The organism is Acinetobacter sp. FDAARGOS_515 (genome assembly GCF_003938865.1).
In the GTDB taxonomy this organism is placed as follows: Bacteria; Pseudomonadota; Gammaproteobacteria; order Pseudomonadales; family Moraxellaceae; genus Acinetobacter; species Acinetobacter ursingii.
Genome location: NZ_RKIX01000003.1, coordinates 1,383,738 through 1,441,408, shown reverse-complemented (window position 1 = coordinate 1,441,408; position 57,671 = coordinate 1,383,738). Strand labels below are relative to the sequence as shown.

General features: G+C 38.5%; 60 protein-coding genes, 2 tRNA genes and 7 pseudogenes (2 of these 69 cut by a window edge). 20 read left to right on the top strand and 49 right to left on the bottom strand.

The annotated features are described in order from the left end of the window. The 4 genes from EGS47_RS08335 to EGS47_RS08320 all read right to left on the bottom strand — a co-directional run. Positions 1-70, bottom strand: the beginning of a protein-coding gene (locus EGS47_RS08335; protein WP_005001699.1) for a Rieske 2Fe-2S domain-containing protein. Its footprint begins 587 nt before the window's first position; only the first 70 of its 657 coding nucleotides appear in the window; its start codon is at positions 68-70; its stop codon lies beyond the left edge, outside the window. A 42-nt stretch (positions 71-112) separates the two neighbouring features. Next, positions 113-1,291: a BMP family ABC transporter substrate-binding protein gene (locus tag EGS47_RS08330; RefSeq protein WP_005001696.1), complete on the bottom strand. Its 1,179-nt coding sequence runs from the start codon at positions 1,289-1,291 to the stop codon at positions 113-115. A 364-nt stretch (positions 1,292-1,655) separates the two neighbouring features. Further along, complete coding sequence (locus EGS47_RS08325; RefSeq protein WP_005001695.1) at positions 1,656-2,570, bottom strand: DMT family transporter; 915 nt, start codon at positions 2,568-2,570, stop codon at positions 1,656-1,658. A 116-nt stretch (positions 2,571-2,686) separates the two neighbouring features. Then, the gene (locus tag EGS47_RS08320; protein WP_005001694.1) at positions 2,687-3,340 is read right to left on the bottom strand and encodes a TetR/AcrR family transcriptional regulator; all 654 of its coding nucleotides are present in this window, start codon (positions 3,338-3,340) and stop codon (positions 2,687-2,689) included. A 137-nt stretch (positions 3,341-3,477) separates the two neighbouring features. On the opposite strand from EGS47_RS08320, the gene EGS47_RS08315 reads away from it, so the two are divergent. From EGS47_RS08315 to EGS47_RS08295, 5 genes are all read left to right on the top strand, one after another. After that, entirely contained in the window at positions 3,478-4,692 is a 1,215-nt protein-coding gene (locus EGS47_RS08315; RefSeq protein WP_005001692.1) for an MFS transporter, read from the top strand. Further along, a complete protein-coding gene (locus tag EGS47_RS08310; RefSeq protein ID WP_125269530.1) occupies positions 4,689-5,459 on the top strand; it encodes a helix-turn-helix transcriptional regulator in 771 nt (256 codons plus the stop codon). The genes EGS47_RS08315 and EGS47_RS08310 overlap by 4 nt, the downstream gene beginning before the upstream one ends. A gap of 123 nt (positions 5,460-5,582) precedes the next feature. Continuing rightward, positions 5,583-6,128 carry a glutathione peroxidase gene (locus EGS47_RS08305; protein ID WP_004985611.1) on the top strand — a complete coding sequence of 182 codons (546 nt, stop codon included), beginning with the start codon at positions 5,583-5,585 and terminating at the stop codon, positions 6,126-6,128. 211 nt (positions 6,129-6,339) lie between these two features. Continuing rightward, on the top strand, positions 6,340-7,482 hold the full coding sequence (locus EGS47_RS08300; protein ID WP_005001690.1) for a S8 family peptidase: 1,143 nt from the start codon (positions 6,340-6,342) through the stop codon (positions 7,480-7,482). 144 nt (positions 7,483-7,626) lie between these two features. Then, positions 7,627-8,244: a hypothetical protein gene (locus EGS47_RS08295; protein WP_005001689.1), complete on the top strand. Its 618-nt coding sequence runs from the start codon at positions 7,627-7,629 to the stop codon at positions 8,242-8,244. A gap of 58 nt (positions 8,245-8,302) precedes the next feature. On the opposite strand, the gene adhP is transcribed toward EGS47_RS08295, so the two are convergent. The 13 genes from adhP to EGS47_RS08230 form a co-directional block, all read right to left on the bottom strand. After that, a complete protein-coding gene (gene adhP / locus EGS47_RS08290) occupies positions 8,303-9,334 on the bottom strand; it encodes an alcohol dehydrogenase AdhP (protein WP_005001687.1) in 1,032 nt (343 codons plus the stop codon). 140 nt (positions 9,335-9,474) lie between these two features. Continuing rightward, positions 9,475-10,356: a D-hexose-6-phosphate mutarotase gene (locus tag EGS47_RS08285; protein WP_005001685.1), complete on the bottom strand. Its 882-nt coding sequence runs from the start codon at positions 10,354-10,356 to the stop codon at positions 9,475-9,477. 12 nt (positions 10,357-10,368) lie between these two features. Beyond that, a complete protein-coding gene (locus tag EGS47_RS08280; RefSeq protein ID WP_005001682.1) occupies positions 10,369-10,677 on the bottom strand; it encodes a hypothetical protein in 309 nt (102 codons plus the stop codon). Positions 10,678-10,760: 83 nt separating this feature from the next. Continuing rightward, entirely contained in the window at positions 10,761-11,180 is a 420-nt protein-coding gene (locus EGS47_RS08275) for a F0F1 ATP synthase subunit epsilon (protein WP_004995460.1), read from the bottom strand. A 27-nt stretch (positions 11,181-11,207) separates the two neighbouring features. After that, the gene (atpD, locus tag EGS47_RS08270; RefSeq protein WP_004985622.1) at positions 11,208-12,602 is read right to left on the bottom strand and encodes a F0F1 ATP synthase subunit beta; all 1,395 of its coding nucleotides are present in this window, start codon (positions 12,600-12,602) and stop codon (positions 11,208-11,210) included. Between the two features lie 29 nt (positions 12,603-12,631). Beyond that, positions 12,632-13,501 carry a F0F1 ATP synthase subunit gamma gene (gene atpG / locus EGS47_RS08265; RefSeq protein WP_004985623.1) on the bottom strand — a complete coding sequence of 290 codons (870 nt, stop codon included), beginning with the start codon at positions 13,499-13,501 and terminating at the stop codon, positions 12,632-12,634. Positions 13,502-13,577: 76 nt separating this feature from the next. After that, positions 13,578-15,122 carry a F0F1 ATP synthase subunit alpha gene (atpA, locus tag EGS47_RS08260; protein WP_004985624.1) on the bottom strand — a complete coding sequence of 515 codons (1,545 nt, stop codon included), beginning with the start codon at positions 15,120-15,122 and terminating at the stop codon, positions 13,578-13,580. A 42-nt stretch (positions 15,123-15,164) separates the two neighbouring features. Next, a complete protein-coding gene (locus EGS47_RS08255; protein ID WP_004985625.1) occupies positions 15,165-15,701 on the bottom strand; it encodes a F0F1 ATP synthase subunit delta in 537 nt (178 codons plus the stop codon). Between the two features lie 11 nt (positions 15,702-15,712). Beyond that, a complete protein-coding gene (locus tag EGS47_RS08250; RefSeq protein WP_004985627.1) occupies positions 15,713-16,183 on the bottom strand; it encodes a F0F1 ATP synthase subunit B in 471 nt (156 codons plus the stop codon). Positions 16,184-16,221: 38 nt separating this feature from the next. After that, a complete protein-coding gene (gene atpE / locus EGS47_RS08245; RefSeq protein WP_000424060.1) occupies positions 16,222-16,467 on the bottom strand; it encodes a F0F1 ATP synthase subunit C in 246 nt (81 codons plus the stop codon). A gap of 83 nt (positions 16,468-16,550) precedes the next feature. Continuing rightward, positions 16,551-17,426 carry a F0F1 ATP synthase subunit A gene (atpB, locus tag EGS47_RS08240; protein ID WP_004985629.1) on the bottom strand — a complete coding sequence of 292 codons (876 nt, stop codon included), beginning with the start codon at positions 17,424-17,426 and terminating at the stop codon, positions 16,551-16,553. Positions 17,427-17,526: 100 nt separating this feature from the next. Further along, positions 17,527-17,925 (bottom strand): ATP synthase subunit I, encoded by a 399-nt coding sequence (locus EGS47_RS08235; protein ID WP_004985632.1) that lies wholly within the window; start codon positions 17,923-17,925, stop codon positions 17,527-17,529. Positions 17,926-18,095: 170 nt separating this feature from the next. Continuing rightward, positions 18,096-18,935 carry a metal ABC transporter solute-binding protein, Zn/Mn family gene (locus EGS47_RS08230; protein ID WP_005001674.1) on the bottom strand — a complete coding sequence of 280 codons (840 nt, stop codon included), beginning with the start codon at positions 18,933-18,935 and terminating at the stop codon, positions 18,096-18,098. Positions 18,936-19,057: 122 nt separating this feature from the next. On the opposite strand from EGS47_RS08230, the gene EGS47_RS08225 reads away from it, so the two are divergent. The 3 genes from EGS47_RS08225 to znuB are packed head-to-tail and all read left to right on the top strand — an operon-like array spanning position 19,058 to position 21,141. After that, the gene (locus tag EGS47_RS08225; RefSeq protein WP_004985636.1) at positions 19,058-19,558 is read left to right on the top strand and encodes a transcriptional repressor; all 501 of its coding nucleotides are present in this window, start codon (positions 19,058-19,060) and stop codon (positions 19,556-19,558) included. Beyond that, the gene (znuC, locus tag EGS47_RS08220; protein ID WP_005001672.1) at positions 19,528-20,319 is read left to right on the top strand and encodes a zinc ABC transporter ATP-binding protein ZnuC; all 792 of its coding nucleotides are present in this window, start codon (positions 19,528-19,530) and stop codon (positions 20,317-20,319) included. Before EGS47_RS08225 ends, znuC begins: the two co-directional genes overlap by 31 nt. A 3-nt stretch (positions 20,320-20,322) precedes the next feature. Beyond that, a complete protein-coding gene (gene znuB / locus EGS47_RS08215) occupies positions 20,323-21,141 on the top strand; it encodes a zinc ABC transporter permease subunit ZnuB (protein WP_005001670.1) in 819 nt (272 codons plus the stop codon). Positions 21,142-21,143: 2 nt separating this feature from the next. Here znuB and EGS47_RS08210 read toward each other — a convergent pair whose 3' ends face one another. The 11 genes and pseudogenes from EGS47_RS08210 to EGS47_RS08155 form a co-directional block, all read right to left on the bottom strand. Next, positions 21,144-21,764: a LysE family transporter gene (locus tag EGS47_RS08210; protein WP_005001668.1), complete on the bottom strand. Its 621-nt coding sequence runs from the start codon at positions 21,762-21,764 to the stop codon at positions 21,144-21,146. 173 nt (positions 21,765-21,937) lie between these two features. Further along, positions 21,938-22,632: pseudogene (locus EGS47_RS18640) on the bottom strand (hypothetical protein). A gap of 26 nt (positions 22,633-22,658) precedes the next feature. Next, positions 22,659-23,185, bottom strand: a pseudogene (locus EGS47_RS18515) (hypothetical protein). Positions 23,186-23,234: 49 nt separating this feature from the next. Further along, a complete protein-coding gene (locus EGS47_RS08195; RefSeq protein ID WP_228711797.1) occupies positions 23,235-23,582 on the bottom strand; it encodes a lysozyme inhibitor LprI family protein in 348 nt (115 codons plus the stop codon). Positions 23,583-23,586: 4 nt separating this feature from the next. Then, complete coding sequence (locus tag EGS47_RS08190) at positions 23,587-25,182, bottom strand: pesticin C-terminus-like muramidase (RefSeq protein WP_125269529.1); 1,596 nt, start codon at positions 25,180-25,182, stop codon at positions 23,587-23,589. Then, positions 25,179-25,976, bottom strand: a pseudogene (locus tag EGS47_RS08185) (DUF2345 domain-containing protein); the annotation flags it as partial. The pseudogene EGS47_RS08185 and the gene EGS47_RS08190, both read right to left, overlap by 4 nt. A gap of 141 nt (positions 25,977-26,117) precedes the next feature. Beyond that, the gene (locus EGS47_RS18635) at positions 26,118-26,393 is read right to left on the bottom strand and encodes a hypothetical protein (RefSeq protein WP_228128592.1); all 276 of its coding nucleotides are present in this window, start codon (positions 26,391-26,393) and stop codon (positions 26,118-26,120) included. A gap of 86 nt (positions 26,394-26,479) precedes the next feature. Beyond that, a complete protein-coding gene (locus EGS47_RS18630; RefSeq protein ID WP_005001633.1) occupies positions 26,480-26,845 on the bottom strand; it encodes a hypothetical protein in 366 nt (121 codons plus the stop codon). Positions 26,846-27,419: 574 nt separating this feature from the next. Then, entirely contained in the window at positions 27,420-28,328 is a 909-nt protein-coding gene (locus tag EGS47_RS08170; protein ID WP_005001632.1) for a hypothetical protein, read from the bottom strand. Between the two features lie 669 nt (positions 28,329-28,997). Then, positions 28,998-29,522: a hypothetical protein gene (locus tag EGS47_RS08160; RefSeq protein ID WP_005001629.1), complete on the bottom strand. Its 525-nt coding sequence runs from the start codon at positions 29,520-29,522 to the stop codon at positions 28,998-29,000. Then, positions 29,522-29,956, bottom strand: coding sequence for a hypothetical protein (locus EGS47_RS08155; RefSeq protein ID WP_005001628.1), 435 nt, complete (start codon positions 29,954-29,956; stop codon positions 29,522-29,524). The genes EGS47_RS08160 and EGS47_RS08155 overlap by 1 nt, the downstream gene beginning before the upstream one ends. 232 nt (positions 29,957-30,188) lie before the next feature. On the opposite strand from EGS47_RS08155, the pseudogene EGS47_RS18625 reads away from it, so the two are divergent. Continuing rightward, a pseudogene (locus EGS47_RS18625) lies at positions 30,189-30,314 on the top strand (IS982 family transposase); the annotation flags it as partial. A 262-nt stretch (positions 30,315-30,576) separates the two neighbouring features. On the opposite strand, the gene EGS47_RS18790 reads toward EGS47_RS18625, so the two are convergent. The 5 genes from EGS47_RS18790 to EGS47_RS08120 form a co-directional block, all read right to left on the bottom strand. Then, a complete protein-coding gene (locus tag EGS47_RS18790; protein ID WP_265596798.1) occupies positions 30,577-30,711 on the bottom strand; it encodes a hypothetical protein in 135 nt (44 codons plus the stop codon). A 581-nt stretch (positions 30,712-31,292) separates the two neighbouring features. Continuing rightward, entirely contained in the window at positions 31,293-32,033 is a 741-nt protein-coding gene (locus EGS47_RS08135; protein ID WP_005001623.1) for a lysozyme inhibitor LprI family protein, read from the bottom strand. Next, positions 32,020-33,957 (bottom strand): glycoside hydrolase family protein, encoded by a 1,938-nt coding sequence (locus EGS47_RS08130; protein ID WP_005001622.1) that lies wholly within the window; start codon positions 33,955-33,957, stop codon positions 32,020-32,022. Before EGS47_RS08130 ends, EGS47_RS08135 begins: the two co-directional genes overlap by 14 nt. Beyond that, complete coding sequence (locus EGS47_RS08125; protein ID WP_005001620.1) at positions 33,947-37,234, bottom strand: type VI secretion system Vgr family protein; 3,288 nt, start codon at positions 37,232-37,234, stop codon at positions 33,947-33,949. The genes EGS47_RS08130 and EGS47_RS08125 overlap by 11 nt, the downstream gene beginning before the upstream one ends. 151 nt (positions 37,235-37,385) lie before the next feature. Then, on the bottom strand, positions 37,386-39,086 hold the full coding sequence (locus tag EGS47_RS08120; RefSeq protein WP_005001618.1) for an NAD-dependent malic enzyme: 1,701 nt from the start codon (positions 39,084-39,086) through the stop codon (positions 37,386-37,388). 275 nt (positions 39,087-39,361) lie between these two features. Here EGS47_RS08120 and EGS47_RS08115 point away from each other — a divergent pair, with 275 nt between their 5' ends. The 3 genes from EGS47_RS08115 (at position 39,362) to EGS47_RS08105 (ending at position 42,543) form a co-directional block, all read left to right on the top strand. Continuing rightward, positions 39,362-39,919 (top strand): hypothetical protein, encoded by a 558-nt coding sequence (locus EGS47_RS08115; protein ID WP_005001616.1) that lies wholly within the window; start codon positions 39,362-39,364, stop codon positions 39,917-39,919. A gap of 138 nt (positions 39,920-40,057) precedes the next feature. Continuing rightward, complete coding sequence (argS, locus tag EGS47_RS08110) at positions 40,058-41,848, top strand: arginine--tRNA ligase (protein WP_005001614.1); 1,791 nt, start codon at positions 40,058-40,060, stop codon at positions 41,846-41,848. 77 nt (positions 41,849-41,925) lie between these two features. Further along, the gene (locus EGS47_RS08105; protein ID WP_005001613.1) at positions 41,926-42,543 is read left to right on the top strand and encodes an SPOR domain-containing protein; all 618 of its coding nucleotides are present in this window, start codon (positions 41,926-41,928) and stop codon (positions 42,541-42,543) included. Positions 42,544-42,602: 59 nt separating this feature from the next. Here EGS47_RS08105 and EGS47_RS08100 read toward each other — a convergent pair whose 3' ends face one another. The 7 genes and pseudogenes from EGS47_RS08100 to EGS47_RS08070 all read right to left on the bottom strand — a co-directional run bounded on the left by EGS47_RS08100 (position 42,603) and on the right by EGS47_RS08070 (position 47,693). Continuing rightward, positions 42,603-43,865: a ParB/Srx family N-terminal domain-containing protein gene (locus tag EGS47_RS08100; RefSeq protein ID WP_005001608.1), complete on the bottom strand. Its 1,263-nt coding sequence runs from the start codon at positions 43,863-43,865 to the stop codon at positions 42,603-42,605. Positions 43,866-44,029: 164 nt separating this feature from the next. Further along, on the bottom strand, positions 44,030-44,671 hold the full coding sequence (locus EGS47_RS08095) for a glutathione S-transferase (RefSeq protein ID WP_125269526.1): 642 nt from the start codon (positions 44,669-44,671) through the stop codon (positions 44,030-44,032). 100 nt (positions 44,672-44,771) lie between these two features. After that, complete coding sequence (locus tag EGS47_RS08090; protein WP_125269525.1) at positions 44,772-45,170, bottom strand: OsmC family protein; 399 nt, start codon at positions 45,168-45,170, stop codon at positions 44,772-44,774. Further along, a complete protein-coding gene (locus tag EGS47_RS08085) occupies positions 45,167-46,114 on the bottom strand; it encodes a pirin family protein (RefSeq protein WP_125269524.1) in 948 nt (315 codons plus the stop codon). The genes EGS47_RS08090 and EGS47_RS08085 overlap by 4 nt, the downstream gene beginning before the upstream one ends. Before the next feature lie 305 nt (positions 46,115-46,419). Further along, positions 46,420-46,722: a DUF3861 domain-containing protein gene (locus tag EGS47_RS08080; protein WP_125269523.1), complete on the bottom strand. Its 303-nt coding sequence runs from the start codon at positions 46,720-46,722 to the stop codon at positions 46,420-46,422. A gap of 26 nt (positions 46,723-46,748) precedes the next feature. Next, positions 46,749-47,139, bottom strand: a pseudogene (locus EGS47_RS08075) (Fur family transcriptional regulator). A gap of 14 nt (positions 47,140-47,153) precedes the next feature. After that, positions 47,154-47,693 (bottom strand): PadR family transcriptional regulator, encoded by a 540-nt coding sequence (locus EGS47_RS08070; RefSeq protein ID WP_125269522.1) that lies wholly within the window; start codon positions 47,691-47,693, stop codon positions 47,154-47,156. A gap of 365 nt (positions 47,694-48,058) precedes the next feature. Between EGS47_RS08070 and EGS47_RS08065 the strand changes: the two genes are divergently transcribed. Genes EGS47_RS08065 through EGS47_RS08055 form a run of 3 tightly spaced genes read left to right on the top strand, consistent with a single transcriptional unit; the run spans position 48,059 to position 49,717 of the window. After that, positions 48,059-48,583 carry a PAAR domain-containing protein gene (locus tag EGS47_RS08065; protein WP_044435714.1) on the top strand — a complete coding sequence of 175 codons (525 nt, stop codon included), beginning with the start codon at positions 48,059-48,061 and terminating at the stop codon, positions 48,581-48,583. Continuing rightward, positions 48,573-49,250 (top strand): zinc protease, encoded by a 678-nt coding sequence (locus EGS47_RS08060; protein WP_125269521.1) that lies wholly within the window; start codon positions 48,573-48,575, stop codon positions 49,248-49,250. The genes EGS47_RS08065 and EGS47_RS08060 overlap by 11 nt, the downstream gene beginning before the upstream one ends. Positions 49,251-49,252: 2 nt before the next feature. Then, positions 49,253-49,717 carry an NF045616 family extracytoplasmic (lipo)protein gene (locus EGS47_RS08055; RefSeq protein ID WP_052501214.1) on the top strand — a complete coding sequence of 155 codons (465 nt, stop codon included), beginning with the start codon at positions 49,253-49,255 and terminating at the stop codon, positions 49,715-49,717. Positions 49,718-49,964: 247 nt separating this feature from the next. Here the strand turns inward: EGS47_RS08055 and guaA are convergent, their stop codons facing one another. The 3 genes from guaA to EGS47_RS08040 all read right to left on the bottom strand — a co-directional run bounded on the left by guaA (position 49,965) and on the right by EGS47_RS08040 (position 52,576). Next, positions 49,965-51,533, bottom strand: coding sequence for a glutamine-hydrolyzing GMP synthase (gene guaA / locus EGS47_RS08050; RefSeq protein ID WP_034699884.1), 1,569 nt, complete (start codon positions 51,531-51,533; stop codon positions 49,965-49,967). Between the two features lie 135 nt (positions 51,534-51,668). Continuing rightward, a complete protein-coding gene (locus EGS47_RS08045) occupies positions 51,669-52,037 on the bottom strand; it encodes a NirD/YgiW/YdeI family stress tolerance protein (protein ID WP_125269520.1) in 369 nt (122 codons plus the stop codon). A 116-nt stretch (positions 52,038-52,153) separates the two neighbouring features. Beyond that, positions 52,154-52,576, bottom strand: a complete 423-nt coding sequence (locus EGS47_RS08040; RefSeq protein ID WP_005001594.1) for a DoxX family protein — start codon at positions 52,574-52,576, stop codon at positions 52,154-52,156. Between the two features lie 203 nt (positions 52,577-52,779). On the opposite strand from EGS47_RS08040, the gene EGS47_RS08035 reads away from it, so the two are divergent. After that, a complete protein-coding gene (locus EGS47_RS08035; RefSeq protein ID WP_004995492.1) occupies positions 52,780-53,433 on the top strand; it encodes a DedA family protein in 654 nt (217 codons plus the stop codon). Positions 53,434-53,435: 2 nt separating this feature from the next. Here the strand turns inward: EGS47_RS08035 and EGS47_RS08030 are convergent, their stop codons facing one another. From EGS47_RS08030 to EGS47_RS08010, 5 genes are all read right to left on the bottom strand, one after another. Continuing rightward, entirely contained in the window at positions 53,436-54,026 is a 591-nt protein-coding gene (locus EGS47_RS08030) for a LysE family translocator (protein WP_004995490.1), read from the bottom strand. Positions 54,027-54,239: 213 nt separating this feature from the next. Then, complete coding sequence (locus EGS47_RS08025; protein ID WP_004985706.1) at positions 54,240-54,626, bottom strand: hypothetical protein; 387 nt, start codon at positions 54,624-54,626, stop codon at positions 54,240-54,242. Positions 54,627-54,639: 13 nt separating this feature from the next. Continuing rightward, entirely contained in the window at positions 54,640-55,476 is an 837-nt protein-coding gene (locus tag EGS47_RS08020; RefSeq protein WP_125269519.1) for a ParA family protein, read from the bottom strand. Positions 55,477-55,556: 80 nt separating this feature from the next. Beyond that, positions 55,557-55,949 (bottom strand): SirB2 family protein, encoded by a 393-nt coding sequence (locus EGS47_RS08015; RefSeq protein WP_049173838.1) that lies wholly within the window; start codon positions 55,947-55,949, stop codon positions 55,557-55,559. 18 nt (positions 55,950-55,967) lie between these two features. Continuing rightward, positions 55,968-56,276: a BolA family protein gene (locus tag EGS47_RS08010; protein ID WP_044435701.1), complete on the bottom strand. Its 309-nt coding sequence runs from the start codon at positions 56,274-56,276 to the stop codon at positions 55,968-55,970. A gap of 201 nt (positions 56,277-56,477) precedes the next feature. On the opposite strand from EGS47_RS08010, the gene EGS47_RS08005 reads away from it, so the two are divergent. Together EGS47_RS08005 and EGS47_RS08000 are read left to right on the top strand one after the other, a co-directional pair. After that, a tRNA-Gly gene (locus EGS47_RS08005) sits at positions 56,478-56,553 on the top strand. A 44-nt stretch (positions 56,554-56,597) separates the two neighbouring features. After that, a tRNA-Gly gene (locus EGS47_RS08000) sits at positions 56,598-56,673 on the top strand. 275 nt (positions 56,674-56,948) lie between these two features. Here the strand turns inward: EGS47_RS08000 and EGS47_RS07995 are convergent. Further along, positions 56,949-57,131, bottom strand: a complete 183-nt coding sequence (locus EGS47_RS07995; RefSeq protein ID WP_119686388.1) for a helix-turn-helix domain-containing protein — start codon at positions 57,129-57,131, stop codon at positions 56,949-56,951. A 12-nt stretch (positions 57,132-57,143) separates the two neighbouring features. On the opposite strand from EGS47_RS07995, the pseudogene EGS47_RS07990 reads away from it, so the two are divergent. Then, positions 57,144-57,475 (top strand): annotated as a pseudogene (locus EGS47_RS07990) (site-specific integrase); the annotation flags it as partial. 11 nt (positions 57,476-57,486) lie between these two features. Next, a pseudogene (locus tag EGS47_RS07985) lies at positions 57,487-57,671 on the top strand (ATP-binding protein) (its annotated part continues 393 nt past the right edge of the window); the annotation flags it as partial.

Below are 57,671 nucleotides of genomic sequence, written 5' to 3'. Positions count from 1 at the left end.
GAAATTGTTCCACTTCACCCGCTTCGATCAACACCGAAGGAACTAAAGGGATCCATTGTCCTGTGATCATGTCCATCTTCCTCAGAAAAATCATTGACTTAAATTTTACAATTTATTTTGGCAATACGCCCTGAACACCTTGTACATAGAAGTTCATCTTATCCAGTTGTGCTTCGGTATAAACACTGCCTGCTTTGACAAACTCTTTGCCAGCTTGTGTATACAGTGGACCTGCAAATGGATTCAGTTTACCTGCCTTAATGGCATCACGACGAGCCAAAACCATTTTTTTAGCGTCAGCCGAAACTGCTTTTCCAATATTTTCCACATTGACCGTGCCTTCTTTGACTCCATAATAAATCGGCGCATTGGTCCATTTGTTCGCAGCAACATCTTTCAGCACTTTTTCATAAATCGGATCCCAATGCAGTACCGCCGCAGCTAATTGCGCATCGCCACCAAATTTATCCATATCCGAATTCCAACCGAGACCCCAAACCCCTTTTTGCTTGGCCGCCTGTACCACTGCTGGCGAATCGGTATTTTGTAATAACACATCGCACCCTTGTGAAATCAAGGCTAAAGCAGCATCACGTTCTTTACCCGGATCAAACCAAGAACTGACCCAGACCACTTGGGTGGTAATTTTTGGATTGACACTACGCGCACCAATAGTAAACGCATTAATATTGCGCACTACTTCTGGGATTGGATACGAACCTACAAAACCAATTTTACCAGTCTTGCTCTTACTTCCCGCCAACACACCAAGCAAATACGCACCCTGATAAGTACGAATATTATAATTGCCCATATTTTTGCCAGATTTATAACCTGTGGCATGCATAAACACTGTATTTGGATAAGTACGTGAGACTTTCTCCATTGCATTCATATAACCAAATGACGTGCCAAAAATGACCTTATTGCCTTGTTGCGCGAGGTTACGAAAAACACGTTCAGCATCACCTGTTTCAGGCACATTGGCCACAAAAGTGGTTTTCACCGCCCCTTTAAGGTCTTGTTCGGTACGAATACGCGATTGATCATGTGCGTAAGTCCACCCATGATCCCCCGGTGGGCCTATGTAGACAAAAGCAGCTTTGAGCGGGTCAGCGGCATGTGCAGTCGTTACGACTGTGGCTGTCGTCGATAAAGCACCGAGTGTGAGTAAACCGCTACTGGCTGCACAAAATGCAGTCTTTTTGAATTTTGAAAATAATTTGGAAAATAAACCCTGTTGGCTTTGATCGTGAAGCTGATTTGGATTTTTGTTCATTTCAACAGACATCGCACTACCCCATTTTTGTTATGGTATAAAGACACCAGAAAATAAACTTACGCTGAACCAAAGATTTATTTTCCAGAACACATCAAGCTAAAATGCAACCTTTGCGCCAACATGAGCTGTGTTGTTTTTAATTGATCATTTTTAAATAAAGGTTATATAAAAACTAAAATAGAGCCAATGAATCGATCAAATCAAAATTTAAATAAAACAAAAATAATCAATAGGTTATTTAATTAACCCCTTGCAATGTGACTTTAGCTTATTGCTTGATAAACGTTTAAGAAACGCCATCGTTTGAATAGCGTAGAGATTCTGCACAAGTGTGGAACATCCCTGTCCACCCTGCTGCTTAAAAGTCATATATCTAGTTTGGAATGATCTTTTTCGTTTTTATTGATGTTTTCTTTTGCGCCAAAATGATGCCCAGCAAGATCATCATTCCACCAAATGTATGATAGATCGTCCAGTGTTCTGACAACCACAGACTGGCAATAATTGCTGTAAATACAGGCATCAGATTCATAAAAATACTGGTTCGATTGGGTCCAATTTGCTGAACAGCTACCATCCACAATAATGGTGCAATCAGTGATGGAAAAATGCCCGCATAAAAAACACTTGGTCCATTTTGAAGATTAATCGAATCAAGTCCCAACCAAACAATAAAGGGCAGGTGATAAATCAGGGCAAATCCGATTTGCACATATAGACTGATCAATAACGGAATCTGTAACTGCCATTTCTTTAAAAACACCCCATAAAAGGCATAGAAAAACACCGCAACAACCATGATGGCATCGCCCCAATGCCCACCACTTTGCAATAAGTTGGCAAGATGTCCCTGACTCATGACATACATGAGACCAAAAAAAGAAATCAAACTCCCGATCACAGCAAATTTATTGGGAATATCCTTTAAAATAAACATTGAGACAAAAATGGTAAACACTGGAATAAAGGCATTGATAATCCCCATATTGGTCGCAGTGGTATAATGTGCAGCACTATAAGCCAGTCCTTGATATAGCACCATCCCAAAGGCACTTAACACCGCCAGTTGCCCCAAATGCCGCCGTACCAGCATCCGTTGTTTCCAGACTTGAGGCAGGATAAAAGGTGTCAATACTAAAAATGCCACCAGCCAGCGATAAAAACTAATGCTCACTGGAGAAATATAATCGGCCACATAGCGAGTCACTGTAATGTTCAGCGACCAAATTAATACAGCCAGCATGGGCAGTAACAATGCCCACCAATGGACTTTTGCAACATCTTTCATGAATTTTTCAAATTAAATGAGAATAAATCTATTTTATCCTTGTCGAGATAAATTGAAATATCGCAAATCAGATATTTGTATCGCAGTTAAGACATCGCTTATTGATCAAAATCGGGTTATTGATCAAATAAGTCCCATGCTTTCATGGCATGTTCCACCACATGATTCAATTCATCAATTTCTGCGCCATCCCGTGCCTGCACCGTTAAACCTTGAATGACAGTACAATAAAAATTAGTCATCGTTGCAATAGGCGCATGTTTAGATAAATCACCCTCCAGAACACCTTGTTGTAAGCGTTCACATAGTTTTTGTTTGGTCGCTAAACGTTTTTCAAGTAGGTTATATTGTATATCTTGCGCTTGTTCCGAGCCATTCATGGCAGCAGTAATTAACATACAGCCTTTGGGCTTATTGGGTTGAGCCAAACGTTTGACGTTGTCATATAGATACAGCTCAAATGCAACCTTGGCGGTTTTAGCTTCTAAAAAAATGCGGAGGATCGGACAAGCTTCATGAGCCAGATAATAATCAATACATTGATAGAACAGCCCAGCTTTGTCACCAAAACTACTGTATAGACTCGGTGCCGTCAGTTCCAACGCTTGAGTAAGATCACTGATTGAGGTAGCTTCATAACCATGCTCCCAAAACAACAACATGGCTTTTTCCAAGGCCTGTTGCTCATTAAAGCACTTTGGTCGACCGCGTTTTTTCTTTGCTAACGCAATCGGCTCATCCAAAACCAGTGTTTTATCTAATTTTGTCATAAAGCTCACAGCTATTTTTATAACAATCATTATTAAATTAATTGACGCTGATATTTTTTTCAACTATTTTATTTTCATAGTGATCACTATGAAAATAAATTGACGCATTTCTATTCCTACAATAAGGTTGAAATTCAATGGATAGCTCAACACCCATTCCGCCCAGTCCTGCCCCACAAGGTAGCTGGCTGGCGATATTGGCAGTTTCGATTGCCGCATTTACTTTGGTCACCAGCGAATTTTTACCGATTGGTGTCCTCAATAGCGTGGCCAGCGATTTAAATATTTCAACAGGTACGGCTGGGCTGATTATTACCCTTCCAGGTGTAATGGCTGCTTTTGCTGCGCCTTTACTACCTGTGGCAATGAAACAACTCGATCGTCGTTATGTGCTGATTTTACTCACCTTTATAATGGTCATTGCAAATACGATTACTGCATTTTCTGACAATTTTACCCTGCTGTTACTCAGTCGATTAGTTCTAGGGATTTCAATTGGAGGTTTCTGGGCGACTGCAATTGCCCTGAGTGGCAAACTGGCACCCAAAAGTTTACCCATTGCCAAAGCCACAGCCGTCGTCATGGCAGGTGTGACACTAGCCACCGTGCTAGGTGTTCCAATTGGCACATGGTTAAGTGAGTTTTATGGTTGGCGCAGTGCCTTTGCGATCACGGCAGTCATTGGTTTTATCGTGCTCATGCTTCAAGTCGTATTTTTACCGCCATTACGACCTGATGCTGCCATTCATTTACGTGACTTGCCTGCTTTACTTCGTATTCCCAAAGCTCGTAGTGGCATGTTAATTGTACTGCTGATTGGGCTGGCACATTTTTGTGCTTATAGCTATTTGGCACCATTTTTTAAACATATTGCAGGCTTTGATGGCACGACCATTGGCATGTTGTTATTACTGTATGGCATCGCGGGTGTTTTCGGGAATGCTTTTGCAGGTTATAGCGGTAATTTAAATATTCGTTATACCTTAGCATTTGTGGGAATCTGTTTTGCTATTGTATTCTTTGGATTTCCTGTGTTTGCCATTCATGAAACAGGCGCATTTATCTTAACTGCTTTATGGGGTTTTGCATTTGGCGCATTTCCAACCTCAGCCAATATCTGGATGTTTGTACATGCACCCCAAGCTGTTGAAAAAGGAATGCCGTTATTTGTTGGCTTATTTCAGGTGATGATTGCCAGTGGATCATTACTTGGTGGTTTTGTAGTTGATCATTTTAATGAAAATATTTTAATTTATGGTGTACTCACTTTTATTCTTTTAGCTTTGCTGTCTATTTTCACGTTAGCTAAAGGTTTAAATAATCCGAAAATCAGCTGTGAAAATGAAGCATGAATGATGTAATTCCTCCAACACAGAATACCTTACAAAATCTGGCTCAACAATTGGAAATTCACGAATTCTTTTTCCATCCGCATGACAGTGTGTGCCCGCATTCTTCACTGTGGGGAGATTTCAACTTCAGTTTAAATGGTGTTCTTGAAATTCAGGTGGGTGAACGTACCTTCTTGGCACCGCCTAATTATGGTTTGTGGTTACCGCCACAAACCAGTCATTTTTGTGTTGCAGTCGATCAACCGACGCATTTTATTTGTATCAGAGTCCATCCTGATCTTTGTTCACAGTTTCATGCCAATCCTAAAACCCTCGAAATCCGACCTTTTTTTCATGCCTTAGTGAAAGAATTATTACATGATCAGTACTCTCCAGATTCGATAGAATATCAGCGGTTATTACAGGTCTTGTTCGATCAAATGCTGGCAGCGAATTGTTATGATCATTATTTACCCCAAACCACGCATCCAACTCTCGCGCCCATTTTGGATAAATTAGGGCAAGCCCAGTTGTTTAATTCTAGTTTGCAGCAGATTTTACAAAGCTTTCAAATTAGTGAACGTCATGCACTACGTTTGAGCCAGCAGGAATTACAATTATCTTTATCAGAATGGCGTAATCGCGCCAAAATTGTGTATGCGATTGGTCAAATTCAGCAAGGGACGGCAATTAAACGGATTGCACTGGATTTAGGTTATCAACATAGCTCCAGTTTTATTGAATTTTTTAAACGCTATACCGGTCAAACTCCCCTTCAAATGAAATAAACAGAGTGCATTGTGGATAACTTTACGGTTATACACAGAAATCCCGAGTAAAACACTTGCCTTTCTGCATAAATCTCCTTAAAACAAGATATCTCTTTTATGTATGCAACTTTAAGGACTTATATGAGCAATTCAGTCTACGACATTCCAGTCAACACGATCTCAGGGGAAGAAGCCACTTTAAATCAGTATCAAGGCAAAGTGCTATTGATTGTCAATGTAGCATCCAAGTGTGGTTTAACACCTCAATATGAAGGACTGGAAAAACTATACCAGTCACAAAAAGAGCATGGTTTAGAAATTCTGGGGTTTCCAGCCAATAATTTTTTGGAACAGGAGCCTGGTACAAATGATGAAATTCAACAGTTCTGCTCGTTGACTTATGATGTACATTTTCCCATATTTTCCAAAATTTCTGTCGTAGGTGAAGATAAGCATCCGCTTTATCAAACTTTAATCACTGCACAGCCTGAACGTATTGGTGAAGGACCGTGGTGGCAAGATTTAGTCGAATATGGTCTAACCCCAAATCCAAAGCCTGAAGTTCTCTGGAATTTTGAGAAGTTTTTAATCAATAAAAAAGGTGAAGTGGTGGCACGTTTTGCACCCGATATCACTGCGGATGACTCTCGTTTAGTCGATGCCATTCAGGCAGAGTTAGCAAAATAAGATTTTGCTGTAAAGATGACAAATCCTATGTTTTGTCATCTTTATTTTTAGAATAAATAAAGTTTATTTAAAAGCAAAACTCATCACAAAATAATGAAAAATAAAATCTTTAATCACATTAAAATATTATATTTCTCATTGATTTGTTATAGAAATAGATTAATTTATATTCAGATTATGACCTCTTAAAACAAAAACTGGAATGGCTAAAATGAAACGAATACTACGCTGTTTGCCACTCGCCCTGATCGGACTATTGGCGCATACAACCCATGCGGCAAGTCCTGCTCAGGTAACTTATCTGATTAAATTTAATACGCCTGTGACCGATCTTTTATTAAACTCGATCAATTTTAACCAACAATTTCAGGGGAAAATTAAATTCATTTATCAACATGCTTTTCAAGGCGTTGCTGTTCAAATTCCACAAAATGTAGAACAGGAATTCGTTCGTATTTTAAAATTAAATCCCACAGTCAGCCTGATCGAAAAAGATCAAGTGTTTAAAAGCAATGCCACGACTCAAACCAATGCGACTTGGGGATTAGATCGCAGTGATCAGCGTAACCTTCCCTTAAATTCGACCTACAATGCCGATGGTAATGCTCAGGGTGTACCCGTCTATGTGGTTGATACTGGGGTGCTGGCTTCTCATCAGGATTTTGCTGGTCGAGTGAAGGCGGGTTATACGGCAGTATCTGATGGTAATGGCACCACGGACTGTAATGGTCACGGTACACATGTTGCAGGAACGATTGCAGGTACAAAATATGGTATTGCCAAATCTGCTTCTATCATCCCTGTTCGAGTACTGGATTGTAATGGTTCTGGAACAACATCAACAGTCATTGCAGGATTAGATTGGGTTGCCTCTCAAAACCCAAGGAATGCGGTGGTTAATTTGTCACTTGGTGGTGGAACTTCAACTGCACTTGATGATGCAATTAATCGGGTTGTGAATAAAGATATTGTCGTAGTGGTCGCGGCTGGCAATAACAATGCCGATGCGTGTAACTATTCTCCATCACGAGTCCCTGCAGCGATTACAGTAGGCGCAACCACCAATCAGGATCAACGCGCCAATTATTCTAACTATGGAAAATGTCTGGATATCTTTGCGCCTGGCAGTAATATTACTTCGGATTGGTATTCTAATAATACAGCGACAGCAACGGCCAGCGGCACCTCGATGGCAAGTCCACATCTGGCGGGATTGGCCGCTATTTTACGAGCAATATATACAGGTGAAAACGTATCACAAATTACCAATCGTATTCTCAATAAAGCGACAACAAATAAGGTAACAGATAGCCAGACAGGCTCACCTAATCGCTTGGTTTACACGCGTTTATAACCTTTCTTATTTGGTGAATACAAACCTTGATAGATGAAGGTTTGTATTCAGGGTATTTTTGCTTTTGTTATAATTTTGCAAATCTCAATTCTCCCTCCATCTTTTCATCATATTCTAAGAAATTAAATACTGATTTTTTTGATTATGACATTTTTTTCTGGTCGATCTCTGCTGATCTCTGCTCTTATCGTAACCACTATGGTTTCATTACAAGGTTGTGATCAGCCTCCCACAAATAATGCGCAGGAAACGACAGCATCAGATCATGAGGCGACCGCCCAAATCACTGATCAAGCAGCTACAGACACCCCATCTTCCGATTTTAGAAGTGGTAATTTCTTTTATATCGCTCGTGATGTCGCTGATCTGCAACTACGCGCAGGTGATTACATTCAACAATTAAAACAAACTCAAACTGAACTACAGCAAGCCATTCAAGACAAAGATAGTCGTCAACTACAGCAAACCGCCATGACCTTGCAGCAGCAACTCCAAGGCTTTAATCAGGCATTAAACAGTTTAAATTTAAAAAGTCAGGAAATTGAAGATGTTCGTAAAAAAATACTGGAGAACAACCAACAGGTATTAAAAAGTCCGTTTTTAAATGGACAAGTCAACTGGGATCAGGTCAATTTTAAACAGATCGAACAGCAAATGAATAATGTTCAAAGCGAAATGTTAAAGTTGGCAAGCATGATGATTCCGCAATCAGATTCCGCTCAATCTGAAACATCTCAAGAAGCTTCTGATACTAACTCATGAAATGATAAAACCCACTCTTCAAAGAATGGGTTTTGATTCGATTCAGTGGTGAAACACTTTATTTTTTAAAATCAATCACAATACGGCCATCGATTTTACCCTGTTCCATCCGATCAAAAATATCATTGATATTTTCTAGCGGCTCCACACTGATGTGTGCTTTGACCTTACCACGTGCCGCGATATCCAGTGCTTCTTTCAAATCTAGTCGTGTACCGACAATCGAACCGCGCACGGTAATGCCATCTAACACCATATCAAAAATAGAGAGATCAAACTTGCCTGGTGGTAGACCATTCAAGACCATGGTGCCACCACGACGAATAATCGAAACCGCTTGTTCAAATGCCTTTGGTGAAACCGCCGTAACCAATACCCCATGACAGCCTTCACCAGTGGCTTTCAATACTTCTTCTTTTACATCTACCTTAAGTGCATTAATCCCAACATCAGCCCCTAATTCTTTGGCCAATGCCAGTTTACTGTCATCGACATCGATGGCAACCACATTAAATCCCATGGTCTTGGCATATTGCACCGCCACATGACCCAAGCCACCAATACCTGAAATCGCCACCCAATCCCCTGTTTTGGCTTCAGTCATTTTCAGGCCTTTGTAAACGGTCACGCCTGCACATAAGATTGGCGCGATTTCGAGTAAATCCACACCATCTGGAATCACACCGACATATTCACCATCCGCCAGACAATATTCAGCAAAACTTCCATTGACCGAATACCCTGAATTTTGCTGTTCCTTACATAAGGTTTCCCAACCTGCGTAACAATGGTCGCAATGTCCACAAGCCGAATATAACCATGGGATACCGACTTTATCACCCACTTTCAGGTGAGTAATTCCTTCACCAATCTCTACAACTTCACCCACGCCTTCATGACCTGGAATAAACGGTAGACTCGGTTTAATTGGCCAATCACCATGCATGGCATGTAAATCAGTATGGCAGACCCCAGTCGCAATCATCTTGACCAGAACCTTGCCTGCGCTGACTTTTGGAATGTCTACATCCTTGATTTGTAGCGGTTGATTAAACTCGGTGACCACCGCAGCTTTCATTGTGCTTCCCATTTTATTATCTCCGTCTTATGTCATATTAAGAATTTGTTCATTATTATAAGAACCATTCTCAACTATAAAGCAGAATAAAATGACTAAGGTTGGAGTTTGGTAGGTTATTCACTTTAGATTTATTTACAGTTACATCATCACTACGCGTTTTTGATCTCTAATTGATACGTATAACTTTTTCCAGGCTCAACTTGCTGAGGCAAGATCCGAAGTTCGGCCGACTCTATACAGACAAAATCTTGCCAAGCGTGATCAGGCATATCGTTTAAACGCGCCGCTTTCTCAATCCATGGGTTCCATATGACAGCGCTAGGTGCATTACTTTGAATGCTCAGCGGGCGATTATCCTGATCTGCCAATATAATAGTTCCATTGGTTAACGGATAAATACGATCAGTTTCAGTATCAAATTCGAGTTGTTGTTCTAGTTGTATTTTTTCTTGATGCTGTTGTAGCTGATCAATATAGCTCAGTCCTGCCAAACCAGTAATAGTGGCGGTTGCTGCGTTGACGGCAAAATAGCTGTGCCAAGCAAAGTTAAATTCAATGGTTTTTTGGTCAATATTAGTTAAATTAAATCTGAACTGAAGGGTTTCACCGCAATCAATGCTCATCTGTAACACAAAGGCTGCATCCCAATAACGCCGTGTTAGTATACTGTCACGTAATTCAAACAACAATTGATGGCCTGATGCAGTCAGGTTCATATCCATTAATTGCCAATCTAAATTTCTAGCAAAACCATGTGAAGGGTATGATTTTTCTTCTGGATGTCCACCAAACCAAGGAAAACACAACGGTATGCCACCGCGTATGGCTTTTGCGGGCTGATATGAATTGAGCTCGGAGAGCCAGAGTAATGCTTGTGTTTGAGTCTGATGCTTGAGATGGAACTCTAGAACTTGTGCACCCTGAAAAGCAATCAGGGCATCACAAAATGAATTGGAAATCCTGAGCGCCTTTAAACCGTGCTCTCCCAGCCGCTCAATCGTGATACCTGACACGTCTTTAAAATTGATCATTGAATATTTACCTTAAACTGATGACGCCTGCTGTGTTTGCCAGGTTTTAAATGCTGTTAACATTTCCAGTTTTTGTGATGCGCTGGCAGCATGCTGCTCAAGTCGGGTTGCATCTCCTCGATAAAGCTGTACAACACATTGATTGGCAAGGCTGGTAATACTGTCACGTCCTATTGTTTGATAATCGCTAACCTCTGTCTGGGTGAGAATGATATCCCAACAAGACACAACCGAACTTAGATCAATCGCAATACTCAAAAATAACTGTTCAGCCTGCCGATACAGTTCCCAAAAATGTGGTTCAATTTCAATTAATTCCACGCTGATCTGATAATCTCTTATTCCTTTTAAACCTTATAGCATAAAAAAAGCCACCTTTCGGTGGCCTTTTAAAAACGGGCAACTTACATTGCACGGTTTTTAATTTTACGGATGGTTTCAAGCTGACCCGCAATCTCAGAAAGAGATGCCAGTGCAGCCGCAGAGTCCAAATCGCTCTTTTGGTTGGCAAGCAATTGTTCAGCCTGTTTACGGGCTTCTAAAATTGCTGCTTCATCCAAGTTGTCGGCACGAATTGCAGTATCTGCAAGAATCGTTACGACATGCGGTTGAACTTCTAGCACACCACCTGATACATAAACAATTTCTTCTGTACCATTTTCCAACTGAACACGAATCGGGCCCGGCTGGAGCAAAGTCACTAGTGGCGCATGCCCAGGTAAAATACCCAGCTCACCACCCGCACCTTTTGCGATCAGCATGGTCACTGTTCCAGAGTAAATTGACTCTTTAACACTGACTACGTCACATTGCATCGTCGCCATGAGAATCTCCTAAATTAGGGTTGCTAATTAAAGTTTCTCAGCTTTAGCAATCACTTCGTCAATACCACCCACCATGTAGAACGCTTGTTCTGGGATGTGATCGTATTCACCAGCAAGAAGACCTTTAAAGCCACGAATCGTTTCTTTAAGTGGTACTAATTTACCAGGAGCACCTGTAAATACTTCAGCTACGTGGAACGGTTGAGAGAAGAAACGTTGGATTTTACGCGCACGGTAAACCACCAATTTATCTTCTTCTGCTAACTCATCCATACCCAAGATCGCGATGATGTCTTTAAGCTCTTTATAACGTTGCAATACGTTCTGTACAGAACGTGCAATTTCATAATGCTCAGCACCAACGACCAATGGATCTAGCTGACGCGAAGTTGAATCCAGTGGATCGATCGCTGGGTAAATACCACTTGACGCGATGTCACGGCTCAATACAACGGTTGCGTCCAAGTGAGCAAACGTGGTTGCTGGAGATGGATCCGTCAAGTCATCCGCAGGTACATAAACTGCCTGAATCGATGTGATCGAACCAGATTTAGTTGATGTAATACGTTCTTGAAGAACACCCATTTCTTCTGCAAGTGTAGGCTGATAACCTACCGCAGATGGCATACGACCTAACAATGCGGATACTTCAGTACCTGCAAGGGTATAACGGTAGATGTTGTCAACGAACAAAAGAACGTCACGACCTTTACCATTTTCGTCTTTTTCATCACGGAAATATTCCGCCATGGTCAAGCCAGTCAACGCTACACGTAGACGGTTACCAGGTGGCTCGTTCATCTGACCGTAGACCATGGCTACTTTGTCAAGAACGTTAGAATCTTTCATTTCGTGATAGAAGTCGTTACCTTCACGAGTACGCTCACCAACACCAGCAAACACAGATAAACCTGAGTGAGCTTTGGCGATGTTGTTGATCAACTCCATCATATTAACGGTTTTACCAACACCCGCACCACCGAACAAACCAACTTTACCACCTTTTGCAAACGGGCAAAGTAAGTCGATGACTTTAATCCCTGTTTCCAAAAGATCAGTAGACGCTGCTTGTTCAGCATAAGAAGGCGCTTGACGGTGAATCGGTAAACGCGCTTCAGTTGCAACTGGGCCTGCTTCATCAATCGGGCGACCAAGTACGTCCATGATACGACCCAAAGTCGCAGGACCTACTGGTACAGAGATTGGCGCATGGGTATTTGTTACATTCAAACCGCGTTTAAGACCTTCAGTTGATCCCATCGCAATTGTACGAACAACACCATCACCAAGTTGTTGCTGAACTTCCAAAGTCGTTTCAGTTCCGTCAACTTGGAGAGCGTCATAGATCTTAGGAACGCTGTTGCGCTCAAACTCGACGTCGATAACCGCGCCGATGATCTGAATGATATGACCGCTACTCATTGCTGTCTCCTCAATTCAAACTAATAATGTTAAACGGCAGCGGCACCACCAACGATCTCAGAAATCTCCTGAGTAATCGCGGCTTGACGCAGCTTGTTATAAATAAGTTGTAGGCTCTTGATCAGTTCGCCCGCATTATCAGTTGCTGCTTTCATTGCAACCATACGTGCAGACTGCTCACATGCGATATTTTCAATCACGCCCTGATACACCATCGACTCGATATAGCGAACCAATAAACCATTCAGCAGTTCTTCCGCTTCAGGTTCATAGATATAATCCCAACCGTAAGTACGGTTTAGACTTTCGCTTTCTTCAGCCGCAGCCAAAGGCACCAGTTGTTCTACTTTCTGGTTTTGAGTCATGGCATTGACAAAGCCGTTTGATACGAGATAAATACGATCTAACTCGCCTTTATCAAATGCATCCAACATCACCTGTACGGAGCCAGTTAACTGTTCCAGACTTGGAGTATCACCAATATTGGTGGTTGCACCAAGTACTTTTCCGCCGTAGTTTTTAAAAAACGAAACCGCTTTTTGACCAATCAAAGCAAATTGAACTTCAATTGACTGCTCTTGTTGTTGCTGAACGTGTTTAACCACTTTTTTGAACAGGTTAATGTTCAAACCACCAGCAAGACCACGATCTGAAGACACAATGATATAGCCAACGCGTTTTACAGGGCGTTCAACCATATAACGATGTTTGTATTCAGGATTCGCTTGTACCAAATGAGCAATTACACGGTGCATATTTTCGGCATACGGACGGCCCTGAGCCATGCGCTCTTGCGCACGACGCATTTTTGAAGCAGCGACCATCTGCATCGCACGCGTAATTTTCTGCGTGGATTTGATACTGGCTACTTTGGCGCGAATTTCTTTTAAATTTGCCATACGCTTAACCTAGTCGTCGAAGGCTTTTAACAGCCTTCGAAGGGTTGATTCCGTGAACCAAACTTAAGCTAAAAAATTAGTAAGTTTGAGTCGCTTTGAAGTTCTCGATACCGGCTTTGATTTCAGCTTCGATGTCTTTGTTATAATCACCAGTGTCATCAATTTTTTGCATCAATGCCGCGTGTTCTGAACGGAAGTACGCGATTAATGCAGCATCAAAGTCTACGATTTTCTTCACTTCAACGTCAGCCATATAGCCTTCGTTAGACGCGTAAACAGAAACAGCTTGGTCAGCAATTGAGTAAGGAGCATATTGTTTTTGCTTCATTAACTCAGTTACACGTTGACCATGTTCAAGTTGTTTACGCGTTGCTTCATCAAGATCAGAAGCAAACTGAGCAAACGCAGCCAATTCACGGTATTGCGCTAGCGCAGTACGGATACCACCAGACAATTTTTTGATGATCTTGGTTTGAGCTGAACCACCTACGCGAGATACCGAAATACCTGCGTTCACAGCAGGACGAATACCTGCGTTGAATAATGATGTCTCAAGGAAGATCTGACCGTCTGTAATCGAAATTACGTTGGTTGGTACGAATGCAGAGACGTCACCCGCTTGAGTTTCAATGATCGGTAACGCAGTTAAAGAACCAGTTTGACCAGTTACTGCACCGTTCGTGAATTTCTCAACATAGTCAGCAGAAACGCGCGAAGCGCGCTCAAGAAGACGTGAGTGAAGATAGAATACGTCACCTGGATACGCTTCACGACCTGGTGGACGACGAAGAAGCAATGAAATTTGACGGTAAGCAACAGCTTGCTTAGACAAATCATCATAAATGATCAGTGCATCTTCACCGCGGTCACGGAAATATTCACCCATGGTACAGCCAGAGTACGGAGCCAAATACTGCATTGCAGCAGGATCAGCAGCCGCAGCAGCGACAACAGTGGTATATGCCATAGCACCAGTTTCTTCTAGCTTGCGTACCACGTTAGCGATGGTCGATTGTTTTTGACCAATTGCAACGTAGACACATTTAATGCCAGAGTTTTTCTGAGCGATGATCGCATCGATCGCCATTGCTGTTTTACCCGTCTGACGGTCACCAATGATCAACTCACGCTGACCACGACCAACAGGAATCATGGTATCTACTGATTTATAACCAGTTTGAACAGGTTGGTCGACTGATTGACGCCAAATAACACCTGGTGCTACTTTTTCGACTTTATCAGTCAATTTAGCATCAATAGGGCCTTTACCGTCAATTGGGTTACCCAAAGCATCGACCACGCGGCCAAGAAGCTCAGGACCAACTGGAACTTCTAATACACGACCTGTACAACGAGCTTTTTGACCTTCTTGCAGGCTTAGGTAGTTACCTAAAACAACGGCACCCACTGAATCCTGTTCTAGGTTCAGTGCCATACCAAATAAGCCGCCGTCGAATTCGATCATTTCACCGTACATTGCATCAGCAAGGCCGTGAATGCGCACGATACCGTCGGATACCATCACAATGGTACCTTCGTTTTTAGCGGTCGCGCTGGTGTCCAGATCTCCGATACGCTGTTTAATGAGCGCACTGATCTCGGATGGATTCAGTTGTTGCATTGCGCTATTCCTCAATCTTTTTTAAGTTCAGTCTTTTTGCGGTTAAGCAAGAAGACGAGTCCGCATTTTTTCAAGCTTGTTAAGCGCAGAGTCATCTATCACTTGATCGCCTGCACGAATAACCACACCTGCAATAAGCGCAGGGTTAACTTCTACTGACACAACCACAGAACTATTAAAACGCTTTTCCAAAGCATGGGTTAATAACTGCTCTTGTACAGAAGTTAAAGGAAATGCCGATTCAATCACGACATCTACTGTGTTGCTATTCTGTGATTTAAGCTGTTCGTACTCTACTGCAATCTCAGGTAACAGAATCAAACGATCATTTTCAGCAAGCAATGTCAAAAAGTTCGACACTGCCTGAGTTTGTTCTTCACCTAAAACTTTAGAAAAAAGTCCGACTTGCTCCACAGGAGTAAGCTCAGGGCGATTTAAATAAGCGGAAAATGCTTCGTCTTGCACCGTAGCACTGAGCACTTGTAACGCATTCGACCAATTGTCAGTTGCACCTTGCTCAGAAGCGTAAGCAAATGCTGCTTTGGCGTACGGGCGTGCCAACGTCAAGAGTTCAGCCATACTTCCCTCGCTTAAAGTTTAGCAGCCAGCTGAGTCAGCATGGCATTATGAGCTTCTGCGTCAACTTGTTGGTTCAGAATTTTCTCTGCACCATCAACTGCCAAGGCAGCGACTTGTTGACGTAATTCTTCGCGAGCAGAATTGATGTCTTGGTCAACTGCTTCTTTCGCTTGTTGACGAATACGCTCACCTTCAGCCGCAGCTTGGGTACGTGCTTCTTCGACCAATTGTGCTGCACGACGGTTCGCTTGTTCGATCAATTGAGCCGCTTGTGCTTTTGCTGCATCGAGTTCCGCTTTCACTTGTGATTGTGCATCAGCAAGATCCGCTTTCGCTTTTTCAGCAGCGTTTAAGCCATCAGCGATTTTACGCTGACGCTCACTAATCGCATTGATTAGTGGTGGCCAAACAAACTTCATGCAGAATGCGACAAAAATCGCAAATGCAATCGCTTGGCCAATCAATGTGAGGTTAATATTCATTGCAATTCCTCAATATGTGGATTTAGGAATTAAGCTGATTAACCTACAAACGGATTAGCGAAGATGAAGAACAAGCCAATACCGACACCGATCATAGGCACAGCATCAAGAAGACCTGCGATTAAGAACATACGAGTTTGAAGTTGCGGAGCAAGTTCAGGTTGACGAGCAACAGCTTCTAAAAAGCGACCACCCAAAAGACCAAAACCAATCGCTGTACCTAAAGCACCGAAAGCGATCAAGATAGCAGATGCAATTGCAACTAGACCTAAAGTGAGTTCCATGAAAAATTCCTCAGAGGTTAGGTTATTACCAAATTAAATAAAAATTAAACCTAACCGTTAACCTAACAGTTAGGCAAATACCATTAATGTTTTTCGCTTGCCATGCTCAAGTACACGATGGTCAGCATCATAAAGATAAATGCTTGCAAGGTGATTACAAGAATGTGGAAGATCGCCCAAGGCACAGACAACGCCCATTGAATCCAGAAAGGAAGTAACGCGATCAGAATGAAGATTAACTCACCTGCATACATGTTACCAAACAGTCGGAGTGCCAATGAAATTGGTCGTGCAAGGAAAGTAACCAATTCCAGAATTAAGTTCACTGGAATTAGCAACGCTTTTGCAATTGGGTTACTTGGGTTAAATGGGTTTAAAGCCAACTCACCAACGAAACCGCCGATGCCTTTCTCACGAATGCTATAGAACAAAATCAACACAAAAACAGACAACGACATACCAAGGGTAATGTTCGGATCTGTTGTTGGAACGATTTTGAAATAAACATGATGAGGGTCCATACCAAATACGTGCGCACCCACTTGTTGAGCCAGATAAGGAATCCAGTCAACAGGAATTAGATCCATAGCATTCATGAGGAAAATCCACACGAAAATGGTTAATGCCAGTGGTGCAATAAGACGTGATTTACCATGGAAGGTATCGCGAACGCTGGAATCAACGAACTCGATAATCATTTCGATTGCAGATTGAAATTTTGATGGCACCCCTGCATTTGCAGCTTTAGCGGCACACCAAAAAATCAAACAAAAAATGACACCCAGTCCGATAGACCAACCCATTGAATCCAAGTGAATAGCAGAAAACCCCATCTGTTGAGCTTCACCCGCATTCTCAGCCAATTTCCAAGTCCCATCTGGCATTTTGCCATAGGTTAAATTGGTCAAGTGATGCTTGATGTACTCGGTCGAAGTAAGGGCATGTTCTTCAGCAGCCATAAATCACACCTGGTCAATGTCAATTACTAAATAAGGAAACGAATATCGCGCGCTGCCTGATATCTCGTAGTCCTCAAAAAATCTTCAATTTTGGATGTGTCTAGACTCGTTTCTGTAGACGTGAAACCCAAAATGGAGCGACCCACGACATGGTCTGAACGAGAATAAAACCACAAAACAATGCCGCTGGAGACAGCGGTTTAACATTGCTTAAAATCAAAATAAAACCCACGATCACGATTCCGAACTTCCCTAGCATGCCTCGATACATGTTCGATAGAACCTGTCTCGATGCTCTAGCCCCTGCCGTTCGAAATGACTGCCAGCTAAAATATAGGTTGGCAAGCCAGCAGACCAAGGCTCCTAAAGCGGCACTCATTGCGGCTACACCATCGTGGATAAGCCATGCCATAATCGCAGCTAAAGGAATCATTAATGCTTGTAAGAAGACCAGAGCTTTCGCTAATCGTCGGTCAATCAAGCGACTAGTTCGGCTCATTGTTTATCCACTTACAGCATGAATGCTTGACAAATTACGCTGATGATCGTTTTTAATCGCAGGCATTATAGAGTTACACCCCTGAACATGCAATCTTTTACCGACCTAAGTCGTGTTTTTTTAGATGATTTGTTTACACTCAAATCATCTGCATGTCAGGCATTTTGAGCTTATTTGCTTGCATTTAAGACACATTTTGTGGTTTGACTGGCGAGTTTCTTCCATGCATCAACAAAATCCTGATCTTCATTCATGCTTTCATCGACACGCTGGAATACGATCGGGTTCAAGATTCGGTATTGATTTTGATTGGCATTTCCTTCAGCCAAAAGACACATACTCGGTTTGGGGCGGTTATCACTTAAATATTTGAGCTGAGAGGCAGTCGCTGCAATATGTGGATCATCTGTCAATGCACCTGCAAATTTTAAATTCAGCGCGCGTTCCAGATATTGATAGGCATCATGATACGACCAATAAGGTTGTACTGTTTTACGCTCATAGCCCTGACTTGCAACCAGCATTTCTTGAGCAAAGCGTCGTGCATTTTCCCAGTATTTGACTTTACTTTCAGGATGTTGTTGTGAGCGCAGCGCAGCAATAAAAAAACCAATACGCACAGCATTATTGGGATCTAACCAGACATGAGTGTCAATGGTATTGTCTAACGGAACGTTACGGGTACTTCGACGCGGTAAAATCGTCACAATTTGCGAATCCAAAATTGAAATCGCTTTAGGATTATTTTGTAGCAGACTCGCCAATGGTGCTTCGTGGGCTTTGCCTAGCCATATTACCAAGGATGCATCTTGAATGGCTTTGCGATGTGCTGGGGTCAGTTGAATATCATGCCCAGATTGATTTGCCAGCAATAACTGAGGCTCTTCTATCCCTTGTGTAATTTCTTTGGCGATCAAATAAATCGGATGAGTTGCAATCACCAGCGGCGCTTGTGACCATGACAGCGTCGTTATAATAGAAAATAGGCAGAACACCGCAAAACGAAACATAACAAAATCGAACCTAGATAAACAACTCATGTTATAATATAACAAATTTTGAAAAACACCTACGCTTATTCGATAGCAGCCTGACTTCATGCTACTATTCAATAAAATAATGAGGTTTGTCTATGAGTGCTTGTTCACACGAACATCATAATGCCTTACATGGTGTACATGATCACCTAAATGTTGCCACACGTCTAGCTGAAGCGGAAAGCCTTTGCGCCTCGACAGGAGCTCGTCTGACGCCTTTACGTAAAGAAGTTCTGGCTTTAATTTTAAATGCCTCTGGCCCGATGGGGGCATACGACTTATTGGCAAAAATTAAAAGTGGATCTGATCGTCCAGCAGCGCCACCTACGGTTTATCGTACCCTTGATTTTTTATTGGAAAAAGGACTGATTCATCGTCTGACTTCGATCAATGCCTATATTCCTTGCTGCCATCCTCGTGAAGGGCATCAAGCTGCTTTTCTGATTTGTAATGAATGCCATGTGGTAAAGGAAGCTTCTTCTGAAGGCTTGCTGCAACAATTACATCAATTGGCAGGTTCAGATCATTTTAATGCTCAACATACCATTATCGAGATTTCTGGAAAATGCCAACAGTGCAGCAAGCTGTCACACTAATGCCTGAACTGATTCGACTAGATCGCGTATCAGTTCATTTGGATGATCGGGATATTCTAAAAAATGTCGACTTTTCATTACACAAAAATGAAATTGTCACACTGATTGGCCCTAATGGCGCAGGCAAATCGACGCTCATCAAAGTATTGCTCGGGATTACCCACCCCTCACATGGCAAAGTAGTGAGCAGTCAAAAAAATAAAATGGCCTATGTACCACAAAAGTTCAATCCATCACACAGTTTACCATTAAGAGTCAAAGACTTACTTGATTTGGAAAAATGTGACCGTGAATTACGCAATGAGATTGTTCGTGATACTGGTATTTCCAAATTACAGGATTCCAAAGTACAACAACTGTCTGGTGGTGAGAAACAGCGTGTACTTTTAGCACGTGCTTTATTGCGCCAGCCCGATATTTTGGTGCTGGATGAACCGATGCAGGGGCTGGATATCCAATCCGAAGCCGAACTTTATGAATATGTACGAAGCCTGCCTGAACGTTATGGTTGTGCTGTACTTATGGTTTCACATGATTTGCAATGGGTGATGCAAGGGACTCAACGGGTTGTGTGTTTAAATAAACACATCTGCTGTAGTGGTTTACCTGAGAGTGTTCAGCAACACCCAGAATATCTGGCCATTTTTGGTGGACAACGTGTCCCATATCAGCACCATCACGATCACTGTGCGCATGGTGATCATGTTGAGACATGTACACATATCGACCATCCTCATATTCACCCTGAACCGGAAGCTTAAGCAATGCTGGAATGGTTACAACTTTTGCTTCCTGCATGGACGATGGGAAGTTTACTGGTTTTTTTGACAGCACCCTTAGGCTGCTTAATGCTCTGGCGCAGAATGTCCTTTTTTGCAGATACGATGGCGCATGGAACATTACTTGGCGTCGCGGTTGCAGGAATTCTACAGCTCCCGCTTTGGCTGGGAGTTGCCATGCTGGCATTATTATTGGTTGGGATACTTTGGGTATTACATGACCCACGCTTACCAAATGATGCATTACTGGCACTGTGTTCAGCGACTTTACTCTGTTCAGGTTTATTACTGATCCAACAAATTCCTAGTTTACGACCTGAGTTATTGAGTTATTTATTTGGTGATTTGCTTGCAATTGGCTGGGAAGATTTACCTATCTTTGTCATCATTATTGGCTTGGCGCTCGCTGTACTTTATCGCTACTGGAAAGCACAAATCCAGATTGCAATTGACCCTGATATTGCGATGAGCGAAGGGATCAATGCAAAATGGCAACGTTTGATTTTTATGTTGCTGCTGGCGTTGTTTACCGTTTTGGCCCTACGTGCGGTAGGTTCATTATTAATGGGCGCTTTATTGGTCATCCCTGCTCTAACTGCCAGACTTCTAGCCAACTCCCCTAAACAAATGGTCATTTGGGCTTTTATTTGCGCCCAGATTGGTGTGACTGTGGGACTCTGGTCTAGTGCAGTGATTAATATTTCGACAGGCTTAAGTATTGTGCTGTGCATGGCATTATTATTTGCGATCATTTTTGTGATACAAAAATTGAAAGCGATACGCGGTCAAAGTATAAAACTTTAGACTCATTGATGAATCGAACTGAGCAGCAATGCAGCGACCGCAAACATGATGGCAAAGCTGCGGTTTAAGTATTTTTGCTGTTTTGGTGAGCGAAGTAAGCGCAGTACTTTAGCAGCGAGTCCTGTATAACCTGCCATCACAATTAAATCGATAGTGATCATTGTGAATGCCATAATTGCGTATTGTGGCCACTGTGGACGTTTCAAATCTAAAAATTGGGGTAAAACCGCTAATAAAAACACAATGGCTTTGGGATTACTCATATTCACCACAAAGCCATTTAACATTAGACTTCGGCGTGATTGATATATCGTTTCCTGCTTAATTTCAATATCTTGTATCGGTGCTGTCCATTGTTTATAAGCCAAATATAGTAAATAAATTACGCCAAACCATTTAACCACTAGAAATGCCCAAGAGGTCGTCGCAAAAAGTACGCCAACTCCCGCTGCAACGATCAAAATTTGTAAGGCAAGAGCAAGCTGTAAACCGATCGCATTCGAGTAACCATGTCGAAAACCGTAGTTTAGACCACTCGACATAGAGGCAATCGCGCCTGCACCCGGTGATATGCTAATCGCCCAGCATGCGAGCATGAATCCGAGCCAGATTTGAAAGGACATCGATGAAAACCGCTAAAAATAATGTGAATAGTATAGTTTTTTAGACTGGAACTCTAGTTGATCTGAAGGCATCCTCAAGCTAGTAAAACTATTTATCTGAATAAGTTAAAATATTTTAATTTTAAAAAAAGTCTCAAAGATGTAATTACTCTTTGAGATTTACAGTTAAAATTTTAATTTGATTTTGTTGCTTTTAAAACACCTATTGTCTCACACCCCAATGTTAAGGAAATACATTTTAGATTAATATTAAAAACCGCTTTAAAGGGAGAAACTTTTCCATCTGTATAAGTTTTAACATTTGCCAGATACGCATACTGTCCTTTCTTAGCATCATAAGTTACCTGATCACCCATAAGTAGATCTGTTTTCTCATCACCATCTTCACTGTCAGATAGTATTACGGGTATTTCAGTGAAATTATTATTTTTTATATTATATAAAAAAGCAGAGACTCTATTTCTTTTGAATGGAATTTTAACATAGTTAACAGTACTTAACTCTCTCATTCTAAAAGCTAAAATAGCTTTATCATGATATAGTAAGGCTAAGTCAACATTAGACTGCAAAGGCACTGCCGTCCTTAAAACATCATATACATCCTTACCATTTAAGACTTGGATACCATATTTTTCAACGTATAATTAATATTTTTTGTTTTATTAATATCACAAAAATCTCTCAACATAATCTTCAAATTAGGATTAATGGCAGAATATTTATTATATGCTCCCATATATTCTATAGGTGAGTTAACTTGAGTAGCATCTTGTAAATAATCATCCCAAAGGGCATTTTCTTTGGCATTACAAACATTAAAAGAAATACCCCATGCAACCATTACTTTTAAAAAAAATAATTTATTCATATATACATTAATTTATAAAAACAATATTAATAATTCCTATCTAACCATTTTTTAATTTCAGCTATAGTTTTATAATTGTAATAAACTCTATCTTCAACTTTCCCATCAAAACCTTCTGCATTAGCACCCAAAATATTTGTTATATTTTTCAAAATCATACTATTAGGTTCACTAATTTGATAAAGGTTTACTTGATACATCCTGCCTTCCATTTGAGGAGTACAACAATAAGATGCTGAATTAAGTGTAATTAACAATGGTGGTTTTTTTGTCTTTGTCTTATAAACACTAACTGCTAAAAGCTCAGGACTTTCTTTAGCAGCAAAATCAGAATACTCCCCCAGAAATACTTTATTATTTTGACTTCCAATATAACTTTTTAAGTATAAACCATTATCAGAGTCACAAATGTAATTATAAAATTTATAATCATTTTTTTAAAAACACTTAAGTTTATCACCTCTTTTATACTACATTGATCTTTTGCAAATAAATTCCGGGAATATGCAAAGGATAAAAAAACAAGTAGAATAAAAATAAGATATTTTCTCATTTAAAATCCTATATCAACCAGATGTTAATTTAAAAAACCCACATACCTTTTAGTACTTTCTTAGAAAAGAAATACGTTCTTTTGTCATTTCATTTTGACATGCTATCGCTTCAAAATGACTTTCTCTCCCATATTCATCTTCGTTAGCCACACAGAGTGCTTCTTTCTTCTTAATCCAGTTCCTTTGAGATACTTTTAACTTTCCTTTTGCCTCTTTAGAAAGTTTAGAAAGTTTATTTTGATAAACTGAGTTTAGCTCTTTATCATTTTTTTTGTAATCAATTAAATAACAATTCAATATATCATTAAAAACAGTACTATCAGGTTTACAAGTCAGAATTTCTTTATCTGCAAAAACACATGAAGAGATAAAAATAGTTGAAATGAAAATTTTCATTTTTTTATTTATAGCAATCACATTTAAGCCCTTTTTCAAAAATTTTAGCTTCTTCTCTACGACGTATTCCTACACCACTGTTGCCTTTTGGTCCAGTTTTATTCCAAAGTTTTGACATATCTCTCAAAATTTCAGGAATTTCTTCGGGCTTATTATTTTTTAAAGCATCTCTAATTTTTCGCATATGTATACGTGTTAAACCTTTTTTAGGCGGTTTGGGATCTGCCAAACCTGGTCCTCGATTAAAAACTAAAGAGAGTAATACACCTTGGCAATGAGGATGTAAATTTAATGTCTCTGGATAAATTGATAAGACTTGATTTGCATAACGTGTTTTTAGCAAAGTTGCTAACTGTAATGCGTTACTTTTAGTAATAGTGATATCTGATAATTTATTTATAAAACGCTGAGCCTCAGCTCCCTTTTTTCCTTGTGCAGTTATTAAGCGTTCTATTTGTTCTACCGTATAAAAACTTGCTAAATCTTGCTGGATTTGTGATTTAGATTGCTGTCCTAAATCATACCCTATAGCAATAGTAACACCACTCGAATCATCTCCTGGATGATAAGGTCTTGCCTCATATCTTTCAAATTCCAAAATCTTTTTCCACATTTCCATAGAAATAACATACGGACCAGGGGTGCTATTAAATGACACTATCTCTACTACACACTCGGGTGGGCAATCTTTTCCTTGAATATTTTTATTAATCTCTGGATCATTAGGTGCTGTAGTACCTTTGGTTACATCCACATCCAAACGTAGCTCAGCAGGTTTGTTTTTTATTCGTGTCGCCATATAAGACTGAGGTTTCAATGGCTTCCCATCAGGCTTATACACTGTAAATTCCAGTTTTTGCCCAACCATACTTTGTAGGGGCAGTCTCCCATTCGATATACTGTAAAGCTGCTTCTTACCACTCTCTACGACTAACATTTCTATATTGGTTTTTTCTACAACATAGTCCTTACCATCCCTATCTAAGATTTTAATATCTGATCGACTTAAAAATTTTGCATAAGGTTCATCTAACTTAATCGGAATTGGTTGTGAGTTTCCATTGCCAGAGTTTATTGAACTTTTTAAAACAAATTGATCATTAGATGCCAGTACTAAAACTTCGATATCTCGATTAGGTGAAGACTTCACCTCTACAATACCCTGATCATCAGTGAGTTTATCCGGCGAATTGCCTTTACCTTTCGGTATTGATTGAATAGGAAAATTTTCCATCACTTTCCCGTTACTATCCACTACCTTAAAAAAGGTACTCACAATCCCTTTCGTAGATGTAGGCTGTTTGATCTGTCTATATTCATCAATAGTTTTAGGTAGGTGGACTTTTATAGGATTTACTTCTGATGAAGATACCGAAGAGTTTATAGTTTTAAATACGGTATATTCTTTTTGATTAGGCGGTTTTGCGAGTATCTCCACTGTTCTGTTGGGCGAAGCCTGAAATACAAACAAGCCTCTTGGATCAGTCTTTTGAGTATTTGCCTTGGATGAACCTGCGTATCGAGATTGCACATTTAAATTGATGATACGGCTTCCAGACTTATCATAGAATTTAGTTGTAATGGTGATTAAGTTGCTCATTGCTTAGAATCCTCTTCCGTATACACCTCATCACTTTCTTCTTGAAGCGCCTCTTCTAATAGCTCATCAATATTCTCACTGTCAGGCACATCCTGCTTTAATCGTGGAATATCCGAATTAAAAATGAGTGCGGTAAAGTCCATTGCTTGTGGTGTATGGAATCGTAATGAACTCATGTTATTGTCATGATCAAGTTGATCCGTTTTTGTTCTTATTAAGCGATTACTCTCACGATCTACAATAAAAATCTCTTTTTGACCTTCTGATTTTATATTCCAATTATAGTTAACCTGATTACTAAACAATGTTTTGACCGTAGGTAAACTTATTTTAGGAATAACAACATTTGCCCCAGCAGTAAACAAATGCTGCCCTGCTTTGCTCTCAAACTTACCCCCTGTCGTTGAAAAAACACCGTTAGCATTAATCTTCAACTGAGAACCACCCGCTGTTAGTACAATCTCTTTAGGACTGGTAATTTCAATCTTATCTTCAGTGGAAATCAGTTTAATCACTTTCTTAGCAATCGCCTCAATCGCATCATCCTGCGCCTGCAACTCCAATTTCCCTTTCGCTGCATAAGCCCTAAAACCCTTTTGTGCGGCAAACAAACTGATCTTGTGCTGTGCATGCCCAATAATATTCTTCTATGCGCTCAGATTGATTGAACCACTGGCACTCTCGGCAATATCCTGAGAGGCCTGTAAGATAATATTTTCAGGTGTAGTTAATGCAATGCCATTCGGTGATGCCAACAACATCAACGCCTGTCTAAAAATCTTGCCTTGCTGTTTGCTGTTTGCTGTTTGCTGTTTGCTATTTGCTGTTTGCTGTTTGCTGTTTGCTGTTTGCTGTTTGCTGTTTGCTGACAAAAAACCCGAACTAAGCAAAGTTTGGGTTGATTTCAAGTATTTACGAGAATATAAATAAAATTATCATTTTAATTGTACTCGTTTTTCTTTATTACCTTCCATATAAGTTAAATTATAATTCTTATCGATTAATACATTTTTAGTTGCTGGGATAAATTTCTTTTCTTCTACACCAAAAGCATTAATGATTAAAATAGCAAGTTGTGGACCCTCATCCTCATTATCTTCAAATGGTGAAATAATGATTTGTTTACCACTTTCTGTTTCTGGAAGAACAATACCATCCCCATAACTTGGAGAAATAGATGGATAGAATTTTATCAAATTAGATGAGCTCACCAAATTTACTTTAGAACAACTATTTATATCTTTCTTTAAAAGACATTTAAAATGATCAACTGAATTGTAAGGTAAATATGTTACAACTAGACCATGAATATTTTTTCTTCTTTCGAAGTTTTTTCAGCTGTTAAAAATGATAATCTAGATAAATACTCATCTCTATAACATTGATTTCTAACTAGACCTGCACCTTCCCCAGCTATATGGCTTATTTTTTCTTCACAATTATTTTTTATTTTTTTCACCCATTTATCATAATCATTTTCTTCTCTATTTTTTTCATTATCAAGTTTAATAATTAATTTTTTATTTTCCTTTTCTATACATTGTATACTTTCATAAACATTATTTTTATTACAATTTACTGACGAACTATCCGCACATGCTGATATTGCCGAACCAAATGTTACCAATACCAATCCTGCGCCAATTACATATTTACTAGACATATTAAATTCCTTTTAAATTTTTAGGGAGAACTATTAAAAAAGGTTTTAGCATTTTATTTCTTAGTTCAGTCATAGTACCATGAGCATGTATAGCCGTTCCATTACCAAGTATCATACCTTTTTTACTGCTTCATCATGAAATTTATCTACCCATACCTTTCTATTTTTTGCATTTAAATAACATTTATTTTCATAGTTTATGATCTTCTCCAATGATGGAAAGTTTACCATCTGCTCTTTCTATAAGATAGCTATTAATAAAATCCCTAATCATCGTACTTACATGCAATATTGGCATTTTCTCAACACTACCATAAGAGTCTAAACTTTTAGGACCTGTAATTTAAGAAACTATCTATCAGCATTGACTACACTTTTGACACTATTTCCCCACACCCCAGACTAAGTTCTATTAAAAATAGTATTTATAATACCAAAAACTTGATCAAAAATATTTTTGAAAAATTTCACTTCAAAATTACTATTAATTTAAACCAACCACTTTTCAATCTTTTATTTTAAAATAATACATCCCAACTCAATTATAGTATATCAAATCAACACTAAATTACTCTTATTTCAAATTTCTTTTTAATAATTTTCTATTTTTATCCTTATAAGTTATTACTCCGAATTTATCAATTGAGTAATGATCACCTATTTTCCCTACATCCAGTGCAGGTTTTATTTTTATTAAATAAAATTCAGAACTAGAGTCCTCATCTGTTTCTATATACTTTTCAGCTATAGAATAAAATCCACCTTTAAGTTCAGGTAGGAATCTGAATGTATCTGCATTTAATGAATATATTTTAGGATTATCAAATACATTAAATAAATCAGGAGATATTTTCTTTAACTCAGATAAAGAATATTCGCGATTATTTGACCTTTCAATCTGCTCACATTTTTTAATTGCGTTTTTCTCGGCACATTTAGAGAAAGAATCCGAAGAAACTGGTAATTTTATTTTATTTATCAGATTATTAGAACTATGACCATCATGTTTCTTTACTTCACTCTCCAACTCAACTCTGGATTTAAAATCAAAACTTCCATTATGATATACATAGCAAGTTTTCACTGCGGTATAAGAGTTTCGATACTGATTAAAATTTCCACTTAGGCAAAATAAATTGTTATTTGATGAGAATTCTATAGGCTTAACACTTGACATCACACTCAATGAAGCTGGAAAAGTAAAAACCTTAAGGCTTTCTAAGTCGATAACAGCAAAATAAAAATAGCTTTTTTCTTTAAAACCCATTAAAAACTTATTTTTATCAAAATTTGATACTTTATTTTTTAAAATATTATTATAATCTTTTAATCTTTCTTTAGTACAAAAATCCACTTCATCAAAATCAATTGAACAGTCTTCGACATCAATTTTATTTATATTCTTTGCTACAGACGTATTACTTGAACATCCTAAAATTGATAAAATTACAAGTACAGTTGAACTAATAGATACATTTTTCATTATTACCATTTCCACTACAATTTATTTCGGCTCATCAATTCAGGACTTGGTTCTTAAAAATCCATTGATTTTTTTAAAAACTAAAATAGTACCACGTAAAACTTATAATTACACAAGACTAAAATTATCGTTTCATATAATTTATCTTATCAACCACACAAATTAAACCAGTATAATTAAACATAGAGTCAGCTGAATATAAACCTTTGTTTTGTACATTATTTGTGTGAGTTTATTATATTCAATTTTATATTTCACATCTAAATAATTCAACTGAATTTCTTTTATCTTCTTATACTCTTCACCCTCTTCTTTTAAATAAAAATCTCTAGTAGTTGGTAATAAAATAATATCATATGGATGTACTTTATTTTGTTCATCTATACTTTTTTATTTAGTATATAACCTGTTAAGATTGTGGTACTATCACTCGCATTTGCTTGTGTTGTGATAAAAATATAATGTTTGCCATTATGGCAAAAAAAAGCGTTTATTTTTAGGTTAATCATCATGCTCTCAATTTTTACTAATTTATCTCCCTCATTCCACTCTCTCCAATTTAACATCCTTTTAACAAGTATCATCATAGATAAAGAATTGATTGTTTATTTTTCAAATTAATAATTTTAGAGAGATTCTAAAAACTAAAACCCCTCTATCCTTGATCTATTAAGCACATCCTTCCATTAAAGTTAAATTATTATCACCAACTTTGATACCTACAATATATCCACTTTCAATATCATATCGTGTTCCCATTTTCTTAGTGTTATCATTCCAATCAATTAGAGAATAATCCTTTTTTGGATCACCATAAGGATTTCTCCTCTTATCTAAACCTTTTTTATTATATTTTTCATATATTTTTTGTTCTGAATCTCCTATCTTAATACCATTATAAGATGCTCTCGTATTATCCATAGATGAAATAATTGCAATTTTATTATTCATAATCTGGAATTCGACATCATCATTTCGAGTATCTTTTGCAATAAAACAATCACGTATACGACTGTCCTCAACCTCCTTCAGATTCTGGGCTTTGTCTCCAATTTTGAAATTTTCAAAACCATTTTTAGTGAAGCCACCAATAGTACTTCCATCATTTTCAAAAGTATTACATGCGGAAAATAAGAAACAACAACATATCAAATTTAAAAATTTTATATTTTTAAAACTACTACTGAAAAACATTATGCATCCTCTATATTAGGGTTAAAATCATGCAAGTGAACATGATTATGGTGCCCACTCCAATTTTTTGAATGTGGTAACAATATATTCCCTTTAATTTTAACAGGATTGGAACCAAACAATTTATATCCAAATTTATATAATGCATTCACAAAGCTTACATTTTTATCCCAATCAAAGTGCTTATGACTAGTATATGTTAGCTCACTCATATGTCTGTTATTAATTGCAATATATCTAAAGTCACCATTTTCGCCATTTAGATGAGAAACACTTTCTCCTGGTGAACCATCTCGGCAACTAAATCCTGAACCAGTATACTCAGCATATCCAAGGCTACATATAGCACCTAATACAGCTGATAAAGCCGTCCCTGAAAGATAATATCGTCCATCATCGCTATCTATTCTCCATAAATAACCAATATTTCCCATTTTATATTGCTTATGTTTTCTTTGATCCACTAAATATACTGAGCCTGTCCCTTTTTTACCTTTACTAGCCCATCTATTAGCTACATAAAAACTTGATTTCCCTAAATTATGAGTCTTACCATTCTGGTCATAATAAATAACCTGAATCGCGTATAAGAAATTACCTTGAAAAATATAAGAGGACTAGAGCCATCAGTTAAGTTACCGCCCCAAACTCGCGGCTTTAGTCCTTATGTTCGATAGTACCTAATTATTCTGTGTAATTGATGATTTATTTCTTAAATTTGAAGCAACTTATTGGCAATTCTTTAAGCAAAGCCATCGTTTCTCAAGAAACCGAACAGCACACTTGATTATTTAACAATACAATCAAACACTTAGCCTTATAAAAAATATTCATTTTTCGAGAAATTCTTTTTCTACTAGGCTAAAAAACACTCAATCCTCATAGCAATCTATATGATCTTTAGAAAACAATCCAATGGAATCAATCTTCTCAACTTGACTAGCAGTATAAATATAATAAAATTTAGAATCCTGTGAAATCAACTTGTATTCGTAATAAAAACCTCCTTCTTGATTATCCATTTTATTAATCGATTTTAATTTAAATAATTTTTTTAATCTTGCTCAACACTTATTCTATTCTCATCTATAACCTTTGGATTAGTTATATTCACAGCAATTACAAAACCTTTATTACTAACATCTAAATTCGTTTCATTATTATCAATAATAATTTTTTGAATTTTCACAACCTATTATACTACCAATATCTTTGTAGTTCTGAATAACAATATCATCTTTATATTTTCTTAAAATATCTTCTAAATTACCCCCTAAAGAAATTCAATTTATTATAATCCATTCTATCTTTACCTAAAGCATGAACTTCGTTTTTTGCACAACTAACTAACAATATTAGTGATAGAAATAAACCAGCCTTTTTCAAAATTAAATATCCTCTATATAAGCCGAAAGCCCTTGCAAATGCAAATGCAAATGCAAATGCAAATGCAAATGCAAATGCAAATGATTATTATGCCTCGTTTTTTACTTTTTAACTAAAAGCACCTTGGAAAAAATAATTACTTTTCAATCCCGCAGTTACATTAGTAAAATATTCACATATGATTAATTTAGAACGCCCCCATCCAAAGCTTATGAAATTATTTAAGTGAAACACTTCTCATTACTCTTTGCACTTATACACCTAGATAGAATTTCTAAGGATAAAAACACAAATAACTTAAATTTTATTGTCATACCAATTAACTACCATGTACTCTCCAATTTAAATATTAATTTTATGCACAACTAAAATTTAATAAAATTATTACTCCTCATAATCATTACAATCAATTTCCTTATTTTTTAAGTTTTCATCAGTTGTATAGCCAATTTTAAAATTTAAATTTAATAAATCTTCTTTTCTAAAAACCTTAGGAACAATATTCCAAACATTTTTTCCATCAGTGACAAAGACCAAATTAAATTCTGGGATTTTATTATTATTAGTATCAACTTGATACTCCACAGAAAATTCATTTTTTTTCTTACCAACAATGTTATATATGCGTGGTTCATTTAATTTTTGATCACAAGCCTGATATATATAAATCCTATTTTTTAAAATTCTAATTGTACTTTCACCGCAATAACACCCACCCACTTCTAACTCTTTTATAACACCATTTTTATATTCAAATGGTTTTATTAAGTTTTTCTCCAAACTATCAAAATTCAAGTATGATTTTCTTAAATCTTTAATTTTAGAATTATTAAACTCACTTAAACATTTATAATTTTCATTATTTGCTTCTTTTCCATTAAATTTACATCTTAAATTTCTATTTTTCAACCAAGAGCGTTGAGTATTCACAAGATAGTTAACTTCATTTTTATTACTACTGATATATTTTTTTATATCTAAATATGTACTATTTAGATCATATTCACTATTGTTATATACTGTTTTATCATCTAGTTGTTGTGACTTATAATCTGCAGCATTTGAGCAAAAACTCAAACTAAAGACTAATAGAAAATTTAAAAAATTAAGATTAATGCCTTGCATCGTATGCTCCTTTAATAAACAATTGATATTCACTATTACGTCTTTTAGTTAAACCGATATCTGGAACTTTTTTTCCATTTACAGTTATTTTATTTATATCTAACATTTCTTCAGGTCCATCTTTATAATTACTTTCATTAATAAGCTTACATAATTTTGGGGCTTTACTAGCAATATTCCCGATATTGAATGCTAAAGATACTAAAGCATCAAATTCATATTGATATAGAGGAACTTTAATAGCTTTTTTGACATAAGTTTCATGTTTCAAAACATCTTCTTCAAAATAAGTTTTAGCCTGAGATATTGAGATAAAATCTTTTAAAGCCTTTTTACCTAAAGCTTTACATGAAGATTGACCTACGAGATGCCCCCAACCAACTGTACAATACCCTTTAGAATCATCGTAATAGTATGTTCCTTGCCCATCAGGAGTTAAATATTTTCCTTCCCATTCTTGAACAAAGAGTCTTGCATTTGCACTTGTTGTTAAATTGTTTATAAGTATTCTATTTCCAATGGATTTCTCAGAAGTAGTTTGAGGCAACTGTAAATCAAAACTATTTCTATATCCCTCTAACAATATTGCTAAAGGATCAGCTATATCATCACGTCTCGAATAAACCCCGTGTTCTTTTATTGTAAGATTTGATGCATCATCTAATGAAAAACCATTGCCTGTAAAATATTCAAAATGTAGCATTGAAACATTATGCGCTGTTTTTCCAGCAATAGGTATAGCAGCTGGTCCATTCTTATTTTTCATTACACCTGTTTTGCCCAATATTTGGCCTTGCTTAACGGAATCCCCCACTTTTAATGTTATTGATTTTGGATCTAATTCACCATACCTAATTATAAACTCTCTAGCATCTTCAGTTTTATGCCTAATACTCAATTGATTAGTTTGTAGATAGAATTCTTGCGAAGCTATTACTTTACCTGGTGCTATAGCAACTACTTCAAAACCATTTTCTGCTTTACTGACAGGTTTACAATTACTATATAAATCTCTTCCCGCATGCTTTCTATTACTACTTCTATTTCTTCCAAATATTGCCATTGAAGCATTAGTATCATTGAGTTTAGCTCCCCAATAATAATTTGATAACTCTCCATCAATATCATTAATAGGCTTAACTTTAAATGGAAAAATAATGCTAGGTTTATGATTCGTTAAGTCTTGCTTCGGGCTTCCTGTCATTTGGCTTTGCACATCAACATTATTCAATTGCGGAAGACTCAAGCCAAGCAATTGATTTTTGATATAATTATAAGCATCTTCAGCACCAATATCAGGCATTAAATCAGGTAATTTAGCCAATGAACCAAACCAATGATCATCTTTTCCACCATCGTTATTTTTTGCGCTACTATCATGGAGGTTATGATTATTATTTGAACTTTTTCTCGACTGAGAACTTTGATGGCTAGTTGAATTTTGGCTTAGCTGAGAACTTTCCTTATTTAATGGTAATTTTAGAATCTGACCGTCCCATATCTTATTTGAATTCTTAATTTTATTTATTCTCTGAAGCTCTTCAACATTAGTATTATTTTCTTTTGAAATTTTTAGTAAAGTATCACCTTTTTTTACTTTATATGTCTTTCTAATATAATCACCAGAATTACCATTTTCTCTTAGCTGTGTTTTTATTAACAATGAAGGACTATATAACTTTACAATGGCATAGCTTTTCTCAAGGCGAACTTTGTTTATTAATTGCATTTGATTTAAAATATTTTGAAAATATATATCAAGTACTACCCCTTTACTCCTATTAATATCAACAATTGCACCCTTAGAATTTGTTAATCCTTCAGCTATTAAATTATTACCATTTTTTACTTGATATCGAGCATTTTTAATTGGATAGCCCAATAAGTCTAATAAAATAAAGGTTACCAAACATTTACTTTTCACTTTTATCTACCCCTAAAGTCAAATCCTCATCGCCCCATTCTTCTACGATAACGTCCCAAAACTCTTGCTCCTTTCCAATTAAAAACTTTATATTTAAAGGCTCTTCATTTAAAATCTTTCCTGTACGTCCATGCTCATCAAATTTCCCAGATATAAACGAATTTGTTTCTGGCATAAAAGCTTTATAACTAAGCTGACTAAAATCATTCTCCCAAAATAAATCATAAACATCCAACTTATTACTATACACAGCACTATTAGGAAGCTGTGGTACCTCATATGAAACTTTAGCGCCACTCACAAACAAATGCTGACCAGCCTTACTCTCAAACTTCCCACCTGTGGTTGAAAACACACCATCGGCATTAATTTTGAGTTGCGACCCACCCGCTGTTAGTACAATCTCTTTAGGACTGGTAATTTCAATCTTATCTTCAGTGGAAATCAGTTTAATCACCTTCTTGGCAATTGCTTCAATCGCATCGTCATGCGCCTGCAACTCCAATTTCCCTTTTGCGGCATAAGCCCTAAAGCCCTTTTGTGCAGCAAACAAACTAATCTTATCCTGCGCGTGTCCAATAATATTCTTCTGTGCACTCAAATTAATTGAACCACTGGCACTCTCAGCAATATCCTGAGAGGCCTGTAAGATAATATTTTCAGGCGTAGTTAATGCAATTCCATTCGGTGATGCCAACAACATCAATGCCTGTCTAAAAATCTTGCCTTGTTCTTGTTGCTTGGCATCGGAACTACTTTCCAGACCTTGGGTATAACCTTCCATAAAGCCTTGTAATGAGCTCAATGCTATAGAGGGGGTAATTTCTAGCTTGCTACCCTTGCTAAAAGTCCCACAACTACTCATCAATTCAAAGTCTTTAATATCGACATTGGCTAAAACTTTTCCAACTTCTTTAATACTTTCAAACGGGTTCTGCTGAATCCGATCTTTAATGCTGGCAAGCTTACCTTTAATAGTATCAGCACCATGTTCTTCTACGTTTTCAATGAATTCTTTTAAGTTTTCTACCGCATCTTTGGCATCACTAAAGAACGCATTGAACTCGTCTACTGCACCTTTCGCATCTCCACCAAGCGCACCAATATCCTCAATGAAACCACCGCAATCTTTAAGGGCATGGATAGGATCATTATTCATGCCTTCTTTAAATAGACTTAAAGTGTTGTCCAGTGCTTGACCTGTAGTTTTAAGCTCTAATGATTGAATAAATTTTGGTAAGCGATTAATCACATTCAACGCATCAGTCTGCTGCTTTGCAGCAATTTCACTGAGCATTTTCATATTGTCATAGCCCTGTGACAATAATGATTGTGCTTGAGCCGCTTCCAAATGATCAGCAATCGCCTGTTCCTGTGCATAAGTACTAATCAGCATTCCCTTACCTGCACGCACAGCACCATATTGATCGGTTCTCAGTTCAAAACCTTCACCACGCCCTTGACTGATTTCTTGTTGTTTAGGGTGACTTAAATTACCCAGATTTAATTGACTGGCACCATGACTACTATGTAACTGGGTACTAATCTGTCCAGTAGTATCATCAAAACGAAGCTGGTTAAAGCCTGAGCCTGCGACTTCTTGTGAACGAATACCACTCAAATTTCGGGTTGCGGGCAATTGTCCTTTTACATCAAATTTTGTGGGTGAACGTTGCGCTTCATGGATTCGACCCGTTACAAATGGTCGATCGACATCGCCATCAAAAAAGTCAATGACGACGAGTTCTCCTACACGGGGTAGAAATCTTGCTCCATATCCTTCGCCAGCCCACGGTGTCAGTACATCGACCCAAGCAGAGTCTGCGTCATTCTCATTGGCACCTGCGCCACCATCATGCACATGATCCTGATCTCGGGTAAACAGAAAACGAACTTTGATTCGCCCCCATTCATCGACATAAATTTCCTCATTTTCTGGTCCAACCACACGCGCACGTTGTGGATAAACTGATGGTCGATGCTGCAAAGGTTGATATTCAGGGACAACTTTAATCTGACGGCGTATTAGGGTTAGCTCATTGCCTTGGCGTTCATCCTTTTGCAATGAGGACAATGTCGTTCTGGACATTAAGCGTTCAAATTGTTGTTGAATATCTTTTGGTAAATTATTCTGGTTATAAAAGCGTTTTTCATAAATCAGAAATTGCCGATCACTTCCCGTGTGTTGGTCAATTTCTGGATGTCCTGTGAGTTCAAACCAGTAACCGACTTGGGCATCTCTTACCATCGTTTGGGCTTTAAAATATTTAGCATGTATTTCCTGATAGGCGCTTAAATTTTGATTCAGCCGCTCAATCTGCTCCGAACCTGAAGTCGTTGCCTGATCGGCTCCAGTCAGATCTGAAGTCCATGCGGCACTCACAGACCAAGCCTGTTCAAGGCTTAGGCTTTCATTGTTATACTGATCGCTGTACAGATGCGCGCTTAATACGGAACCACTACCTTCATCCTGAGTCAGACCATCCGCTTGCCAACGTTGTACATAAGCCGCTGTTGATTGTAATTGGCGATGTGCAATCAAACTGGTCATACTGTCAAAATATTCTGTGGCATGACTACGGTGAAAACGAATCACACGACGACTCATAGCGGTAAAATGTTGTTGATCATCGATCAAACGTAGTTTCTGTGGCTCAATATCGTGTAGCGTATGTACAACAATATTGTTTTGTTCATCAATTAGCCAATTAATTCCCTCACTACGCCATAAACGGGTTAGAAAGTCATGATCCGTCTCATTATTCTGCATAGTAAAGGGACGAATATCATAGTTTTGACCAAGCCCACTCAAATCAAGCGTCAAACTTGCAGCAAATAAGCTGCTTTTAGCTTGCCACTCTTTAAATAAAATTTCCGTAATTTCGGGTACACTTTTATTCATAAAGACACGGCTATTTCGTCGTTTATGCCAAAGTGCGGTCGGGTCTTGTACAGTAAGTGTATAAAGGGCCAATGCACCATCACTCTGACCTTGACTGGCTTGTGTAATGATCCCTGAAGTTCGTGAAAATTGCCCCAGATCATTGATCTGGTCGACTGCGACCTGACAGCCAATAAATTGTTTTAGTGCAATGTGTGCATTATTTGACAAACATGTGAGCTGAAGATTTAAGCCATCATTGAGCGCATGATGTCCGTCAATACGCTGTAAAAAAACCTGAGTATTGAGTAAGGCGTGACTAAATTGCACATGGATGGCGCGTTTTAAAGTGCCAAAACCCGCCTGTTCCAAAATACTATAAATATTATTTAACATCATCTTTCTTCATTTTTAGTTTTATTGATATCAATCGCGCGTAAGTTTAAAAAATACAGACCGTATCGTCTAGTTTTTTTTATTTTTATTCCATAAAAAAAGAGCCGAAGCTCTTTTTTGTGAATGTAGTGACTTTAATCACTAACCTTCATTAAAAAGGTACGCGCTTATAGGTACGATATTCAGGTTGCCAAAACTCTTTTTCGATATTGCTTTGAATTTGCTCATCGGTTAAGGGAACCGCAACACCATCCGCTATCGCTGCTTGTGCAACTTTTAATGCAATCACACGCGAGACATTTTGAATATCTGCAATCGGTGGAAGTAAATCGGCCTCGGCATTTTTCAATAATGGCGAACAATCTGCCAATGCATTACTAGAGGCCATTAGCATATTTTCTGTTACGCGCTTAGCACCCGAAGCAATCACACCCAAGCCAATTCCTGGAAAAATATAGGAATTATTACACTGTGCAATATGATACAACCGCCCTTGATAATTGACTGGAGTAAATGGACTCCCTGTCGCAATCAATGCCTGACCATTGGTCCATTGAATGATATCGGATGGTACGGCTTCAACCCGTGAAGTTGGATTGGACAATGGCATCACAATCGGACGTTCACAGTTTGCATTAAGTGCTTCGATTACTTCCTGAGTAAATAATCCCGGTTGACCTGAAACTCCAATCAAAACAGTAGGTTTGGCATTCTTTACCACATCCAGTAAAGAAATCACATCTTCAACCTTGGCCCAATCGGAGATGACATCCGCCTTTTGTGCAAGTTTGCGCTGAAAATCCAGTAAATTTGGCTGGTTCTCTGTAATGAGACCAAAACGATCGACCATAAAGACTCGAGCACGAGCCTCAGCATCGCTTAAACCCTCAGCCACCATTTGGGCAATAATTTGCTCCGCGATGCCGCATCCTGCCGAACCTGCCCCCAAAAAAGTGACAATCTGATCTTTGAGTTGTTTGCCCGCAGCACGACTTGCTGCAATTAAACTTCCCACTGATACCGCAGCTGTACCTTGAATATCATCATTAAAACAGCAGAATTTATCACGGTATTTCGTCAATAAAGGCATCGCATTTTTTTGTGCGAAATCTTCAAACTGAATCAAGGCATGTGGCCAACGACGACGAATTCCAGTTAAGACCTGATCGATAAAATCATAATATTCTTCGCCAGTAATTCGCGGTTCACGCCAACCCATGTATAAAGGATCATTGAGTAATTGTTGATTATTGGTTCCGACATCAATCGTGATCGGTAAAGTATAAGCGGGACTAATCCCCCCACATGCGGTGTACAGTGATAGCTTTCCGATTGGAATCCCCATCCCGCCAATACCCTGATCGCCCAATCCCAAAATACGTTCGCCATCGGTAATCACAATCACTTTAACGTTACGACGATTAATATTTTGCAAAATATCATCAATGTGTTCACGGTCTGGATAAGACACAAATACCCCACGATGACGACGATAAATATCAGAAAAACGCTGACAGGCCTCACCTACTGTTGGCGTATAAATAATCGGCATCATTTCTTCTAAATGATCTTCGATTAAACGATAAAACAGGGTTTCATTAGTATCCTGAATATTTCGTAAATAAATGTGCTTATTGATCGCATCATTAAAAGCTGTGAACTGTTGGTAAGAGCGCTGGCTTTGTTCTTCGATGGTTTCAATCACATGCGGCAGTAAACCATGTAAATTGAATTGGCCACGTTCTTGTTGGGAAAAAGCCGAGCCTTTATTGAGTAGCGGGAGTTCCAGAAGGGTAAAGCCAGCATAAGGAATATAAAGTGGATGTTTTTTTGCGGTGTTTTCAGCGGTCATTGCCTATCTCATTGTTCAGCTCAAGTGCCAAACGGTTATTCATTCAAATCATCGGTTCGATATAGCTTACGCGCTTTTTTAGCAAAATAGGTATTTCCAAAATTGATAGTCGAATAGATCACATTTTATGTTCAAATAGAATCTGGAAGGAGGTTTATAGCGCTTTTACATATCGTAGCGAATGAGATAAATACTTCTGGATATACTAAATATATTCTGAGCTTTTGATTCTATTGATTATAAATATGTTTATTGTAAAACCATCCTTTTTATCAATGTCTGGATTGGCGTTGATCCTTATATTAATAACCGGCTGTCAAAGTGTTTCAAAAACAACCGATAAAGTCGGTTCATGGTTAGGCGTCAAGCCATCTGTTCCCGAAGTCAATGCCAAAGGCATTGTTGATCTTAGTCAAACCACCCTGAATCAACTGGAACAATTCAATACAAACATGCCGAAAAATCAATGGGTTTATATGAAAAATAAAACACAGGATGTCTATATCCTACAAAATAAATCTGATGATCAATCTATTTTATCATTTCGTTTTAACTGTCAATTGAGCACTCAGAAACCAACCTTTTATTTATACAATGCCAAAGGTGAGCAAATCTTGAGCGCATACGATGATAAACTTGGACAAATTCAATTTCTTCTCGATAATAAAAACTATTTAAATCCTTTTAATCTGTATTCCAGTCAAAAACTTGAGACCTTTAAAAAAGAGCTCGTGACAGCCAAGACTATCAAAATTTATCATGCAGGACATTTATATCGCTTTGAAAATCAACATGCTGAACTACTCAATAAACCTGTTTCTTGTCAGGAATAATCCAAAATAAAAGATTGGATCACATCCCTCTCAGCATTCATTAAAATTAAATCGGTGGTGAAATCAAACAGCCTCACCTAAAGCGGACAAAATTTGCTATATTGAGCGTTTTTCTGCGAACATTCGTTTTAGATAGATATGAATACCGCCATACAAGCAGCTCTTGATCATGCCGTGCAATCTCTTCAACAAGCAGGGATTCTTCCTTCGGATTGGACTAACAACAGTGTGTTAACCCGAACCAAAGACCGAAGTCATGGTGACTTTGCTTCCAACATTGCCATGGTTGGAGCAAAAGCTGCGGGTATGAAACCACGCGATTTGGCTGAAAAAGTATTGGCTCATCTGCCAGAAGTCGCAGACATTACCAAGGCTGAAATCGCTGGGCCTGGTTTTATCAACTTTTTCTTAAATGCAGATCAGCGTTACGCTGTACTCGATCAAATTCAGGCACAAAAAGATCAATTTGGCCGTAGTCAGGCCAATGGCGCACAAAAAATTCAGGTGGAGTTTGTCTCTGCCAATCCAACTTCAAGTCTGCATGTCGGACATGGTCGCGGTGCCGCTTATGGTATGACTGTAGCGAACTTACTAGAAGCGACGGGTGCCAAAGTTGACCGTGAATATTATGTCAATGATGCAGGTCGTCAAATGGATATTTTGGCGACTTCGACTTATTTACGTTATTTGGAATTACTTGGACAAAACCTTGTTTTCCCTAAAAATGCCTATCAAGGCGATTACGTCAAGGAAATTGCACAAAGCATTATCGACAAAGACGGCGATGCATATGTGCGTGCGGTAGCTGATGTTTATCGCGATGTGCCAGAAGATGTGCAATATGCCGCTGAACTAGATGCTGAAGGCAATAAAGTGGTTCTCTCTGGTGATAAAGAAAAACATATTGATGGGCTGATTGCCCATTCACAGCAGCTACTCGGCGAAGGATATCGTGTTTTTCATCAGGCCGCGCTAAAAGCCATTTTAGATGACATTAAAGATGATCTTGCCGATTTTGGTGTGACTTTTGATCGCTGGTTCAGTGAAGCATCATTGACGGATAAAATTGAAGAAGCCTTACAAACCCTAGATCAACGTGGTTTTCTCTATGAAAAAGACGGCAATATCTGGTTTAAATCCACCGAATTTGGGGATGAAAAAGACCGTGTTGTGAAACGCCGCAATGGGCAAACCACATACTTTGCATCTGACATCGCCTATCATTTAGATAAATTACAACGTGGCTATACCCATATCGTGGATATCTGGGGGTCAGATCACCACGGTTATATTGCACGGGTAAAAGCAGCAATTGATGCAATGGGTTATGACTCTGCCAAACTTACCGTACTTTTAGTTCAGTTTGTCAGTCTATGGCGTGGCGGCGAAATGGTACAAATGTCATCACGTTCAGGTCAGTTTGTGACTTTACGTGAACTCCGTGAAGAAGTCGGTAATGATGCAGCCCGTTTTTACTATGTGATGCGTAAATCTGAGCAACATATTGACTTCGACTTGGATCTTGCAGTATCACAAAGCAAGGACAATGCGGTGTATTACATTCAATATGCGCATGCGCGAATCTGTCGTATGCTAGAAAAAGCAGCGACCAGTGCAGTGAATTTTGATGCTGTTCAGGCACGTCAATATGCGTCACGTCTGGAACTGGACGCTGAAACAGAAATTCTATCGAAACTGGCTGCCTATCCAGATATTATTGTACGTGCCGCAAATGCTTACGAACCGCATCAAATTGGTAATTATTTGAAAGAGTTAGCAGCATTATTCCACGGCTGGTACAATGAGCATAAAGTGTTAAATGATGATGCAGAACTCACTCAAGCGCGTCTTTTGTTGTCCGTCAATGTACAACAAGTGTTGCGTAATGGTTTGGAATTGCTTGGTGTATCTGCGCCAGAATCAATGTAAATCATCTATTGTTTGACTTGTAAGCTCAGACCAATTCCTGTTTTTGGTCTGACGACCTAATTTGAAGAGGATTTCACGTGTTTGGAAAAACGCAGCGCGGTGTATCTGAGCGACCAAATAAACCCAAAAAATCACTGATTCCAAAGTGGTTAGGGACATTGGTGGCTATTTTAGCTCTGATGTGCATCGCCGTGGTGTTGATGCTTTGGAAACCGTGGAAGCCTGTTTCAACTAAAAATGAAGTGACTTCGCCGCATTATCAGGAAGAAGAAACCAATCATGACTATCGTTTCTACGATCTGTTACCACAGCAACAAGTCACGCCGATTCCTGAACAAGCAGTGCCCGAGACCAAGCCACAGCAACCTGTGGTGATTGTAGAAGCGCCAAGTGAAGCCAGCGCGCCTGTTGCCAATGATCCTGCTGCCGCGGTTGCCGCTGAAGAAAATCCACAACAGCCACATCAAGCGTCCTTTATCTTACAAGTGCGTAGCTATCCTGACCCAGACAGCGCCGATGCACGTCGCGCAGAAATCATTTTAAATGGTTTGTCTGCCGATGTGGTCAAAAGTGTCGAAAATGGCAAAATATGGTATCGCGTGGTTTCTGGGCCGTATGATTCGCAAGATGCAGCTGTTGCTGCACAGCAAACCTTGCAACACAGCGGGATCGATTCCATCGTGGTAAAACGTTAAAGCATTGTTATGGTAAAAAAGAACGCTTTGTGCGTTCTTTTTTTAATTTTTTCAAATAATTACCAACCCCAGCATGTTCCCGTAATTGGTTTACCGCATTCACGATAATGTACCGCATACCAAACACTGCCACCCGATCGTGGCGTGCCATCTTTTTTGACTTCATCTCGATTCAATTCATCAAAAGTACTAATGGCATTGGCGGTCACAGAGCCTTTATCTGCATTTTTTTGCAGGTTTAAACTACCCAGACTTTTTGCGGTCTGATTCTGATAAATGACCGTGTCTGGTGCTGTTGTACCGATCAATAAAGCATAGTTGGCAATTGCTGCGGTATAACCTGTGGCACTACCCGACAAAGTTAAATCCTTTTTGATGCTGGTGCTTGCCAGCACATCTGCCCCGCCATATATTTTCGCATCAAGATGATAAAAACTTAAAGGTTGTACCATCCCTGTTTTAACCTGAGCTTCTAACCAGTCTTGCCATAAGAACTCCAGAAAGTCGGTGGCATTCTCAGGTTTGCTATAGCCAATATCTCGGACAAAATACATCAACGAACGGTACTGATTTTCTTCCATACCCGTTGGATTGGTTGCTGATTTAAGCCCCAAATTTTTTGGTAATTGCTGATATGTAATGCTTTGGTTTTGTCCATTACGCAACCATGCACGACCATTGGCGACCATTTTTGTCCAAAACTCATCTGCTGTTTTGAGAGAGCTATAATTATCAACCACACGCACCCAAACTTTCAGCGTTTCACCGCCATCGGGTAATTCACGTAACTGGGTCATGGTATGATGCCCATCAGTCAGATACAAACGACCATCGTAGCCAACCACGACCGTTTTCAAATCAGCAGTTTCTGTTGCTGGTTGTTCGGCACAACCAAAGCTATCGAGTTGTTTTAAATTTGCTCCTTTGAGTTGCTCCATGCTGCTAAAGTCATCGCGGCTTTTGGCACCAATTGCTTCACAGTAATCACTGAATTTTTTGCCTATGGTTTTATTGAGATAAGAAAGTTGATTGATTGGATCCGCTTGCCAAGTCTGACGATTCCAATCGCCTTGCCAACGGCCTAATTTATAATAAATCTGGTCATAGCCCACTGCGCCTTGAGTCGGAATCAGATCAGCAATCTGAACCTGAAGAATATCGCCAGCTTTGGCATTTAAAAAGCGTTGATCGCGCTGATCTTGCGGCTGAGTCGACGGCGTGTTCTGGCTTTGATCATCATTTGAATCATTGCACGCTGTTAATGCGAAAACCGCACAAATCCCCAGAGACAATATTGTCATATTTTTAGTCATCAATTTCATAAAACATCAATCATCTAAAGCTTGTTTGAAAAGATGCATATTGACGAGAAAATATTCAAAATAAATGACAAATTTCATTTTGATTGATGTTTTAAAATATAACAAGCATTGCCATGCTGCATCAGTTTGTCAGCAGGCAATATGGTTGGCTATCAAAACCGCCTTTATTCAATTCCTTTTTGCTTGGCACGTTGAAAAGCAGGACGAGATTGAATTCGAGTAAGAAAAGCCTGAATATTCGGATATTGGCCTGTGGTACGGGTTAAAATAGCTTCAAGTGGAAAACTCATCTGAATGTCAGCAAAGCTAAACTGACCAGCAAAATAATCATGTTGCGATAAATATTCCTCTAAAAAAGCAATATGATCTTTTAAACGTGGACGAATAAAGCCAGCTTTAATGCCATCGGTAATTTTATTGGCAATCGGACGAATGATAAAAGGTACATTTTTACCAACATTGTTCATGACCAACTGAAATACCAATAATGGCATCAGTGAACCTTCGGCATAATGCATCCAATATAAATATTGAAAAGCATCTTCATCATTTTGTGGCTTAAACTGATTTTGCAAATCGTATTTACTTTGTAGATATTCCAAAATCACCGCAGACTCTGCAATCGCGCGATCATCATCCTGTAAAATGGGTGCCTTACCCAAAGGGTGAATCTGTTTCAGTTCAGGTGGTGCGGCAAAGGTCGGCAAACGTTTGTAATATTGAATTTGATAGTCTTGTTGTAGCTCTTCTAAAGCCCATAAAATCCGAAAAGAACGCGATTGTTCCAGATGATGTAAAGTCAGCATATTGTTCTCTATTTCTCGCCAAAATTTTAAATTGATTAATCGCATTCAGCCCATGAGCATTGCATGGGCTGAATTGTAAAATCATGAGATTGCAACAGAATTAAGCTAAGGTGGTTTTGATTTCCACACTGCGTAATAAGGTCTTGGTTACTGGTGTTTTACTACAGACATTTAACACTTTTTCCTGCATTTCTTCAGATAATGGATTTTTAAAATTCACACGACGTTCGATCCATTCCTGTTGTTCCTTATTCATAAAAAAATCAACTTCGACGCTAAACTCACCAAAATCCATTTCTTTATGCTGTGCATACATACGCAAGGTAATCATAGTACATGACGCCAGACTTGCTGTTAGAAAGTCATAAGGTGCTGGCCCCGTATCATGACCACCAAAAGATTCAGGTTTATCGGTAATAAAATGGTGTTTACCGCTGGTGACTTCACCTTTCCACGGTGCTGGATCTGTTTTAACAACGCTACGTGCAATCACACTCATTTGGATGCTCTCATTTGATCAGGGAAAGTGGGGGCTTCAAGACGTGAGCCATCATAATCTGGAATTTCGCCGAAGCGTGCATCATGATTGACCCATTGCTCACGTGCTTCGCGTAGTCCTTCCGTGGTGCGACCGACAAGATTCCACCACAGTAAAATTGGAGTTTCAAAAGGTTCACCACCAATCAGTAATACACGATGTCCTTTTGGAATATCAATCTCAATATGTTCAACCCCTGGCTCTAATACCACCAGATTGTCCTGATTCAACTCATGTCCATTCACCCAAGCATGACCTTCTAATGCTAAAAAGCCATATTCAAATTTTGGATTGAGTGGAATACGAGTCTTCGCATCTGCCTGAGCGGTCATGTCGACACCCACCAGCGGCGTATGCACCGCCACAGGAGAGCTTTGTCCCATAAACTCACCGACCAATATGGTAAATTCAATCTGATCCTGTTGTGTTTTTGGTAATACAGGATAGTGGTCAAACTGTGGAGGCATATTGAGTTTGTCATCAGGCAAGGCAATCCAGAGCTGTGCCGCATGCATTTTAGTTTCAGTATCTGGCGCCACTTCAGTATGGGATATACCATATCCAGCAGTCATCAGATTAACCTGATACGGACGAATCAATTGCTTGGTGCCTAAACTATCGGTATGCATCATGGTGCCTTCAATCATCCAAGTAAAGGTTTGCAAACCTGTATGCGGATGAGGCCCAACATCCAATCCATCGCCTTGTGGAAAGGTTACGGGACCTGCATGATCCAGAAAACACCATGCACCGATCATGCGTTTTTGCCGACTCGGTAAAGCACGTTTAATCACGGTTCCTTTACCAATTTCTGCGCTGCGAATTTGAAAATCCTGAATAAATTGATTGATGTAACTTTCACAATCCTGTGAATCTGAGATTTCCGTATAATTGGTATTGGTCATTATCTTTGTCCTGATGTGTGCTTAAATCATATGAATGGCTAGCCAAACTGAGCGCTGCGCTTGCTGATCAAAATGCTATTCACCACTTGGATACGCTTAAAATTCAGAATAACGTGTCTCAGAGCATTGTTGTTTTATCATTGCGTAAACAGCGCGTTCTAAACCAACTGTTTGTTAGCTTTCATAAATGACTTATCTTACTGATTATGTTTATATTACCAAACTTAATTCAAGATTCTATGCACAACTTTAAGACAGTGTAGTGCTATTTTTAAGACAATCCTTGTCAAAGCCGTACTCAAAGATTATTTGGACTGCGGAATCTGACTTTTCATGTGTTTCATAAAATCTCGGAAATGCGGTGCAAACTCTGCAAATAAAGGATGATTACGCTGCTCTAACATCACTTCACTAAATAGTTTGAGCCCAAGCGCAAAGGATTGTGTGGTTTGCTCGTCAAAGAATGCTGCGCTTTTTAATTTTTCTACAATCTGAAAAATATCATCATGATTGCGTGTATAAAACTTAAGTTTTTCAGCATAAGTTGATACCTCACCTTTGGCATCTTTTAAATGTTGAACAGTGACAAAGTATTGATGTTGTTTCATAGATCAATTCCAATTCTATTTTAAAATTAAGTACTTTCCCGAATTTCAAGTTGCATAACCTCTACTTGAAATTGTTGAAAAACCGCTTGTAAGGACTGTAAAAAATTGCGTTTGTTTCGCCTGCGTTAAGGCCGCACACTGGATCTGGAGGAGCTGTTTTTTGCTACGATCAGGTAGGTTAAATTTTGTTTCTGCACGATGAAATTGATAGCTTGCAATTAAACCTACATCCACCAAATCGCTGACAACGCGATAAATTGTTGCCAAACTGAGTTGCTGGTGCTGGGCATGTAATTTTTGATAGATCTGTTTGATGTTTAAGTCATCAGATTGTTGTTCAAGTAAATTTAGGACTGAAACTCGTGAACGAGTAACTCTTAAACCCGCCTGTTTGAGTCGATATTGTGCGTCCAACATCTTAAAATCCTCCGTCATAAACGCCCGATTTCAACGGCTGCCTGATCGATCTTTTCCGCAATCTGATGAATCTGTTGTGGATTTAAATCTGCAACATTGATTTTTAATCGCAAGGCCGTTTTCAGATTTTCCATCGCACGGTGTATATCAATCAGTTGATCATTGCCATGAATCTCGCGTCGAAGACGTAGCTTTTCCAACAGTGCAGTCAACAAGTCCTGTTGTTGCTTTAAATATGCTTCGCCTTCTTCTGTTACTTGATATTGTTTACGCTCAGCATCGAGCAGTGCAATAAAATTCATGTCTTCAAGTGTCGTTAATGTCGGATAGATCGTACCTGCACTCGGGCTATAGTCTCCTCCGACTAAGTCACTAATTTCTTTAATGATTTCGTAACCATGTTTGGGGCTTTGCTGAATCAGATATAAAACTAAAAGTTTCATTCGACCTGCTTCAAATAGACGTCCGCGACGTCCTCTACCGTGAGTATGATGTTCACGCTCATGTGAAGCCCGCTCTGAATGTCTAGGATCTCGTTCAGATTGATTTCTCATATTATTTTTCTCATATTGGGTAATTTGCAATCATTAAGATATATCTTAATACATCTTTTAACAAGCCAAGATATAGCTTAAGTTTTTATAATATTGATATTGAATAGATTATTTATTTTCATGATCAAATTTTAAAAAAGTTAAGTAATAAAAAAGAGCGATTACTCGCTCTTGTTACTGATAATAGAGATCAAGTATGTTTGTAAAGTAAATAAATTGTTTCAAACACAATCGTTCTACATTTTATAAAATGCTGATAAAATTTTTAACAATTTGAAAAGATTAAGTTTTTACTTATTTCTGAATTTTGTATGATTAATTTCTTATGGTTTAATAAACGTAATATAAGGAACTATAAAATATAGATGAAAGCTCTAATTACAGTTGGGTGTGTTACTGATCATGGCGGAATGATTATTTTAGGTGACTTTTCTTTTTTAGTAGAAGGGAAAGCTGTCCATTTAGATGGTATGACTCACTATTGTCCTAGGTGTAAGGTTCAATCACGTGCAATTGCTTCAAATCAAGGTTTTATGATTGTTGGTGGAAAAAGTATTGTTGCTGTAGGTGATACCTCAACTTGCGGATCAAAATACTTAAAAATCTCTGATCTTGCTGTTATGAATAATGGGATTAGTAATTCAAAAATTGTATCTAATAATACTAATAGTTTTGTGTCAGAACCTAAGCAAAAGTATGGACAAAGATTCTTATTACAAGACCAAATAACAAATGAACCATTAGCCAATGTATGTTACGAGATTCATCAAAATGGTGAAATTATTCATGGAACAACTGATAAAGATGGCTATACAAAGTTAATTACATCAAATGAAATTGAAAACATAGAATTAAGAATAATTTCAAAGGAACATTCCCATGACGAATAATATTATAGCGACATTTCAAGACACACTAAAAAAATTAAATGATGACATGAAGGAAATGAAATCCTATGGTGCAACTGTCATAAAAATCGGAACAAAGCGTCAGTTAACATCAGGTGAAATTAGAATGTCTCAATTAGTATTTAAAAATTCTATTGACTATTCTAAAGTATGGATTCATGTAGGAGGTCTTATACATACAGCTACTGGTAATGCAATGACTCCTGCTGGTGAAATCTATATCTCGTCAAAAGACTATGTAGAGAATCAAGATTTCAGTTTATCTCGACCTAACATTAAGCATTGGTTTATTCATGAAATGGCTCATGTTTGGCAATATCAAAATGGTGCTAAAACTGGTTGGTTAGGGTTAAAACAAGGGTGTAATGGAGGATATACGACAGAGGTTCAGTCTGTAGACTCGGCTAATGAATTGAAAGCATATGACACTGATTTATTAGGGAGAGATGCGAATAAAAAATTTCAAGATTTTAATTTTGAGCAACAAGGAAGAATTATTGAATTTTACTTTGATAGCAATTTTCTAAAAAATGAGGAACCTCATCGAAAGCATTTACAAATAAGTTTAAAACTTCATAATCGAGTTATGGCAATTCTTATCGATTTCGTTAAAAATCCAAAGAATTCTTCTTTGTTACCACATCATTAACTATGAAACAAAAATTTCTCATCTTATTACTTTTTCCTCTGTCGATAACAACACAAGCATCACCAGAAAAAAAGTTATATGCTACGGTAAAAAATAATAATGTTTGTGTATTTACAAATGATGCTAAGACGCAACCTTATAACAATCAAATTTATTTATATATTGGTCATATTATTCAAGGCCAGAAATTCAGAAGCTCCTATAATAATATCTATAAAAATATAAAAATGCCAATTTATGAAAATGAATGTATTACAATAGATCAGTCCAATTTTAAGAGAAATATACCCTATGATATTGTTCTAGATATGAGTGAAACCTATTCGATACGTACTTGTATTACAGAAATATCGGGGAAAATTTCCTTAAAAAAAGTTGTAGATGGTTATACATGCCAGATAGAAAATAAAGATATTAAAAAAGAAAATAATCTATTCAATAAAATTCTAAATTGGTTTAATAAGTAATATTCCTAAAATTAACATCATACGCCTTATGCGAAATTAATTTAGAATATTTAATAAAAATCAGATATTTAAAAAATTTAATCTATCGAAAAACAGCAAAAAACCGACTTTTCCAAGTCGGCTTTTTTTTGATCTATTTTAGAACGCTCACTACCGCGAGAATCTTACACTCATTTTAAAGTTTTACGTTAAAACTCTTTCATGGCGTAAACTTGGCTAAAAGCTATCGCTTTTAGAAAGCCCAAATTTACTCCCATTCAATCGTCGCCGGTGGCTTAGATGACACGTCGTATACTACACGTGAAACATCTTTAATTTCGTTCATGATACGTGTCGAGATTTTATCAACTAAATCATAAGGAAGATGAGCGAAACGCGCGGTCATAAAGTCAACCGTTTCAACCGCACGAAGTGCAATCACCCATGCATAACGGCGACCATCACCCACCACACCCACAGATTTTACAGGTTGGAATACGGCAAATGCTTGTGCTGTTTTGTCGTACCAACCACTAGCACGAAGTTCCTGCATAAAGATATCATCTGCCAGACGTAAAATATCGGCGTATTCTTTTTTCACTTCACCCAAAATACGCACGCCCAAACCCGGACCCGGGAATGGATGACGATAAATCATGCTGTGTGGCAAGCCAAGCGTCGTACCTAGCTTACGCACTTCGTCTTTAAACAAGTCACGTAATGGCTCGACCAAATCAAACGCTAAATCTTCTGGTAAACCACCCACGTTATGGTGGGATTTGATCACATGTGCTTTGCCTTGTTTGCTGGCAGCAGATTCAATCACGTCAGGATAAATTGTACCTTGCGCCAAGAATTTCACGCCATCGAGTTTACGCGCTTCTTCTGCAAAGACTTCGATAAATTCACGACCAATAATTTTACGTTTTTTCTCTGGATCAACTTCACCCGCAAGTGCAGTTAAGAAACGTTCTTCGGCATCGGCACGAATGACACGGATTCCCATGTTATCTGCAAACATTTGCATCACTTGGTCGCCTTCGTTTAAACGAAGCAAACCATTGTCTACAAATACGCAAGTCAATTGATCACCAATCGCTTTATGTAAAAGTGCAGCCACAACAGAGGAATCTACACCACCAGATAAACCGAGTAATACTTTTTCATCTCCAATTTGCTGACGTAATTGTTCTACGCGCAAATCGATAATGTGCTCTGGCGTCCAAAGACCACCACAACCACAGATTTTATGCACAAAGTTAGACAGTAATTCTGCACCTTTGGCGGTATGCGTGACTTCCGGATGGAACTGAACTCCATAGAAACGGCGAGTTTCATCGGATGCTGCTGCGAATGGACAACTTGGCGTACTAGCCGTAGTCTGAAAACCTTCTGGTAAACGTCCTACTTTATCACCATGACTCATCCAGACATGGAGTTGATCTTCGCGATCCTGCAAATTGCCAATCAATTGATCACGTTGTTGAATGTCGACTTCGGCATAACCAAACTCATGCACCTTGCCCGGCTCAACTTTTCCGCCCAATTGCTCAGACATGGTTTGAAAACCATAACAAATCCCTAAGACAGGGACACCAAGCTCAAATACCACTTGTGGCGCACGTGGGCTACCTTCTTCATGCACGCTTTCAGGCCCACCCGACAAAATGATACCGTTCGGATTAAAAGCACGAATGTCTTGTTCAGACATATCAAAAGCATACATTTCAGAATATACACCTGCTTCACGTACACGACGTGCAATCAGCTGGCTGTATTGAGAGCCGAAATCCAAAATTAAGATACGGTCATCAGTAATGTGAGTATTGGTTGTCATGATTACGCAACTATGCAAGGCAACGAGAGAAGCGCAATATTCTAGCATTTTTCATGATGCCACGCACGTTCTTTCCATAGCCAAAAAACTTAATAAAAACAGTATTAAAAAAGGCACTAAATGAGTGCCTTCTATTTAGTGCTGAATTTTTTCGATTTTCACGACTTCAATGTCTGTAGGTTTATAGCGATGAGTATCTACCTCACCCACAACACGGACGTGATCACCGACTTTTAAGCCTGCTGCATGCCAAAGATCATCATCAATTTCCAGACTAATTGTGCCAGAACGATCTTTAAATTCGTAATGATCACTTTTAATATGTTTGGTAATTTGACCTGTCAATGTTACGCCCGTTTCATCTTTGATTTTTGCTATTTGCTGAACAGTCACCATATTTTTTGCAGCTTCCTGAATAATCACATGATCATCCTTGCCAGCAAATGCACTAGAAGATAAAACGACTGTCGCGGCGATAGAAGCAGTCAGGATAAACTTTTTCATTATTCTCTCTTGATGTTAAATGTATTCAGTTTTATCTAAGCAGAAAGTGAAAAAGATGTCGGCTAGAGTTTTGTAATATAAGGTAAAAGTTAATTTACCCTATAAGTCTGAATAATTTATTTTTCAATCGCTGCATCTAGACTGAATTTACCCGCACCATGTAACATCAAGAAAAATAAACCGCCCGCCATACTTAAGTTTTTCATAAAATTAATGGCTTGAGATTGATCTGTACCTTCATGAAAAATAAGCGCGGTCAAAATACTAAAAACACCAAGTCCCAAAGCTGCTAAACGAGCCTGAAAACCAAAAAGCAAAGCTAGTCCGCCACCAAATTCAACCAAAATTGTTAAAGGTAATAGTCCACCTGGCACCCCCATCGATTCCATATAACCCACAGTTGCCGAATAAGCGGTAATTTTTCCCCAACCTGCAACTATAAAAATATAGGCCATCAGGATTCGTGCGACCAATGAGATAACAGCATCTGCACCAGATTGAGTGACGATGTTTTTTACGACTACATTTGGATTAAACATAAATAAGCCCTTTAGATTGATTTCAAAGTATGTTGTTTTGATGAGATGATCTTAATCTGCTTTATTTTTGCAATAAATATTCATTTTTCAGACATATCGTTCTGAATAAAAGACAATAAAAGATGTAACTTTTTACTGAATCATACTGACTTTCACATAAGGCACTGCTAGGATTTGATCACAATTTTGCGCTGTAGCCTGTCATGGAACTTTTTGATTTTATTTTGCACGTTGATGATCACCTTCTTGAGTTTATTCGCAATTATGGCGTATGGATATATGCAATTTTGTTTCTGATTATTTTTGTGGAAACTGGTCTGGTGGTCATGCCTTTTTTACCGGGCGACAGTTTACTCTTTGCAGCAGGGGCATTGGCAGCATCTACGGGTGCAATGGATCCCTGGGTTCTGGGTATTCTTTTATTCATTGCAGCAGTATTGGGGGATACCCTAAATTATCATATTGGTCGTTTCATCGGCCCGCGTGTTTTTGAAATGAATTCACGTTTTATTAATAAAGCACATCTGAGCAAAACCCATGAGTTTTTTGAACGTCATGGCGGTAAAACCATCATTTTTGCTCGATTTATTCCTTTTGCCCGTACTTTTGCGCCTTTTGTGGCAGGTGCAGGCAGCATGAACTATAAGTTTTTTCTGACCTATAATGTGATTGGAGCGCTGTGTTGGGTGGCTTCTTTTATTACATTGGGCTATTTATTTGGCAATATGCCGATGGTTAAAGATAATTTTACCCACTTAATTTTTGGCATTATTATTTTGAGTGTGTTACCGGGAATTTTTGCCTTTATTCGTCAGAAACTCAGCAATAAGCGCCAAGTTTTAAACTCTAAAAAGTAAGTTTAAAAGAATCGAAAAATCACGGGTAACATACATAATAACAGCAACATTGCCGATCCTTTATATAAACGGTCGGCTTGCAATCCCTTAATATTACCTGCCAGTAAAGCTCGACCAAACACCATCCAGAACCATGACACTGGAAATAGAATCAAGCTAAATACGCCTAGTACTAAAATGGCATGTTCCAAAGAATCCCATGTCTCTGGCGGAAAAATTCCTGCGGCAAACAATAACGCTTTAGGGTTTTTTAAGGTCGAGAAAAATATCTGTTTAGGGCGAATCGTTTTGTGACTTTGGCTATGTTTTTGTAAATGTGAGCTTTTCCACAAGTTAAATGCCAACCAAATGACATACAAAGCACTAATCACATGCAAAAGCGGAGTCAGTGCAGGCCAGATCGGTTGCCCAAGATGAATTAACAATGCCCAAATCGCAATACCATACAGATAACCCAACCATTCTGCTGGAATAAAAGAAGCCGTTTTTGTAATACCCTGATGATGTGCAGCACTGGCAAACAACGCATTGGTTGGACCAGGAATAAGTAGCACGGCTAGCATCGCCAATACAAAAAACCAGCTTTCAATCATAAAGTATCCATCGCGATTAAGGTGGGCACACCTTATATGAAATTGAATTTAACTGACAAGTTTTATTGACGTTTAAGCCTGAGCATAGATGATGAAATATCGATGCAAAGAAAACTAACAATATGATTTAAAAAGACATATCACGAAACATTTTGACAAACACTTATTCAGTCCTGATTCAAAAAATGTGAAACAGGACTCGTTTTTAGGATTTTAACTAGCTTTTTTCTTGACCACAATAGGACAATTTTTAAATTGTGCTGCCTGAACAATCGCTTCTTGCTGACCTAATACGCGAGAAAGTTCCGTATTTTTGGTGTTTGAAGATTGTCCCATGTTGACTGAAACGCTTGGGCCGAAGCCCCAACCACCACGTCCCCAGCCACCGCCAAGTCCAACGCCTACACCCACACCTGTCCGTTTCGGTGTCTGCACACCATTTTCAATATAGAGTTGAATACGATTATATTCACTTTGTAATTGCTGACAATTCAACGACTGGTATTGCGTTGGAGAGACATAGGTCGGTTTAACTGTGGTCGCACAAGCACCCAGCAATAGTGTTAATACGCTTAGAGGAAGGAAATATAAGCCTTTCATCGCTTTTCTCAAATTAATTGGGTTCAATTTCTGAGAACAGTGTCTGATACGCTTGTGTCAGCTTGTGTTCTGGCGATAGATGAACCAAGGGTAAATTTTTCTGATGTGATTCTTTCATTAAAATTGAAGGCGGTAACATGCTGTTTAATACAGGTAAGCCTTCATCTTTTAATTGTTGTACCACTTCTCTTGGCAATTTTGCCTGTGCCTGAAATTGATTGACCACAATCCCTTCAATTTCCAGACCATTATTATGATCATCTTGGGTTTCGATCACATTTTCAATCAAAGTTTGTAACGCACGTTTGGAAAAAACATCGCAATCAAATGGAATCAACACCCGATCAGCGGCAATGAGCGCCGACAAAGTAAAGAAATTAAAAGCAGGTGGCGTATCGATATAAATCCGATCATATTGGCTGCTGAGTTGTTGCAAAGAATCGCGTAATTTATAAATTTTATGCTTGGATTCAAGCGCATGCTCTAATGCACCCAGTGTTGGACTGGCTGGAATCACGTCCAGCTTTGGAAAAGCAGTATGATGCACAAAACTTTCCAATCCCTTGGCACGTGATTTTAAAATTGAACCAATGGCATTCCCAATCAAACCTTTCTGCTGGTTGTTACCGAGTACATCATCAAAAAAGTTTTCGATGTTCGGCTCTAGGGCATTTTTATCTGCGGAGTAAGTCGCCTGTTCACCTAATAGGTATTGGCTTGAATTGGCCTGTGGATCCAAATCAATCACCAGTGTTCTTAAATTCTGCGCAGCACTAATTGCTGCCAGATTTACCGTGATACTTGATTTACCCACACCGCCTTTTTGATTGAAAACCACCCGTGTAAACATGCTTCCCTCATCACTATTTTTTCAAACTTGTTTAGAGTTTAACCTAGCCAATCGATATAAATGCAAAGAATGTCAAACAATTAACCAAAAACTGGCTTGATCATGACTAAACCCAGAATAGCAACAAATGCCACACAGCCAATGACCAGACCTGCTTTGCGCTGTACCACTAAAATAGACTGATCCTTTTTAAATGCTTTACTGAATGACGAAAGCATTACCACAAACAGAATAATTTTGGCATAAAACCATGGCTGCATTTGAAAATGATTCAGAGATAACAAAATAAGTCCCGTAATGACAATAAGCGTAAATCCTGAATGTTGCAGGGCAATCCAGAGTTTATTGGTCGCAGGAGACTCAGACTGATTAGGCGTAGTCATCCATAAAGGCATAGAACGAATCAGCACGGCTATCGCTGCAAGTGCCAAGGCAACCAGATGAATGACAAGGACGAATAAATGTATATCCATTTTTATCTATCAATTTGTTTAATTTTTAGGTGCATGTGCACATTCAGGACTATCGGGTACCTGGCCTTGCCATTCATCTGGCGTATAGGCATGAATCGCCAATGCATGAATTTTACCAGGATTCATCAAGTCTGTTGCGACTGCATAGACTTTTTGGTGACGTTGCACCAGTCGAAGTCCCTGAAAAATTGGACTTACGATAGCGACTTTAAAATGACTTTCTTTACCCGGAAAGTAACCACCGTGACCCGCAGACTCATTGGTTACTTCAAGCTGCGTGGGTTGCAATGTATTTAAACGTTCAATCAGTTGTTGTTCGAGCGTCATGATCAGTTACCTACTTACATAGAAAGATGGATGGAAGTATAACGTGCCTAAGTTTAAAACACTGAAAAACACATAAAAAGTGAGTCAAATAGAATAACTCAGACAATCAGAGCGCGAATATGATTTTATTTTATGCAATCAGCAGCATTATTTGCATAAAGTGGTTGACCCTTGATTTGCTTAATGTATTATAAGCGGCACGCGGGAATAGCTCAGTTGGTAGAGCACAACCTTGCCAAGGTTGGGGTCGCGAGTTCGAGTCTCGTTTCCCGCTCCAGATTGTTTTTAGTGAAAGTTTTTTATAAAACTGCTCAAATATTTGCGGGAATAGCTCAGTTGGTAGAGCACAACCTTGCCAAGGTTGGGGTCGCGAGTTCGAGTCTCGTTTCCCGCTCCATATTCTAAAAAGCCTCAATCGAAAGATAGGGGCTTTTTATTTTTGATTTATATAATTTTTTTCTTCTTAATAAAGCCGTGATCGTCTTTGTATTCTCGATATCACGAAGTCATATTAAAAAACTTTGTAACCAAGATGTGACCAAATTGTGCCCACGTTATAAAACTGAGCTCAATTGACCTTAAATGATTTGAAATTATGTACAAAAAACACTCTAGAAAATGAAGTACCTAAGGTCAATTTTTCTTTCTCAATCGTAATTTGTGACCAAAACACTACTCAACAACATGATTTTCATTCATATCTTTAAAAACCAATAAATCTCCCACCTCTACGTTAAGAGCAAAACAAATCTTATTAATAGTTTCAAAATCTATTCGAACAGATTCATCATTATAAAGTTTATGTAATGCTGATTTATTAATTCCAGTACTTCTCACTAGATCAGCAACCTTCATCTTTCGCTATATGGAAAAGTGACTTACGGAAAAAATCAAACAAGTATTAAAGCATACGGATCAATCAAATCATGACACCTTTACGTATGATACTCAATGACGCAGTTGAGCGATACGAATTTGAATCACCTTACAAAAATATCAATAATTTAAAAGAGAGCAAAGTCGAAGTTCATCCTTTCTCTTTAGAACAGGTGCAACTGATCTTAAAAACAGCACGGCATGATTTTAAACCCTATTATACTATTCGTTTTTTCACGGGTATGTGTACGAGTGAAATAGATGGTTTACGTTGGGAGAATGTCAATCTACAACGACGTGAGATCTATGTTCGGGAATCCATGCGCAAGAATAGCATTCACCTAAAATACAGAAGCATCTTTTACAGCAAAGACTTTCAAATTCAGGGTTAAAGAAACGATACATCCACTGTGGTTTTAAGAACTTTAGCATCACGAAAGTAACCCAAGAAGATGCAGTGAATCAATCACTGCCAATGCTTCGCTCAAAAACTCATTTTTGGTGAATCCTGTAATCTTG

Coding starts and splice junctions, on each gene's coding strand:
- EGS47_RS08330 (WP_005001696.1), bottom strand. CDS start 1,291: ATGTCTGTTGAAATGAACAAAAATCCAAATCAGCTTCACGATCAAAGC.
- EGS47_RS08325 (WP_005001695.1), bottom strand. CDS start 2,570: ATGAAAGATGTTGCAAAAGTCCATTGGTGGGCATTGTTACTGCCCATG.
- EGS47_RS08320 (WP_005001694.1), bottom strand. CDS start 3,340: ATGACAAAATTAGATAAAACACTGGTTTTGGATGAGCCGATTGCGTTA.
- EGS47_RS08315 (WP_005001692.1), top strand. CDS start 3,478: ATGGATAGCTCAACACCCATTCCGCCCAGTCCTGCCCCACAAGGTAGC.
- EGS47_RS08310 (WP_125269530.1), top strand. CDS start 4,689: ATGAATGATGTAATTCCTCCAACACAGAATACCTTACAAAATCTGGCT.
- EGS47_RS08305 (WP_004985611.1), top strand. CDS start 5,583: ATGAGCAATTCAGTCTACGACATTCCAGTCAACACGATCTCAGGGGAA.
- EGS47_RS08300 (WP_005001690.1), top strand. CDS start 6,340: ATGAAACGAATACTACGCTGTTTGCCACTCGCCCTGATCGGACTATTG.
- EGS47_RS08295 (WP_005001689.1), top strand. CDS start 7,627: ATGACATTTTTTTCTGGTCGATCTCTGCTGATCTCTGCTCTTATCGTA.
- adhP (WP_005001687.1), bottom strand. CDS start 9,334: ATGGGAAGCACAATGAAAGCTGCGGTGGTCACCGAGTTTAATCAACCG.
- EGS47_RS08285 (WP_005001685.1), bottom strand. CDS start 10,356: ATGATCAATTTTAAAGACGTGTCAGGTATCACGATTGAGCGGCTGGGA.
- EGS47_RS08275 (WP_004995460.1), bottom strand. CDS start 11,180: ATGGCGACGATGCAATGTGACGTAGTCAGTGTTAAAGAGTCAATTTAC.
- atpD (WP_004985622.1), bottom strand. CDS start 12,602: ATGAGTAGCGGTCATATCATTCAGATCATCGGCGCGGTTATCGACGTC.
- atpG (WP_004985623.1), bottom strand. CDS start 13,501: ATGGCAAATTTAAAAGAAATTCGCGCCAAAGTAGCCAGTATCAAATCC.
- atpA (WP_004985624.1), bottom strand. CDS start 15,122: ATGCAACAACTGAATCCATCCGAGATCAGTGCGCTCATTAAACAGCGT.
- EGS47_RS08255 (WP_004985625.1), bottom strand. CDS start 15,701: ATGGCTGAACTCTTGACGTTGGCACGCCCGTACGCCAAAGCAGCATTT.
- EGS47_RS08250 (WP_004985627.1), bottom strand. CDS start 16,183: ATGAATATTAACCTCACATTGATTGGCCAAGCGATTGCATTTGCGATT.
- atpE (WP_000424060.1), bottom strand. CDS start 16,467: ATGGAACTCACTTTAGGTCTAGTTGCAATTGCATCTGCTATCTTGATC.
- atpB (WP_004985629.1), bottom strand. CDS start 17,426: ATGGCTGCTGAAGAACATGCCCTTACTTCGACCGAGTACATCAAGCAT.
- EGS47_RS08235 (WP_004985632.1), bottom strand. CDS start 17,925: ATGAGCCGAACTAGTCGCTTGATTGACCGACGATTAGCGAAAGCTCTG.
- EGS47_RS08230 (WP_005001674.1), bottom strand. CDS start 18,935: ATGTTTCGTTTTGCGGTGTTCTGCCTATTTTCTATTATAACGACGCTG.
- EGS47_RS08225 (WP_004985636.1), top strand. CDS start 19,058: ATGAGTGCTTGTTCACACGAACATCATAATGCCTTACATGGTGTACAT.
- znuC (WP_005001672.1), top strand. CDS start 19,528: ATGCCAACAGTGCAGCAAGCTGTCACACTAATGCCTGAACTGATTCGA.
- znuB (WP_005001670.1), top strand. CDS start 20,323: ATGCTGGAATGGTTACAACTTTTGCTTCCTGCATGGACGATGGGAAGT.
- EGS47_RS08210 (WP_005001668.1), bottom strand. CDS start 21,764: ATGTCCTTTCAAATCTGGCTCGGATTCATGCTCGCATGCTGGGCGATT.
- EGS47_RS08195 (WP_228711797.1), bottom strand. CDS start 23,582: ATGAAAATTTTCATTTCAACTATTTTTATCTCTTCATGTGTTTTTGCA.
- EGS47_RS08190 (WP_125269529.1), bottom strand. CDS start 25,182: ATGAGCAACTTAATCACCATTACAACTAAATTCTATGATAAGTCTGGA.
- EGS47_RS18630 (WP_005001633.1), bottom strand. CDS start 26,845: ATGTCTAGTAAATATGTAATTGGCGCAGGATTGGTATTGGTAACATTT.
- EGS47_RS08170 (WP_005001632.1), bottom strand. CDS start 28,328: ATGAAAAATGTATCTATTAGTTCAACTGTACTTGTAATTTTATCAATT.
- EGS47_RS08160 (WP_005001629.1), bottom strand. CDS start 29,522: ATGTTTTTCAGTAGTAGTTTTAAAAATATAAAATTTTTAAATTTGATA.
- EGS47_RS08155 (WP_005001628.1), bottom strand. CDS start 29,956: ATGGGAAATATTGGTTATTTATGGAGAATAGATAGCGATGATGGACGA.
- EGS47_RS08135 (WP_005001623.1), bottom strand. CDS start 32,033: ATGCAAGGCATTAATCTTAATTTTTTAAATTTTCTATTAGTCTTTAGT.
- EGS47_RS08125 (WP_005001620.1), bottom strand. CDS start 37,234: ATGTTAAATAATATTTATAGTATTTTGGAACAGGCGGGTTTTGGCACT.
- EGS47_RS08120 (WP_005001618.1), bottom strand. CDS start 39,086: ATGACCGCTGAAAACACCGCAAAAAAACATCCACTTTATATTCCTTAT.
- EGS47_RS08115 (WP_005001616.1), top strand. CDS start 39,362: ATGTCTGGATTGGCGTTGATCCTTATATTAATAACCGGCTGTCAAAGT.
- argS (WP_005001614.1), top strand. CDS start 40,058: ATGAATACCGCCATACAAGCAGCTCTTGATCATGCCGTGCAATCTCTT.
- EGS47_RS08100 (WP_005001608.1), bottom strand. CDS start 43,865: ATGAAATTGATGACTAAAAATATGACAATATTGTCTCTGGGGATTTGT.
- EGS47_RS08095 (WP_125269526.1), bottom strand. CDS start 44,671: ATGCTGACTTTACATCATCTGGAACAATCGCGTTCTTTTCGGATTTTA.
- EGS47_RS08090 (WP_125269525.1), bottom strand. CDS start 45,170: ATGAGTGTGATTGCACGTAGCGTTGTTAAAACAGATCCAGCACCGTGG.
- EGS47_RS08085 (WP_125269524.1), bottom strand. CDS start 46,114: ATGACCAATACCAATTATACGGAAATCTCAGATTCACAGGATTGTGAA.
- EGS47_RS08080 (WP_125269523.1), bottom strand. CDS start 46,722: ATGAAACAACATCAATACTTTGTCACTGTTCAACATTTAAAAGATGCC.
- EGS47_RS08070 (WP_125269522.1), bottom strand. CDS start 47,693: ATGAGAAATCAATCTGAACGAGATCCTAGACATTCAGAGCGGGCTTCA.
- EGS47_RS08065 (WP_044435714.1), top strand. CDS start 48,059: ATGAAAGCTCTAATTACAGTTGGGTGTGTTACTGATCATGGCGGAATG.
- EGS47_RS08060 (WP_125269521.1), top strand. CDS start 48,573: ATGACGAATAATATTATAGCGACATTTCAAGACACACTAAAAAAATTA.
- EGS47_RS08055 (WP_052501214.1), top strand. CDS start 49,253: ATGAAACAAAAATTTCTCATCTTATTACTTTTTCCTCTGTCGATAACA.
- guaA (WP_034699884.1), bottom strand. CDS start 51,533: ATGACAACCAATACTCACATTACTGATGACCGTATCTTAATTTTGGAT.
- EGS47_RS08045 (WP_125269520.1), bottom strand. CDS start 52,037: ATGAAAAAGTTTATCCTGACTGCTTCTATCGCCGCGACAGTCGTTTTA.
- EGS47_RS08040 (WP_005001594.1), bottom strand. CDS start 52,576: ATGTTTAATCCAAATGTAGTCGTAAAAAACATCGTCACTCAATCTGGT.
- EGS47_RS08035 (WP_004995492.1), top strand. CDS start 52,780: ATGGAACTTTTTGATTTTATTTTGCACGTTGATGATCACCTTCTTGAG.
- EGS47_RS08030 (WP_004995490.1), bottom strand. CDS start 54,026: ATGATTGAAAGCTGGTTTTTTGTATTGGCGATGCTAGCCGTGCTACTT.
- EGS47_RS08025 (WP_004985706.1), bottom strand. CDS start 54,626: ATGAAAGGCTTATATTTCCTTCCTCTAAGCGTATTAACACTATTGCTG.
- EGS47_RS08020 (WP_125269519.1), bottom strand. CDS start 55,476: ATGTTTACACGGGTGGTTTTCAATCAAAAAGGCGGTGTGGGTAAATCA.
- EGS47_RS08015 (WP_049173838.1), bottom strand. CDS start 55,949: ATGGATATACATTTATTCGTCCTTGTCATTCATCTGGTTGCCTTGGCA.
- EGS47_RS08010 (WP_044435701.1), bottom strand. CDS start 56,276: ATGACGCTCGAACAACAACTGATTGAACGTTTAAATACATTGCAACCC.
- EGS47_RS07995 (WP_119686388.1), bottom strand. CDS start 57,131: ATGAAGGTTGCTGATCTAGTGAGAAGTACTGGAATTAATAAATCAGCA.